Genomic DNA, 50,113 nt, shown 5'->3' with positions numbered 1-50,113 from the left:
ATGAAACTACTAGATACAAAGCCCCATTTTTACTGGTTTCTTACTAATCTCGCAAAGACGCAAAGGCGCGAAGTTTTTGTTTTTCTTGCCTTATTTCTTTTGAAAACCCATACCCTAGCCCCGATAGTAGTGGAAATCCTTTTGATTTTTCCTTTAAAAAGCAAAAGATTGAAGCGGATAGCGGGATAAAGCTTCGACTTCGCTCAGCTGGACAGAAAAACTACTCTTATATATAGTATAGAATCTCAAATACCAAGCTTCGACTTCGCTCTGCTGGACAGAAACTACTCTTATATTCAGCTGGACAGAATCACTCCTTATATATAGGTAGTAAAAAACAAACCCGACAGGTTTTGAAAACCTGTCGGGTTGTAAATTGCTAATTACCTAGAACTAGTCTGCGAAATTATCTAATGATTAATTTTTCTATAGATGTATTCCCATCCTGTTCTACTCTTATTAAATACACACCGCTTGGCAAGCCTAAAACATTCAATTCTGTTTTTTCTGTTTGAACAGAAAGTATTTTCTTTCCTGTCATATCAGATATCACAATGTTTTTAGGACTACTTGAAGCTGATTGTATGTGAACCTTACCTTCGGTAACCGGATTTGGATATAATACAAAACCTTCAATAGCATTAGTTGGTAGCCCCAATGTACATGTTGTACTTGATACATTTACTGTACGTGTTACTGTAGCTTGATTTTGCAATGCATCTTTTACCGTATATGTTATTACATATTGTCCCGGAGTATTTACATCAACAGTACCTGAAACGATAACCGAAGAAGTAATATCAGCATTTGTATTATCTACAGCTGTATAACCTGGATCTGTGTACACACAACCTTTATCAATTGAAATGACTGCATTACCTAAAAGTGTAATTGTAGGTTTAGCCGATTCAATTGTCAACGTCCAATACTCAATATTTCCGCTTTGTGCCAATACATTATAAGATACCGGTCCAGTATAATTTAATGTTGTCACTCCACTAGTCTGAATATAAGTCCCGATACGTAATGTAGCGAAATCAGAAACCTGAACATTAGGTACTAAAGCGCTTAAATTAGCATTATTGTTTACCTGAACTTTTACCGTTTTAGCTACAGGATCAATAACACTTGTTCCTACCTGATTAGCTACTGAATAAGACAAGATACCTGCTTTAGTATTTTTTGCATTAATATCTACCGTATAGTTAGTTTGAGATTGCTTATTCTCTGAAACAACTGTTACTAAGAAACTATTACGGTAATCTGAAGCAGTTACTTTAGAATTAAGCTGTTTTACACCGTCAACATAAAGCTCAGCGCCTGGTGAAACCGTAAAATCTGCAACTAGGCTTGAAACATTGTAACCGAACGGTACTGTTTTAGTAGCGTTATTTCCAACAATATCTGTGTAAATTTCCTGTGGTAAACCTGGATTCGAAACTGTTTTAAAATCATAAGAAAGTAATTTACTTTCATTACTTAAACCAGTAACTACTTTCACAGTATAAGTTTCGGTAATTCCGGTATTAAAACCAACACCTTCTACTGTTAAAGTAATTGGATTGGTATAATCGTTTGGTGTCATTCCGTTCACTTGTGTTACACCACCAATTTTTGCAATACTTTTCATTCCTAAAGTATAGTTGGCAATTGCATTTGTAATATCTGACCCATTGTTTAATATTACAGTAAACGTTTTGGTAGGTGCATCATAACTTGTTGATAATTGATTTACAAAATCTATCTTTTGCAATAGAACTGGTACATTCCAGAATTTACCATCGCCTAAACCATTAGTATCAGCATTGGTTACAACAGCGGTGTTGTCATTTATCGTACTATCAAAAACGAACGGTTTGTCACCTTCTGAAAAACTGTAATACGCTAATAATCCTGGTTCGTTTCCGATGTATTTCGTCGTTGAATTTGCAGCAATTGTTGCCTGATTACGAACTCCTGACCAAATACGAACTTCATCAATATTACCATTTAAACCACGAGCTAGTCCTGTATTATTACCTATATAAGCAGGTGCGTTAGTATTTGAGCTTGCTGCCCCAGCAGTACCTGTACTGGTATAAGGAACTGAAACTCCATCAATATAAACTGTATACACGAAAGCCGGACTTACCGTATAAGCGATGTGATGCCATGTGTTTTGTTTAATGGTATTTACTCCTGTATTAATTACGTACGATCCTGTAGCAGTAGTAATAGAGATAACTAAACTATTCTCTTTATACGTAGACAAATTATTATTGTTGTGAATAAAAACTAATGCCGTACTCTTATCCAATAGCCGTCCAAAAACTGACGGTTTAGTCTGATTTACCCAAAGCTCATAAGTATAATTACTAGTAAGATTCAATGCCGGTGTAGCGTCTATTTTGATAAAGTCATTTACTCCATCAAAAGTTCCAGTCACATTTACAGGATGATTTACAGCATGCGAAAGACTTATTGATTTAGAATCATTTAAAGGATCGGTATCCCCTGACAGTTTAGTGTAAACCTGAATTGTATAATCACCAGGCGCTCCTAAATCTGCTTTAGTAGTAAATGCAATAGGAGCTGTTCCTCCTGCCGGAATTGAAGTTGTCTGATTTTGAACTACTTCAGCTCCTCCATTAATCTTGTAAGCAACCGGGAAATTATTAATAGCTACTGTTGAATAATTACGAATTACAGCTGAAACTGTCACAGGAGCATTACCTGGTTTAATTGGTGCTGAAATTGCATCAATACTAACATCGGCAGCTGTAAAAGGTAGTACGTTAATAGTGTACTCCTCTACTTCAAAATCACTTCTTGAACTTGTTAATCCATCAAAAGTTGGCCCAAGATTCACATTGTAATATTCTAATGGAGAACGGAACATGTGCAAAACACGCATTAATTTTTCACCAGAAGTTGTATTTGCCGGAATAGTAAATCCTCCTGCTAATGTAGCATTATTTCTGAAATAATGTGTACTTGTTGTTGATGGTATCGCAGGTGCCGCAGAAGTTGGAGTAGTGTTTACCCAAAAATTCCCTGCATAAAATTCATCTGTCAAATTACCATCTCCATTTAAATCAACAACAATCATAGTAAATACTCCCGTTGCAGACGATGACAAGTTGTTGACAATTGGTGTTTCGGTTTTTGTAATTGTTGCTTCTGGCTGATAAGTAAAGCCAGCATAAACCGGAATTTTTATGTTTTTAAAATCTGAATACGCTGTAGTTCCAGAATTATTAACCACATCATTCCATTTGAAGCGTGAAATTGCATATCCATTTGTATTGGTGTGAACCGGTAATTCGTTTTTATTGTACACTACTTTTTCAACTGCATCGTTAGCTGCATTTGCATCCGGCAAATCAGCTCCCGCCTTGATAGTATAAGTAGCATCTACAACTGATAGATCTGCTTTAGTTGCAAAAGTGAAATTTACCGTAGTATTAGCTCCTATAGTTGGAACAGTTTCTGTAACTTTTGCTCCTCCGTTTACCTGATAAAATACCGGATGATTGGTCAAAGCAGTCGTTCCTAAATTACTAACTCTAATAGTCACATTGTGTGCATTAGTCTTTTTTCCTAAAACTTCAGGTGTAGTGATTGAAACTACAGATACATCTGTTACTGTTGGTTTCACTACACATTCTATATCAGCAACCCATCCTAATTCATTTGTATTACTGTCTGAAGTAAATCTAAAAGTCAACTCCCCTCCTGTAGCTGTTGACGTTAATGAAGGAGGTAAAGTATTTCCTGTAAAGGTACCTAATAAAGGAGCAGATGTAGTTGTTCCGTTGTACACATATAAGTAGTCATAATCCTGCTCAACATTAAAAGCAGAAAAAGTTACCTTAATACTATTTCCAGCTGTTGCAGGTTTAAAAGTAATAGTTTGCGAAAGATTATCTCCATAATTTGCATAACGCGAACCACTATCTGTAAATGTCGCTGCACAAGTAGATACCGGAGTAGCTCCGCCCATTAAAACATCAGTTCCTGTGTTACGAACACTTCCCACTAACGTATTATTATCCACAACTGTATCACCTGTATAATTTACATTTCCAACTACTTTATAAAGTTTTGGTGTTGAAAAATCTGCTTTTTGCACAAAATCATAAGATGCTTCGGTAAAAGGATTAATTGGTCCCGGAATAGTTTCAATCACTTCTGCTCCACTATCAATTTTATAAGAAACTGGTACATTGCTTACCGCAACAGGAGAGTGATTGAATACTTTTACTTTTACAGTTTCACTGGCTGTAATTCCTGCATTTGGAGTTAATGAAGTTAATTCAACATCCGTCGCAGTTGCCTCAAAAATGGAAACATTATCAATAAAAACAGAATTGTAAACGTTATCATTCGCTATTACTTGCACATCGTTATCCATAACCGATTCAAAAGCTACGCTAAAGATAGTTCCCGCATAAGCCGATAAATCGTATAATAACTCTGTATTACCAGACGTAGCTGTTCCACCGTAAACACCAATGTTTTCGTAACTATTCACTGGATTACCATTTACAACAAGTCTAAAGAAGTTTTTGTTTGGTAGTGGTGAAGCACCAACTGTAGTCCAGATTAAATTAAATTTAAGTCCAATTGTTTTACCTGTCAGACTTGTAGCATCGATATCACAAAATGAAACTTTCTTAACAAAATTAGAGTTGTTAGCAAAAGCATTTGCCGATGTACTTGCTGCCCAAGGAGAAGCTGATACATCACCTGATCCGGCCATTTTTGCTCCGTCTACAAAATCTGCATTAATATACTCATACTTTACTAAACCTGTTGTTCCTTTAGAAAATACATAATTTGCAGCTTTTCTGGAATTAAAATTCTCTGTAAAAGGAAGAGTCGCAGCACTAACTACAGCTTTAGAAACCGGCTCAACGTTTACGGCTCTTACTCTTTCAGAAACAATTCCCGTTGCGATATCAATGGATCTTACTGAAAACCAGTTATCTTCTCCAACTGATACTGCAAAAGTATAAGTAGGATCAGTTACTGTTGCGACAACATCAAACTTGTATCCATTCATTTTTAGCACTTCATACTTTGCTCCCGGAATTGGATCCCAATCCATTTTATAAGATGAAACACCACATGCTGATGGCGCTATCACTAAATTTTTAGGCTCTGTAATAATATTAAACACCTCTCTTGAAGTATCCACTTTTGAACCTGCAATTACTCTTATTTTTGCATTAGCTACAATTCCAGCAGGAACTTTCCAAGCAAAATTTCTGGCAGCAGAAGGAACATCTTTTGCTATGACCTGATAGTTAATCCCTCCATCAACAGAATATTCGATTGTAAAAGGTTTTGCTTCTCCTTCATAGTCCCAACGAATGTATTCTGTAGTATCTGTATTAAATTTCTCTCCTCCGATAGGATAAGTTAAAACTAATTCAGGAGCTACTAAATCATACACCACAGAAAACTCTTGTGTACCAATAGGCACTCTAGTACCGCTAACGATAATTTTATAAGTTCCTGCAGCAGGATTATCCAAAGTGATTTGTTCAATATTATTTAAATTGTCCACTCCACGAACCGCATTAGCATTTGGTGTTGTAGCATTTAAAACCCAAGGCAAAGTGGTTACACCGTCTTTTACAATTTTCACATCCAAATCGTTTACCAAAACAGAAGAGGCTCCTGGTGTTCCCTGCAAATCTGTGTAAGCAAGTAACACTTTTAAAGTCACTAATCCTGCCGGTACAACAATTTCTTTCTCATAGCTTTGACCGTTAGCTACTGTGTTAGAATAAAATGTTTTGTTATCTAAAGCTCTAACAGCTCTAAGACCATTTAGATTTCCGAAACCATATTTATAGTCAGGACCAGGATTTCCAGCGTCTTTAGAAGTTCCTGTCACTAAGGCCTTCATTAAAGATGCTAATGGTTTTGTCTCGTAAATATTCTTGTACCTTTCATACAATAAAGCAACTGTACCTGTAGTTCCAGGAGTAGCCATCGAGGTACCACTCATGATCTGGTACGAATTACTATAATCTAATGAATACACATTTGTACCTACAGCAGCAATTTGAGGAACCAAACGTCCATCGATAGTTGGTCCAAAACTACTATAAGAACTGATTAAATCATCAGGATTATTTGCCGCTACGTGTAGTGCATTTTTTGAATTTTTTGTTGATGTGTTAAATCCGCTAGGGTATGCTGTTTGTGCATTTCCATTCGAATAAATATTCAAAAGATAAGGAAATGTTACAGTAACATTATCGTCACCACGATCTCCGGTATCGTATCTTCTGGTATTATAACCTGAAGTTAAATTTACTCCATACGAATTTGATGTTAATTCAATACCATCTTCATTCGCGGCTTTCACTCTTTCTTGCTGAACGCTTAAACCGTTAGACTGAGTATTAAAATTCCAACCGTACATTTGTACTTCCGGAGCCATACCTCTTGCCTTAGGATCCAATAAACCAGCACCGCCAATAGTACCTGAAACGTGATCTCCATGTGAAGAATTTGATTCGTATTCTCTATTGATAACTCTACCAGTGTGATCTTTGTGAGGTTCAAGGTTACCATCCCAAACACCAATTTTCACTCCTTTACCGGTTAATCCATAACCAAGACCAGGAATAGTAGATCCCAAAACATTTGCTTTATGCGAAGTTACACCCGGCTTATTATCGCTTTCTACCGGTGGAGCAACCAACTCAATGTTTTGTACCCAATTGAATTTCGCTACCTCTTCTAATTTTTCTTTGGAGGCCTGGATATAAATTTCATTAAACGCTGTATCGTTATTACTGTTTTTTAAAAACAAGCCTGCTAAGTCCTGCTCAACACGCTTACGATCAACACCTTTAAAATAGCTCACAACAACTTTAATCCCGTTACCACCTGCTGCAGCATAATCCGGGATAGCGTTATCCACAATCATAGGATCCAATTTATATTTCGGATCGACTGCAATCACTGCTCTTATGTTATCAGAAACACTGCTTTTGTTATAAAACTCAGGAGCAATTTCTACATAATAAGCGTTATTCGATAAATAACTAAGTAAAGTTATTCCTTGTGTTTTCAACTTTTGTTGTTCTTCCACAGAAGGAATTTTTGTAAACTGCAGCAAAGTATACTCTGTTTTCAGGCTCTGCTTAGCTGTGCTTTTTTTGTCTTTAAACTGCTGTTTAAAATTTGAAGTAGTTGTGATTTTGTTTCCATTTAAAGAAATTACAAAATCACTTTCTGATGTCTTCTGCGACCAAATGGGAATGGCCACTAATAACACCAATAGTGTAAGTAGTTTTAATCTCATAAATAAATTGGTTTTTGGTTAACTTAGTGGTTGTTAAGATCGTAAACCTACAAATTAAACTATAATTAACAAATTATATTCCCAGTTAATTTGTTAAAAAAACAAAGTAAACATGGTTTAACTACAAAATATATAACAAAAAATACTGATTTTACGGGCTATCAGAGAGAAATCTCAGTTAGCAAAAATAAGTAAGTATATTCTCTTAAACCTAAGTTAACCTTGTAATCCAAAACTTAAAACAATAAAAAAAAACCTACAGAAATATCTGTAGGTCTTTATCAATTATGCTTTAAATAAAATAGTGCTATTTTTCGGCTTTAGTCTCTTTTGCTTTTGTTTCCCAATGATTCATCAAATCATCATAATTTACAGGATTTGCTGCTTTTTGATTCACGAGTTTTCCGGAATCAAATGCCCTGACCAGAATCGTTTCAATTAAATAATCCTCATTGGATTCAAATGGCTTGTATTCCATTTTCAGACTAATGTCGAATAGACTTGCTGTTGTATTGGATACAAAAGCTTTAAAACCACTTTTTAAGGTTTTGATTAATTCATAGGTCGTTATTCCGGTCTGCCTGTGAACAAGCTTGACTAAAATCTGTCCTTGTTTACGGGAAAGTTTTTTAAGTCTTGCTTCAAATTCGTTATTGAGATAATCTTCTACAATCTTAAAGTATTTTTTCTTTTCACGGTTGGTTTTCAAGCGCGCCATTCCGTTATTCAACGCTGTTAATCGATCAGCTGCAAGTCTTGCATACGGGTATACTTTGTAAACACGGTTTTGAAGAATCGCAAATTGTTTTTGTGCTTCGGGATCCAGCTTTTCCTTCGAAATAATAATTTCGGGCAGTTCAATCGTGTCATTCAAAATAGAATCCTGTTCCGTTAATATGTAACCCATTTGCTCATTCTCTTTCGGTTTCACCTGAGCCTGACTTGTTAACGAAATCAATATAAAAAATAAAATAGGGGCAGTAAATCTCATCGAGTCATAATTTAAATGTAAAATTATATATTTATATACAACTCTGATACCAAATTTATAAATTAGCAAAAAAATATTTTTATGAGCACAAAATCAATCTTAAATGATACCTCAATTGCTTTCCTGGAAAGCTATCTCAATAATGCCTCCCCTACGGGCTACGAAAGCGAAGGGCAAAAACTTTGGATGAATTATCTAAAACCTTACGTAGACACTTTTATTACGGATACTTACGGAACGGCTGTGGGAGTTATTAACCCCGATGCTCCATTCAAGGTAGTTATTGAAGGTCATGCCGATGAAATTTCATGGTATGTTAATTATATCACAGATGACGGTTTATTATACGTAATCAGAAATGGTGGTTCCGATCATCTGATTGCACCTTCAAAGAGAGTTCACATTCATACTAAAAAAGGAATTGTAAAAGGTGTTTTCGGATGGCCAGCCATTCATACCCGTTTACGTGACAAGGAAGAAACACCAAAAATCAGTAATATCTTTATCGATTTAGGTTGTGAAACCAAAGAGCAGGTTGAAGCATTGGGTGTTCACGTAGGATGTGTGATTACGTATCCGGATGAATTTATGATTTTGAACGAAAATAAATTTGTATGCCGTGCGATCGATAACAGAATGGGTGGCTTTATGATAGCCGAAGTAGCTCGTTTATTAAAAGAAAATAATAAAACACTACCTTTTGGTTTGTATATCGTAAATTCTGTTCAGGAAGAGATTGGTCTACGCGGAGCCGAAATGATTGCTCAGACCATTAAACCTAATGTGGCTATCGTAACCGATGTTTGCCATGATACTACCACTCCTATGATTGATAAAAAAGTAGAAGGAGATTTAAAAATGGGGAAAGGGCCTGTAATTGCATATGCCCCGGCCGTTCAAAATAAACTGCGTGATCTTATTGTTGATACTGCCGAAGAGAAAAAAATTCCGTTTCAGCGTCATGCAACATCGCGCGCTACCGGAACAGATACTGATGCTTTTGCTTACAGTAATGGTGGTGTGGCTTCAGCATTAATTTCCCTGCCTCTGCGTTATATGCATACTACCGTAGAAATGGTACAAAGAGAGGACGTTGAAAATGTGATTCAATTGATTTATGAATCCTTACTGAAAATTGAGAACAACGAAACTTTTTCTTATTTTAACTAAGTGGTGATTAGTTCTTAGTAATTAGCTCTAAGTACCTAGTTCCTTGGTTAATAAAAAAATAAAGTAAGATGTGAGTTGTAAAATGTAAAAAGAAATGGACTAATCCCCCTTAACACATTGCCCACAACTCACATCTTACATCTCATAACGCAAACAGAACACTATGAAAATACTCCTGCTCGAAGACGATTTTACCTTATCGAAAGAAATCTCTGCATTCTTTACTTCAAATGGATTCGAGTGTTTTTCTTATTATGATGGTTCATTACTATTGAAGAAGTATTTCCCCTATGAATATGATTTAATTATTCTGGATATTAATGTTCCCGGAAGTAACGGAATTGAAGTGTGTAAAGGTATTCGGGAAGTCGATAAAAAGACTCCGATTATTATGCTCACTGCTTTTAGTGAAATTGAGGATAAATTGGCTTCTTTTGATAATGGTGCCGACGATTATCTGGTTAAACCCTTTCATTTTAAGGAACTGTATGCCAGAAGTACTTCTCTACTACGTCGAAAAGAAATTCCACAACAGGTAGAAACTAAAATAACGATTGCAGATCTGGAAATTCTGGAAAGCGATATGAAAGTATTTCGATCAAACGAAGAAATCAAACTTACTCCTAAAGAATTCAAGCTCATTTTAATCCTGGCCCATGCCAAAGGTAAAGTCTTATCGAAACAATTTATTGCTGAAAAACTTTGGGATTATCACATCGAAACCAATCAGAATACCATTGAAGTTTATATTAATTTTTTAAGAAAGAAAATCGACAAGGACCATACTGTTAAACTTATTCGTACCAAAGTGGGTTACGGATATTATTTAAGCGATCAGGAATGACTTTAAAAAACCGAATATCACTTTTAGTAAGTTTATTATTTACAATCCTTTTCGGATTGGCTTCTACATTGATATTTGTTTTATACTCTAATTTCAGAAAAGAGGAATTTCGTGATCGATTGGAAATTAAAGCTCTTTCAAACATTAAACTTCTCGTTAACGTTAAAGAAGTTGACGATCAACTTTTAAAAGTTATTGATCAGAATTCCATTAACCAACTGTATGATGAGAAAACACTGGTCTTTGATTCTAACTTCAAACTCATCTACAGTAGTATTGACGATGCCAAGATTAATTGGTCAATTGAAGATCTGAAATACCTTAGAAAACATAAAACATTCTTTAAACAGCAGGGTGATTACGAAGTATATGGTGTTTTTTATGATACAAAAGACAGGGATTTTTATGCTCTGATATCTGCCACCGACGATTATGGTAAACGAAAATTACTTTTCCTAAGGTATACGCTTATTATTTCCTATATCTTTTTTACTTGTATCTGTTGGGTTCTAACCTCTTTTATGGTTAAAAAAGCCATGAGCCCGTTAAATATTTTTCACCAAAAAATAAAAAATATCAACGAGAATAATCTCGATACTCGTGTTGCTTCAAAAAACAACAAAAATGAAATTGATCTGATCGCCAATGAATTTAATTTCATGATGGATCGAATTGAAGTTTCCTATCAAAAACAAAAAGAATTTACGGCCAATGCCTCACATGAGTTGAGAACTCCCCTATCCAGAATTACCTCACAGATTGAAAATACAATTGCTGATCCAGCAACATCTGACAAAGGAAAAAGCTTTCTAAAAACGATATTGTCAGACATCAATCAATTGACTGAATTAATTAATTCGCTATTGATCCTTTCTAAAATAGACAATAAGAAAAACGAAAACAAAGAAGTTCATCGTATGGATGAAATTTTGTTTTCAGCTATTGAAAATCTGAACAAAAGTTATCCGGAATTTCTAATTTTATTTGAAATAGAAGAAAGCAACAATCTGGATACCGCTTTAGAAATAAATGGTAATAAGAACTTATTGGAAATTGCCATAAGCAATATCCTGAAAAATGCCTGTGTTTATTCAGATAACAAACAAGCCAAAGTAATTATAAGTACGCAGGATGATCACTTAGTCATCTCCATTTCAAACACAGGACAAACCTTAAACGAAGAAGAACAAAAAAATCTTTTTCAGCCTTTTATGCGTGGTAAAAACTCGAAAGGCACTACTGGCTTTGGTCTTGGACTAAGGATTGTTCATCGCATTCTCACACTTCACAATGCATCTATAACCTACAGTGTTCCAGATATTAACACGAATTTATTTCAGTTATTTTTTCATTTGTAATTTATTTTAAGTTATTTTTAAGGTAGATTTTAAGGTCTCTTAAAGTCCCGTGATAGCATATTTGTATAAATTAAATTTGATACAATGAGAAAACTCTGTGCATTCCTACTTGTACTTATCGGTCCGGTAGTTTTGGCTCAAAAAACGGTCAGCCTTCAGGACTGTGAAAGCCAATTCCTTAAAAACAACCTCTTTTTGTTGGCATCACAATATAATATTGATGCGTCAAAAGCATTAACTATTCAGGCCCGAATTTGGGATAACCCGTCATTAACAGCAGAGCTGAATGCTTACAACCCCGAAAGAAATCAGTATTTTGATATTGGCAAACAAGGGCAAAAAGCATTTGGTATCGAGCAATTAATTTATTTAGGCGGAAAAAAACGCAATGAAATAAAACTGGCACAAACCAATGAACAATTGGCTGAGTTACAGTTCAATGATTTACTGCGAACTTTAAAACTTCAGTTGAGAAAGAGCTTTTACACTGTGTACTACAACAAAAAAAGTCTCGAAACTACTGACAACCAGCTAGCGCATATCGAAGATTTGATAAGCTCCTACTCTATACAGGTCGAAAAAGGTAATATTCCTTTACGAGATCTTGTTCGTCTGCAATCGCTTTACTTAAACTTCAAAAATGAGCGTATGGAGGTTGTCAATGAAAATATCGAAGAACAGGGCAACTTAAAACTATTACTAAACTCTACCGAAAATGTTGTTCCGGAAGTTACTAAGGAAGAATTTAATAAGTATACCAAAACCATCCCTTTTGATCTTAAAACATTTCAGGATGAAGCCATTGCAAACCGCCCGGACTATTTAGCCAAGCAAAAAGATATCGAGGCCAATGAAATCAATGTAAAATGGCAAAAAGCACTATCCGTCCCTGATATTACTGTTGGTGCTACCTATGATCAGCGCAGCGGGGCTTTTAACAGAGAGGCCAATCTGACACTTGGAATTCCACTGCCACTTTGGAACAAAAACAAAGGAAATATTAAGTATGCAAAAACGATTCTCGAGCAGTCAAAAATTGAAAAGCAAAATTTTGACCTTCAATTGCAAACCGAAATTACAACTGCATGGAACAAATGGGAAGAATCCCGTAAAAACTATGTGATCATAAAACCTACTGTTAATTCAGATTTTGAAGCAGTTTATAAAGGAATCTTAACCAATTTCCAGAAACGAAATATCAGTTTATTAGAATTTACCGATTTTATGGAAAGTTACAATCAGGCTTCTGTTCAGGTAAATGAACTCAAGAAAAAAGTTATCCTTTCGGGTGAAGAACTAAATAGTACCATCAACAAAGACTTATTCTAAAATTAAACAAAATGAAATATAAACTACTAATAGGAATTGTTCTCGTAAGTTTATCAGTCCTAAGCTGCAAAAAAGAAGTTGAAAACCCAAGCACTAATACTTCTTTTGCTTTAAGCGAATCGATGCTAAAAACAACTACTACAGCAGAAGCGAAAACACAACCGGTAAAAAATGTATTGAGCTTTTACGGAAAAATTACGGCTGATAATAACAAAATGATTGATGTTTATCCTCTCGTAGGCGGAAACGTAATCAAAGTAAATGTAGAACTAGGAGATTATGTCCGTAAAGGTCAGGTTTTGGCCACCATAAAAAGTACTGATATTGCTGATTTTGAAAAACAATCCATTGATGCTAAAAATGATTTGTTGGTTGCTAAAAATCATCTGAAAGTAGCTCAGGAATTATTTGACGGAAAGCTAAACTCTGAAAGTGATGTACTTCAGGCGAAATCAGAAGTAAATAAAGCGCAATCGCAATTGAGTAAAGTTCAGGAAACCTATAAAATTTACAATATCAAAGCGGGGTCTATTTACGAAGTAACTGCCCCAATTAGTGGCTTTATCATTCAAAAAAGCATTAATCAGGACATGTTATTGCGAAATGACCGCTCCGAAAACATCTTTGATATTGCCGAAATCAGTGAAGTTTGGGCGTTAGCCAACATCAACGAAATTGATATCAATAAAGTAAAACTGGGTATCGATGCTGATGTTACCACGCTAAGTTATCCTGATAAAGTTTTCAAAGGTAAAGTAGATAAAATCTTTAATGTAATTGATCCCGAAACTAAAGCCATGCAGGCACGTATAAAACTGGAGAATCCCGGGTACATGTTAAAACCTGATATGAACGCAAATATTAAACTATCGTATAGCGAAAGTGACTCTATGATAGCCGTACCCAGTAAAGCAATTGTTTTTGATAAGAGTAAAAACTTTGTCATGATTTTCAAAGACCGCAACAACATTGAGACCAGACAGGTAGACGTATACAGAGTCGTGGGCGATGTAACCTACATCTCAAAAGGCTTGAAAGACAACGAAAAAGTAATTACTAACAATCAGTTATTTATTTATCGCGCTCTAAACGAATAAATACATGGAGAAATCTGTAAAAATATTGAGTTTTGCCACACTATTTATTTCAACACTATCTTTTTCACAGGAAACAGATTCGATTCGAAAATATAGTCTGGGTTTTCAAATGACATCTATATACCAATACCATCCGGCTTTTCATGCTAATTATTCAGGTACCAATAGTATGTCTCCTAAAGAAGAAGGCGCTTTATCCTTAACATCAACCTTGTACCTTGATGTTCCGCTATGGAAAGGAGCTACCTTGACCTTTAACCCTGAAATGTCAGGAGGTCAAGGTTTGTCTCAGGCAAGAGGATTGGGAGGCTTTCCTAACGGAGAAACCTTTAGAATTGGAGATACCAAACCTGTTGTTTATGTGGCAAGAATGCTTTTAGAACAAAAGTTCCAATTTAAAAACAACCACTCATTACAACTGGTTTTCGGAAAATTTGGGTTATCCGATTATTTTGACAATAACTCCTATTCACACGATCCCAGAACACAGTTCTTAAATTGGGCATTAATGACACATGGAGCTTGGGATTATGCCGCAAATACTCGAGGATATACAGATGGATTGTACGCTAATTATCAGTTTGATTCCTGGCAGGTAAGAGCTTCTATAAGTGCTTTACCTACTTATGCCAACGGACCGAATGTTGAATTCAGTTTTAAAAATTCCAACGCAATAAACGTTGAAATTGAAAAACAGCTCGTCTTTGAAAATAATGATACGGCAACCTTAAAACTATTGGGTTTTCGAAATGTTGCCGGAATGGGAAATTATGACGAAGCCAATTCAAATTTTATAACAATGCCTGACATAAAAAGTACCCGACAAGATGGGCGCACCAAATATGGCATTGGTTTAAACATGGATTATACGCACAGAGATACTTGGGGATTGTTTGCCCGAATGAGCTATAATGACGGTAAAAATGAAACCTGGGCCTTTACCGAAATTGACCGATCGGCACAGTTAGGAATACATTTGAACGGAAAGATGTGGAACCGAAATAAGGATTTTGCCGGTATTGCCATAGTTGCCAACGGATTATCCAATTCGCATAAACAATATCAAAAACTTGGCGGAGATGGTTTCATGATTGGTGACGGTACTTTAAACTACGGTATAGAACAAATTGCAGAAGTTTTCTATTCGTTCTTAGTGCCCAATACTCATATTACGCTTTCGCCGGATTATCAGTTTGCCATCAATCCTGCCTATAATAAAGACAGAGGTCCGGTACAATTTTTTGCCTTACGGTTTCATACAGAATTCTAAGCGGAAATCTATCATATAAAATGCTTCAGAAAAAAGCATCATAAATAAAAATTCATCCTTAAAAATACTTTTTAAAATGAACAAATTCATAAGAAACATTATAGCTTTCTCCCTTAAAAATAAGGCCTTTACCTTTTTCTGGGTGGGATTATTGGCCGTAGCAGGATTCATTTCTTTCAAGAATATGCCAATCGATGCTTTTCCGGACGTAACCAATACCCAAATTATTATCATTACTCAATGGAATGGGAAAAGTGCCGAAGAAGTCGAACGTTTTGTAACCTCACCTATCGAGATCTCAATGAACTCGGTACAAAAGAAAACCAGCGTTCGCAGTATTACAATGTTTGGTCTGTCAGTGATCAAAATTATTTTTGACGATGGAGTCGATGATACTTTTGCACGTCTTCAGGTCAATAACTTACTAAAAAATGTATCTCTTCCCGACGATGTAGAACCGGATGTTCAGCCGCCTTATGGGCCAACGGGTGAGATTTTCAGATATATCGTAAAAAGTGACAGTAGAGACAGTAGAGAATTGTTAACCTATCAAAACTGGGTAATAGACAAACAATTACGTTCTGTTCCCGGTGTTGCCGATCTAAACGTTTTTGGAGGGCAAACTAAAACCTATGAAGTTGGAGTTGATCCGATAAAATTAGCCAAATACAACATTACACCACTTCAGGTTTATAATGCTGTAAATGGTGGCAACCTGAATGTTGGTGGTGACATCATCGAAAAAAATGGTCAGGCCTTTGTTGTTCGTGGAGTTGGTCTTTTAAAATCGATCCAGGATCTTGAAAATATTATTGTTGACGATGCCAAAGGAAACCCAATTTTAGTCAAGAATTTAGCCACTGTGTATGAAAGTGCGATGCCAAGAGTCGGACAAACCGGTTTAGCGAAGAACGATGATGTTGTTGAAGGTATTATCGTCATGCGAAAAGGCGAAAATCCACAAGAAACTTTAGCTTTAATTAAGGCCAAAATACAAGATCTGAACGATAATGTGCTTCCAAAAGACATTAAACTAGTAACCTTTTACGATCGTGATAATTTAATGAACTTCACGACGGAAACCGTTATGCACAACTTATTTGAAGGAATCATTCTGGTTACCTGTGTGGTATTTCTTTTCATGGCCGACTGGAGGACTACTTTCACCGTTTCGATTGTTATTCCACTCTCCTTATTATTTGCCTTCTTATGTCTTAAAATGATGGGAATGAGCGCTAACCTGTTGAGTTTAGGTGCGGTCGATTTCGGAATTATTATTGATGGTGCCGTAGTTATGGTCGAAGGCTTATTCGTAGTTTTAGATCATCGGGCACATCAACTGGGAATGACGGCCTACAATAAAATAGCAAAAGGAAGTCTGATTAAAAAAACCGGAGCAGAAATGGGTAAAGCCATATTCTTTTCTAAGTTAATTATTATCACAGCCCTCCTTCCTATATTCTCTTTCCAGAAAGTAGAAGGAAAAATGTTCTCACCTTTGGCATATACCCTTGGTTTTGCTTTAATGGGAGCCTTGCTGTTTACGCTAACATTGGTACCTGTTTTATCACATATTTTATTGAATAAGAATGTGAAGGAAAAAAACAATCCGTTTGTTAACTTCTGGGATCGAATAGTAAGTAAAGGTTTTGCATGGACTTTCAAACACAAGGTAAAAGCACTTGTAGGATCTATAGCGCTTTTAGTAACAGTTTTCTTTTCAGCTACCTTTTTAGGAACCGAATTTTTGCCTCAGTTAAATGAAGGTGCTTTATGGGTAACAGCCGAATTACCGATGAGTACATCATTGCCTGAAAGTGTTAAAACAGCAGCGATGATTCGAAAAGATTTGGAAAGTTTTCCCGAAGTTAAAAATGTTTTATCGCAAACCGGAAGAAGTAACGACGGAACAGATCCGAATGGTTTCGGGTTTATACAGCTTCAGGTGGATTTAAAGCCAAAATCAGAATGGACGCGAAAAATAACAATGGACGAACTAATTAACGAAATGGACGATAAATTAAAAGTTCATCAGGGAATTACGTATAACTACTCACAGCCCGTAATTGATAACGTAGCCGAATCTGTTGCCGGTTTTAAAGCCTCCAATGCCGTAAAAATTTATGGAGATGATCTTGACAAACTGGATGAACTATCAAACGAAGTCTTGGCACAGATCAAAAACATACCGGGTATTAAAGATGCCGGAATCCTTCGAAATGTTGGGCAACCTGAAATTAGTGTTGTTCTGGACCGAGATAAAATGGCTGCTTACGGTGTAACACTGAGTGATGCACAGGCCGTTTTAGAATTAGCATTTGGAGGAAAAACAGCTACTCAAAAATATGAAGACGATAAAAAATTTGATGTGAGAGTACGTTTTTCAAAAGAGTATCGTAAAGATGAGAATGATATCGCCGAGCTTAAGGTTCCAACGATTAGCGGAATTAAAATTCCATTAAAAGAAATATCCGATTTAAAGACTATTACAGGTCCTGCTTTTATTTATCGAGATAATACCAAGCGTTTTATTGGGGTAAAATTCTCAGTTCGTGATCGAGATCTGGGAAGTACCATTGCCGAAGCACAGGCAAAAGTAGCTAAATTGAAACTTCCAACAGGCTATACTGTTGGCTGGACAGGGGAATTTGAAAATCAGGTTCGTGCCAGTGCCCGATTGGCACAAGTGGTACCGATCAGTTTAATTGGGATATTTGTGCTCTTATTCATTCTGTTTGGAAATATTAAAGATTCGCTTTTGGTTCTGGCTAATGTTCCGTTCGCCATTATTGGCGGAATCATTGCTCTGCATCTTACCCGAATGAATTTTGGGATCTCTGCTGGTGTTGGTTTTATCGCATTACTGGGAATCTGTATTCAAAACGGTGTAATTCTGATCTCTGAATTTCATCATAATTTAAAAGCGAAATTCTCACTCGAAGAATCTATTTTTATGGGAGTAAAAGCCCGAACAAGAGCTGTAGTGATGACCGCGTTGATGGCTTCGATAGGTTTAATGCCGGCCGCCATTTCTACCGGAATTGGTTCTGAATCACAAAAACCGTTAGCCATTGTAATCATTGGAGGTTTAATTACGGCAACGATTCTAACCCTTTTGGTATTCCCTATAATCTTCTGGGTATTCAACCGTAAAAAACACGTTCCAATTGAATAAAAACATTGAAGATAGATTAATTGGTTAAATTAATTTGATTAAGTTTTAGCGAAGAAAGCATCATTATTTTTAATGGTGCTTTTTTTATATCATTATTTCAGGACGAAACAATGTTTGGGTCAAGAACCAAAATCCAAAAAAAAGGGCTGAAAGCCCGAAAAGCACAAACATAGTGCGAATCACTATGAATTTAGATAAAGATGTAAAATTGCCCTGAAAGGGCAAAAGCAATTTTCGCTCCCGAAAGATCCTACAAAAAAACGTTTACATGCTTAGCGGATCTCACACAAAATATGCTGGAAACTTTTCTTTGTGAACAGGCTTTTGCCCCTTCAGGGCGTAACCCCTAATTGCCATATACTCATAGTGCTGTGCACCATGCTATTGCCAGAGCTCTTTCAGAGCAAATTTTAATTTCATGGAAATGAAAAACGACCTTCTGCTCAAGGAAGGTCGTTTCATATACTAACTCAAAACTAGATTTAAACTTCTAAACTCTTATTTTAAACCTTTTAAAATGGCGATTGCATCTGTCGCATTCGATAATTCTGCATATTTCAAAGCGGTAAAACCTTTCTCATTTCTGGCAGAAGCATCTGCTCCTTTTGCTAATAATACTTTCAAAATATCCACTTTGTTATAACGTGCAGCGATCATTAAAGGTGATAAACCTTCTGACATCTCGTTTACGTCAGCTCCATATTCTAATAATTTTTTAACGAAATCTAAATCTCCTTTACTAACTGCCACATTTAATGGTGTTGAGAAACTATTTACGATCTCTAATTGTGGTTTCACAACTGTTGTGTGATTTGATGCCATTGAAACATTTGCAAATGCTACTAAAGCTACTCCTAAATAAACGATTGAATTTTTCATAATGATTGATTTTTTAATTGATTGATTGATGATGATTTTTAAATTCTTTGTAAAGGTAATTTATTTTCATGTATTATGTATAACAAAGTACCATGTTTTAACTAATTCTTAACATTCAATTAATATAAGCTGTAAAAAGTAATTTGAATGTTAATTGTCAGCTTTCTTAATAGACGCCTGAAGATTCGATTTGTTACAGTTTACAGTAAAAAAATATAAAAAATCTTATTATTTTTTTTCATGGCATTAAATACGAACCGTAACTTTTTTAACTTTACGAAACAAAAAACTCTGCAAACAAAGGTGTTACACTTTTAATTACAGAAAAGAAAAAACTAACAACCTAAAACCACAAACTATGAAGATCTTAAAAAGAATTCTAATTGTTTTAATCCTGATCGTTGCTATCGTACTGATTGCAGCTAATTTTATGCCTAAAACTTATGCCATAGAAAGAGAAATCACCATTAACAAACCTGTTGACAGTGTCTTTAAATATGTCAGATCTTTAAAAAATCAAAATGAATTTAGTGTTTGGGCCAATCTCGATCCCAAAATGAAATCTACTTATACAGGAACCGATGGAGATGTTGGATCAGTATCTGCCTGGGAAAGCACAGTAAAAGAAGTTGGTGAAGGAGAACAGGAAATCACGAAAATTACGGAAGGAAAACGCATTGACTTTGCCTTACGTTTCAAAAAACCAATGGACGATACAGCGGTAGGTTTTATGTCAACAGAAACTGCACCAGGAAATCAGACTAAAGTAAAATGGGGAATCAGCGGTGTTATTCCTTATCCAATGAATATTATGCTTCCGATGATGAAAATGGACCAAATGATTGGCAATGACCTACAGAAAGGTCTGGAAAATTTAAAAGCCAAAATGGAAGAATAAAATTTATCGAATCCTTTTTATATAACAAACCCGACAGGTTTTTTAAATCTGTCGGGTTTAGTAATATGGTAGGTATAAAAATTATTATTTTCCTGAAAGGTACTCTAATACATTTTTATTGATACGTTGATCAATATTATCAATATCTGCTTTTACGAACTTTTCTCCCAGAATATTTTCATACAATTCGATGTATCTTTCAGAAACAGATTGAATATATTCGTCACTCATATCCGGAATTTGCTGTCCTTCCTGCCCCTGAAAACCGTTTTCGATCAACCAGCGGCGTACAAACTCTTTAGACAATTGTTTTTGCTCCTCTCCTTTTTCCTGTCTTTCCTGATATCCATCCGCATAAAAGTAACGGGAAGAATCCGGTGTATGAATTTCGTCAATTAAAACGATCACACCTTCTTTTGTTTTTCCGAATTCATATTTAGTATCTACCAAAATTAAACCACGGCTTGCCGCAATTTCAGTCCCTCTTTGAAACAAAGCACGAGTGTATTTTTCTAAAACAAGATAATCTTCTTCAGAAACAATTCCTTTTGCCAAAATGTCTTCGCGTGAAATATCTTCATCATGAGAACCATTATCGGCTTTTGTAGTAGGCGTAATAATAGGCTCCGGAAATTTATCGTTCTCTTTTAACCCTTCTGCCATTGTAACTCCGCAAATTTGTCTTTTTCCGGCTGCATATTCACGTGCAGCGTGTCCTGAAACATAACCGCGAATCACCATTTCTACTTTAAAAGGCTCACATAAATGTCCCACAGCTACATTTGGATCCGGAGTTGCAATCAGCCAGTTTGGTACAATATCCTGAGTTAACTCCATGAACTTTGTGGCAATCTGATTCAAAATTTGCCCTTTATACGGAATCCCCTTTGGCAAAACCACATCAAAAGCCGAAAGTCTGTCGGTTGCTACCATTACTAAAAGATCGTCATTGATGTTGTAAACCTCTCTTACTTTTCCGCGATAAACCGATTTCTGATTTGGAAAACTGAAGTTTGTAGTTGTGATTGTATTGCTCATTGTCTAGTGTTGTGTTGTTTTTTATGAATGCAAATTTAAAACTAATTAAAAGAAAAAAAGAACCTATTCAGATTCTTTTTTTTAGTCACGGTCTCAGTCGCAGTTACCGGTTTGTAAACTGCTACTGTTATTCCTTTCCCCATTTGTTAATTCCATATGTAAAATAGGATATGGTTTCCCGCAACCGTCTACATCAGACATCGATTTTACTTCAAAACCAAAATGCTGATAGAATTCCAAAGCTTGTATATTATCTTTATTAACATCAACTTTTGTTACATTTAAATTTTGAATGGCATACAGTAAAAGTTCTTTTCCAATACCTTTTCCTATTTCATTTGCCGAAACAAACAGCATTTCCAGATTTTCATCATTCGTGCCCATAAATCCAACAATCTCCTTTGTACTATTCTTTATACAATGTAGTGTTACATGGTCAAAAAAACCAGGGATTATTGTTTTATAAAATTCAAAATCTTCATTCTTTAAAAAATCATGTGTAGCTTTCACTGAAGATTCCCAAACATACATCAAAGCTTTGTAATCACTAATTTCTACTTTATCAATCACTTTATCTTTATTAGAAGTTACTATTCTCTTTTAATCCTATAATTCGTTTCAATTCTGCTTTAAAATACAAAGTCCCCTTTCATGATACATAAATGGGGACTTTACAGCTGCTAGCGTATCTTTTATTTTTTCAATAAAGTAGCATTAAACAAGTTTAAAATCCTGCTGTATTCGTCAATCCAGGAATAGGTCTCTTTGAACCCGTGAGCCTCCACAGGAAATGATGCCAGACTCCAATTCTTTTTCTGAAGTTCTATAAAACGTTGAGACAAACGAACAATGTCTTTGTATTCAACATTATCATCTACCATTCCGTGTAACATCACTAAATCTCCTTTTAGATTATCGGCATAATAAATAGGTGAACTTTTTTTGAAGGCTTCCGGATCTGTTTCAGGAAAATTTAAAATGTTTCCGGTATATCCGTGATTGTAATGTGCCCAATCCGTAACAGAACGTAAGGCAGCTCCCGAGGCAAATTCACCCGGAGCAGTCAACATTCCCATTAAAGTAATAAAACCACCGTAAGATCCTCCATAAATACCCACTCTGTTGGCGTCAATACCGTATTTTTCAACCAAATATTTTTTTCCATCTAAATGATCAGACAAATCTTTTCCTCCCATAAAACGGTAAATTCCGGTTCTGAAATCACGACCGTAACCATCACTTCCTCTATAATCGATATCCAAAACAGTATACCCTAAATCAGTCAATAAATTATGGAACATATATTCTCTGTGATAATTACTCCAGTAATTGTGCGCATTTTGCAAATAACCTGCTCCGTGAACAAAAATGATTGCCGCTTTGTTGGCATTTTCCGTTTTTGGAGTGTATAATCTGGCGTTTACAGGAGTTCCATCCTGGGCTTTGAAAGTGATTACTTCCGGTTCTCTCCACTTGTATTCTTTAAAACTTGGAGAAACTGAAGATGATATTTGTTGTAAACTCGCATTCTTTTTATTGTCAGCAATATAAAAATCCCACGGAATATTTTTATACGAATAACGTACTAAAAGTGATTTCTCGTCAGGAGAAACGACTACTTCATGTGCTCCGTCTTTGGTTAAAACTGGCTCTAAAGCACCACCCGTTGCAGGCAATTTATAGAAATTTCTATTCCCCGGATGTGTAGTATTGGTTGTTAAATAAAATGTTTTTTTATCGTTAGACAAGGCTACATCACGAACTTCCCAATTTCCTGTAGTCAATTGAGTCTTTTTCCCTGATTTTAGATTATACGTGTACAAATGCGAATAACCAGTCGCCTCAGATTGGAAATAAATAGTTTCATTGTCTGCTAAAAAACCTAAAACTCCGGAATCAAATGAATAGGATGGAATTCCAGGACCTGCGATCCACGCATCGTCATGCTGATGTTCGATTTCTTTAAATGTCCCGTTCTCAAGCTTCAGATTCACCAGCCATCTGTCTTTGTTGTCCTGACTTCTAATCTCTACAATTGCTGCAGAACCATTCTCGTTATACACAGGAGCCTGAGCTGTAATGAAACGATCTTCCTTAGCTTTATTTTTTAAGTTATCGTACGTTTCATAATACTTCGGATTGTCCTGAATATGACTTAAAGTCGAAAAATTAACGTAATAAACCGTGTCTTTGGCAACAGAGTAAATTCCTAATTTAGTCTTTACCAGATTGGCTATCGAAACTTTTTGTTTTGTATCAGGAGTTTGGTTATAACCGTCATCTGTTATAAAAACCTCCATCTTTTCTTTTTTATTGTCTGATTCTTCAGCCAAACTAAAAGTGGCAAAATTTCCGTTTGGATCTGCTTTTAGATTATAAAAGTTATCTTTTCCATAAAAATATTCTTTTGCAAAATCAGATTTAACGGCTTTGCTTTTAGCAAGATTCCATTGTTTTTTAGCCGCAGCATCTCTCACAAACTGAAACAGTTCTTTTTGCTGTGTCTTTAAAAAGGACTCTTTATCAGGCGTTTTCTCCTTTTTTACTCCTTTTTTAAAGTTTGTTAACTGCAAAACGGTTCCTTCTTTTGCATTGTATTTAAAAATGTTATCATTCTGTTCAAAGAAAACAATCCCTGAAGTCGCCCCAAGTTCAACATTTGAAACCGGAGTGCTTTGCTGAATAATTTTCTTAACTGTTTTTGTACTGATGGAATACGAATACAAACCTCCTTTGTCGCTGTAATACACTACGTCAGAAGTTGGTTTTCTTTTAAAATCCAGCTTAGAAAAGGCGGCTTCCTTTGGCTCTACCAAAGTTGGCTTTGCTGCTCCTTTTTGCCAGGAATAGGTATTAGCACCCAAATCATTGGTTGGATTCCATTCGAAATATACTTTTTTACCGTCTAAAGACCAGCGTCCGTAAGTCGGTTGATTTCCAGTAAAACCTTCCCCTTTCATTATTTCTTCTAATTTCAGAGTTTGGCTATTACCCGAAATGGATAGCATAAAAAAGGCAAGAATAAAGATGTTTTTTGTCATGGTATAGTTTTTTGATAAAACAAAAATACACTTTGAAACTTACTAAAAAAATGTTTTTATAACTTCAAGCAGCCAATCCATAAAAGAGATAAAAAAAAGTCTTCAAAAACATATTTTGAAGACTTTCAGATTCTTTGATTGTAAAACTGTTTAAAACTAAAAAGCAATACAGCAAATTCTTATTTTTAATCCATTACGAATTCTTTATTCAAAATCTTAGAAGCGATGTAATTGGCAACACCGTCTTCTGCATTGGTTTTAATTACCTCCAGATCAGGCAAAGTTTCCTTTAGTAAGGCCGGAGCATTACCCATGATCAAACCTTTTCCGGTTTCAGATAACATTTGTACATCATTAAAACCATCACCAAAAGAGACTGCCTCTTCTAAAGAAAAGCCTTCTTTTTCTAAAACACGCTGAATTGCTACAGCTTTATCAACCGATTTGTCCATGAATTCCAAACAGGTTGGCAAGCTAAATGCATGGTGTAAATCACTGGATGAATTTGCCAAAATCGCCTCTTTTAGAGCTACCAGTTTTTCATGATTCTCATGCGAGAAGAAAATTTTAATGGCTGCAAAATCCTCCAGAGTTTTATAATCTACCAATTCAGGGCGGTATTTTAATTCGGCCTGAAAAGCATTTAATCGCTCATTAATTCTATTTGTCTGCCAAACGTTTTCTTTGAACAAAACCACTGTAATTTCAGGATCAATCTCGACATCTAAAGCCGCTTTTACCACATCACTTTTTAAATCGAATGCAAAAAGCTCTTCTCTTTCAGGGGAATGAATCCTTGCTCCGTTTGAACTCACCAGATAAACGGGAATTTCAAGTGTTTCAATAATAGCCATCGCATCTAAATGATGACGGCCTGTTGCTACGATAATAAGATAATTTTGATGGTGAAGTTCCTGAAAAATGGATTTGGTATAATCTGATATTCTGTGTTGAGGGTTGAGTAACGTTCCGTCTAAATCGGTTACTACAACTTTTATATTTTTAAGCTTCGTCATATTAAAATTCAGGTATTTATGAATGACAAAATTACGGCTTTGCTTGCAGAAGAGCAAAAATTAGGGGCTTCGAAAGCTTCAAAAACAGCAAGTTTATTATATATTTAACTATTACGTTAAGTATTCCATTTTAAATATTCAAACTTTAATAATTCCGGTTTTGTATAAATGGAGAGCTTGTCCTATAATTTGTTCAATTCTTTCTACAGGTAAATCTTCTTCAGGCTCAAAAAGCATAATTTTCATTCTGGAGCGGGCTTCCTGAAGTAGAAAAGGTTCATCAAAGTGTTTTCCTTCTACAATTCCGATATATGGTTTTTTGTATTTTTTATGCATCCATAAATAACAAAACATTTTCCCTTTATAACAGAAGAAAGGCATTCCGTATTTTAAAACATGAGTAACCTCTTTGTCCTGTCTTAAGATAATCTCTTTTAAGGCCAAAAAGACTCCTTTCCCGGGTTCTTCTTGTTTTTCGTAAAAATTATCAACTTCTTTCATTCCCCATTTAATTTAAAACCTGCATACCTTATTAAAAAAATATTCGTTTTACACCTCTCTCATTAAAGATTAGGTATAAAACGAATATTAATAAATGTTAAAACACATTTTACGATTTACATTTAACATTTCACTATAATTAAACTTAGTCGTGATTTTCGATCTGCTTGTAAGCGTCAATTACTTTTTTGACTAATCGGTGACGTACGATATCTTTATCATCGAGATAAATAATTCCGATACCTTCAATGTCTTTCAATACCAAAAGCGCTTCCTTCAGACCGGAAATAGTTCTACGTGGCAAATCGACCTGCCCGGGATCACCTGTAATCATGAACTTGGCATTTTTTCCCATACGGGTCAGAAACATTTTCATTTGTGAATGTGTCGTGTTCTGTGCCTCATCCAGAATTACAAAAGCATTATCAAGTGTACGCCCACGCATAAAGGCTAATGGAGCAATCTGAATAATTCCTTTCAAAATGTAATCTTCGAGTTTTTCGTTGGGAAGCATGTCGCGCAACGCATCATAAAGAGGCTGCATGTAAGGATCAAGTTTTTCTTTCATATCGCCGGGTAAAAATCCCAGGTTTTCACCTGCTTCTACTGCCGGTCGCGTCAATATGATCCTTTTTACTTCTTTGTCTTTAAGTGCTTTTACCGCCATTGCAACACCCGTGTACGTTTTTCCGGTTCCGGCAGGTCCAACAGCAAATACCATATCATTTTTTTTGATGGTATCTACCAGTAACTGCTGGTTAGGCGTCATGGCTTTAATGATTTTACCGCCAACACCATGAACTAATATTTTGTCATGATCGTATGCTTTTTTTTCATCTTGTCCATCGCTCATAATTACCCGTTCGATTACATTATCATCAATGTTATTGTATCGGGTAAAATGAAGCATAAGCCTCTGGAATCTTTTTTCGAATTCATCTAAAACTTCTTTCTCGCCAAATGCCTTCAAAGTGGTCCCTCTCGCTACTATTTTAAGCTTTGGGTAATACTTTTTAATGATTTCAAGATGCGTATCCTGAGCACCCCAAAAGTCTTTTGGAGCGATGTCTATGAGCTCAATAATTCTTTCGTTCAAATGAGATAGTTTTAAATTAAAAATAAATCAGTTTTTATAAATCAGTAGTTGTCGGGTCTTTTTTTCGTCGCAGTTTCGGCGGGAGTTTTCGGCTGGTGTGACCGAGACTGAAAACTCTGGCCAATAATTGCAATTTGTCTTTTCATTTCTTCATTTTTGCAATTACTATTACTAGCTTTGCATTTCTCAAATTTAATGAAAATTAGATTTAAATACTACCAATAGTTATAAACAAAATTATGTCAATAATTACCCTCACTACCGATTACGGCTTAAAGGACCACTTTGTTGGTTCACTAAAGGGTAAAATACTATCGGAATATCCGGAGGTTACACTTGTTGACATTTCACATGACATTGACCCATTTAACACAGCCGAAGCAAGTTACGTTATTGGCGCGTCGTATTTGAGTTTCCCAAAAGGAACCGTTCACTTAATTGGAGTAGATATCGAACGCAATAAAGAAAATCAGCATATTGCCATGCAATGGAACGATCATTACTTTATTTGTGCTGATAATGGTATTTTGAGTATGCTTACGCAGAAAATTGTTCCGCAAAAAATTGTTGCCATCAATATACACGACCGCTTTCCCAGCGAATTTAGCGATTTGGATATTTTCATTAAGGTGGCCTGTCACATTTCTAAAGGCGGCTTACTTAATGTTATTGGCAAAGAAATCAAAGAAATCAAGCAAATTACAGAGTTACAGCCCGTAGTTGCCGGCGACAACAACTCTATAAAAGGATACGTGATTTACATTGACCATTTCGGTAACGTGGTAACCAATATTTCGAAAAGGCAGTTTACAGAAGTTGCAAAGGGTCGGGCTTATGAAATTGTAATGAAACCCAAAAGCATCAAAACCATTTTACCCAATTACTCTGCCATTGCTAGTTCGGATAAATATCCCATAAAAACTTACGAAGGAGAGAAACTGGCTATTTTTAACGAAGCCGGATTCCTTGAAATCGCCATTTTCAGAAGCAATCCGTCTAAAGTGGGTTCAGCGAACAGCCTTTTAGGATTAAATTACAGAGATGTAATTACGATTAAGTTTTTATAATATTTTTTGGATTTCAGATCTGGAATTTCAAACTTAAAATACGTAAAATTTCGAATTTATTTTTTTTCATCAAAAGAACAATCAATTTTGGTATTTTTGCGCACCTTTAGTTTTTGAGATATCCATAATCTAAAATCTAAAATCAGAAATCTAAAATTGAAATATGTTTGTTCGAATAGTAAAAATGAGTTTTCATGAAGAGAAAATCCCTGATTTTCTGGAGAATTTCGAAAGTGTGAAAAATAAAATACGGGAAGCGAATGGAAATCGTTTTTTAGAGTTGTATCAGGATAAAAATAATAAATGCATATTTTTCACTTACAGCTACTGGGAAACTGAAGAAGATTTAGAAAATTACAGACAATCTGAACTCTTTAATACGGTTTGGAATTTCACCAAAAAACTTTTCAACGCCAAACCCGAAGCCTGGAGTGTGGATAAGCTGTTGAGTCTGAACTAAATAAAAAATAGTTTCAAGTTTCAGGTTTCATGTTATGTGTATGAACTTGAAACCTGAAACCTGAAACAAAAAAACAAACAATTAAGTTACATGAAATCAATCATTTTAAGAGAAATAAAATCCTTTTTTGGCTCTCCTATAGGTTATTTGGTCATTGCCATTTTCTTAATCAGCAACGGACTATTTTTATGGGTATTTGAGGGCGACTACAATATTTTAAATTCGGGTTATGCTGATTTAACGCCATTTTTCACCCTGGCTCCGTGGATTCTGATTTTTCTGATTCCGGCCGTTACCATGAGAAGTTTTTCTGATGAAAAAAAACAGGGAACACTGGAATTATTATTAACCAAACCATTATCGATCTGGGAAATTGTAAACGGGAAATTTCTGGGCTCTTTCTTATTGATTGTTTTGGCCATCGTTCCAACACTTATATATGTGAAAGTCATTTCAAGTTTAGGTGCTCCTGAAGGAAATATTGATATGGGAAGTACTATCGGTTCTTATTTTGGACTATTATTTTTAATTGCTGCTTATTCGGCAATCGGAATCTTTACTTCTACCCTGTCCGAAAATCAGATTGTTGCTTTTATCATAGCTGTTTTTCTGTGTTTTACTCTTTATTTTGGTTTTGAAGGACTCGCATCACTGATTCCGGGATCTTCCACTATTGTTTCAGTATTTGGAATGCAGGATCATTTTAAAAGTATGAGCCGCGGTGTAATCGATACTCGTGATGTGATTTATTTTTTAAGCATCACCGCATTGTTTCTGTCGTTTACTGTTTATCAATTAAAATCTTTTAAAGCGTAATGAAATCATCTACTCAACAAAATATTAAGACATTAGGCATCACCGTTTTTGTTTTAATCGCTTTAAATGTATTGGGAAGCTTATTCTTTCACCGATTCGATTTAACCAAAGACAAACGATACACTTTATCTGAAACTTCTTTACAAATCGTAAAACAGGTAAAGAATCCGCTATCGATTAAAATTTATATGCAGGGCGAACTTCCGGCAGACTTCAGACGTCTTCAACAAGAGACTCGTCAGTTACTGGAAGAATTTCAGGCCTACAACAGCAATATTGTTTTTGAATTCGTTAATCCGTTAGAAAATGAAGACGAAAGCATGGACGTTATTAAATCGCTGTATCAAAAAGGTCTTACACCTATAAACATCACGGTCGACGATAAAGGAAAACAATCGCAGGCTATGGTTTTCCCCTGGGCTGTTGCAGTTTACAATAATAAAGAAGTTAATATTCCATTGTTGAAAAACATCATGGGAGCTTCAACAACACAAAAAGTAATCGGATCAATTCAGCATTTAGAATATTCGATTGCAGATGCGATCAATAAAATTAGCAAAGACAGACAAAAAAAGGTAGCTATTATAAAAGGAAATGGAGAGTTGAACGAAATTCACATTGCCAAAATGCTCCAGCAAATTCGCGAAAGCTATTATATTGGTCCGTTTACATTAGATTCTGTAGGACAAAATCCAACAGGAACTTTAGCTGCCTTAAAAAAGTATGACTTAGCCATTATCTCAAAGCCAACCGAAACGTTCACGGATGAGGAAAAACAGGTTTTAGACCAATTCATCATGAATGGAGGCAAAACTTTATGGTTAATTGATCAGGTTGCCGCCGATATGGACAGCTTGTACAACCAGGCGGGAGCGACTCTGGCTTACCCCAGAGATCTGAATCTTAACGATATGTTTTTTAAATACGGAATCCGAATCAATCCTGATCTGATCAAGGACGAACAAGGAAGTCCGCTTAAACTAGCTACAGGCGAACAAGGAAGCGCTACACAATATCAGGATTTCATTTGGAAATATGCTCCTCTGGTACAGCCGAGCAGTCAACATCCGATCGTTAAAAATTTGGGGGGAATCAAATTTGATTTCGCCAGTCCGATTGATACGTTAAAAAACGGAATCAAAAAAACGGTTTTACTACAATCGTCTCCTTATTCAAAAGCAATCGGAACTCCGGCTCCTATTACTTTAAATAGCGTTACCGAAAAAACAACTCCGCAGGATTATGCAAACAAAGGAAATATTCCGCTTTCGGTTTTATTAGAAGGATCCTTCCACTCCGCTTTTGAAAATCGTGTTTTACCTTTCAAAGAAAACTCGTTTTTAGCAAAAGGAAAACCAAACAAAATGATCGTAATAGCCGATGGTGATCTGGCCAGAAATCAACTCGACAAAAATATGATGCCGGTTGAATTGGGCTATGATCAGCGTACCGGAAACCTTTACGATAATAAAGATTTTATGATGAACTGTATTAATTATTTATTAGACGATACAGGACTTATTAACATTAGAAGTAAAGATGTCAGTCTGCCATTATTAGACAAAGAGAAAGTTTATGAAAATTACACGCTCACGCAATTCATAACTATCGGACTTCCAATTCTAATTTTATTGATTTTCGGACTGGCATTTACCTACATCCGAAAAAGAAAATACAGTAACTAGATGTTAATAAAAAAAATGCACAAATTAAGATTGTTTACGATATATTTGTAAAACCTATCTTAGTTGAGAAAAGACTAAAGAAAAGAGCAAAAAAATAAAACAATAGAGATGAAATTTATAGTATCGAGTTCGTACTTATTAAAACAATTACAAGTTTTAGGTAGTGTAATTAACAGTAACAATACGTTGCCAATTTTAGACAACTTTTTATTTGAACTAAACAACAGCGAACTGACCGTTTCGGCTTCAGATCTTGAAACTACCATGTCTGCTACGTTGTCGATCGATTCTACAAGTAAAGGAAGTGTTGCTGTACCGGCTAAACTTTTGCTTGAAATTTTAAAAACGTTCCCGGAACAACCTTTAACTTTTACCGTTGAAGAAAACAATACCGTCGAAATTAGTTCAAACTCAGGGAAATATGCTTTAGCATACGCTGCAGGAGAAGAATTTCCAAAATCGGTAAGTCTTGAAGAACCATCTGTAACGCTTGTTCCTGCTGATGTTTTAGCAACTGCTGTAAGTAAAACTATTTTCGCAGCCGGAAATGATGATTTACGTCCGGTAATGTCTGGAGTTTTCTTCCAATTCTCACCAGAAGGATTAACTTTCGTAGCAACAGATGCTCATAAATTGGTAAAATATGCCCGTACAGATGTAAAAGCATCTCAGGTAGCCGATTTTATCATGCCTAAAAAACCTTTGAATATTTTAAAAAGTATCCTGGGAACTTCAGATGCTGAAGTAAAAATTGAATACAACGATTCAAATGCGACTTTCTCATTTGACAATTATATTTTAACCTGTCGTTTGATTGACGGAAAATACCCTAACTACGAAGCGGTAATTCCAAAAGAAAATCCAAACAAATTAATGATTGACCGTTCTTTGTTTTTAAGCTCGGTGAAACGTGTGGCCATTTTCTCTAACAAAACGACACACCAAATTCGATTAAAAATTGCCGGAGCTGAATTAAACGTTTCTGCAGAAGATATCGATTACTCTAACAAAGCAGAGGAAAGACTTACTTGTGATTATCAGGGAGATGATCTTCAAATTGGTTTCAACTCACGCTTTTTAACTGAAATGCTAACTAACCTGCAATCAGATATGATTATGTTGGAGATGTCATTACCTAACAGAGCAGGTATCCTAACTCCGGTAGACGGTTTAGAAGAAGGAGAAACTGTTACGATGTTAGTAATGCCGGTAATGTTAAATAGTTAACATCAAAACTTCTTTTTGTTACAGAGATCTTTTTTAGTTTCAAATTAAAGACATATCATTGTAAAAAAAATACAACATCGCTATTAACCAACCATTTTTTATACCTAGAAACCGCAATTCCCAAAAAGAGTTGCGGTTTTTTATTTTACACAAAACCTAACAAAAATCAATTAAAATCAAAAATAAATCCCATGAAAAAAAAATTACTTACCCTGTTTTTATTAAACTGTATCGCAACTATGCATGCCCAATGGAACGGCACAACAACTACTGCAAATGTAGGTATTGGCACTTCCGATCCAAAAACAAAACTTGAAATCGATGGTTCATCACAAATTGGGTATGAAATCGGTACATTTAAATTGAAAAGTGGAACAGCAAATCAATTTCTTTACATGGGGTACGACGACAATTATTCCGCCGGATACTTGCAAGGTGTTAAACCAGGAACTTCGCAACAAAATATATTGCTCGCTCCTAACGGTGGAAATATTGGAATTGGATTAAATAACCCAGATCGCACTTTGACTGTTGCCGGACAAATTGGTGTGAAAAATGGCGGTGTAATTTTTAATAATAACAATAAAATATGGGACATTACTTCAAGCGATAATGATCTTTCATTTAGTGAAACCGGAATTAGAACCCCTTTATATCTCAAATCTGGCGGAAACATAGGAATTGGAACTATTAATCCTACCAGTAAACTTGAAATTGAGGGTACATCACAAGCAGGTTATGAAATTGGCACTTTTAAATTAAAAAGTGCAACAGCAAATCAATTTCTATATATGGGATATGATGACAGATACTCTGCAGGCTATTTACAAAGTGTAAAACCAGGAACCTCACAACAAAATATACTGCTTGCTCCAAATGGTGGAAACATTGGAATAGGAACTTACTCACCGACACACAAGCTAGACGTCTGCGGAACAATCAGAGCACAAGAAATAAAAGTTGAATCAGTAAATGGCTGTGATTTTGTATTTAAAGACGACTATAAACTAATGAATTTAAACAATCTAGAAAAATTCATCAAAACAAATAAACACCTCCCAGAGGTAGCTTCTGAAAAAGAAATGGCAGAAAATGGAGTAAACATGAAAGAATTTCAAATGAAACTCCTTCAAAAAATAGAAGAACTTACACTTTACACCATCGAATAAAATAAAAAAATCAAATCTCTTGAAAAAATTGTAAAAAAAATGAATTCCAAGTCAAAATAAAATTTTTCTCTTTCTTGTCTTATTACATATAAACCCGACAGGTTTTAAAAACCTGTCGGGTTTGTTTTCTAAAGAAAAACCAAATCGAAAACAATTTTTTTCCTTATTTTTGATTTATGAAAATAGAAATTTGGTCGGACATTATGTGTCCGTTTTGTTATATCGGAAAAAGACAATTGGAAACAGCTTTAGCTGAATTTCCTAATGACGAGTTTGAAATTGAATGGAAAAGTTTCCAGCTTGATCCTACTATTGAAGCACAAACTGATAAAGACGTTTATACGTTTCTTGCTGAACGAAAAGGAATCTCTGTTGAACAATCCATCGAAATGCACAAAGGAGTCGTAGAACACGCTAAAAGCGTTGGTTTGGACTATCATTTTGATAAAGCAATAGTTTCGAATTCACTGTCGGCACATCGCATTATTCAGTTGGCCAAGACCAAAAATCTTGCCGATGAAATGGAAGAAATTTTCTTTCGAGCTTATTTTACAGAAGGAAGAGACTTAAATGATCCCGAAACTTTGATTGAACTTGGTGTAAAAGCAGGTCTAAACGCGGATGAAGTCAAAGAAACAGTTGAAAATGAAAAATTATACATCAGCGATGTACACACTGATCTTATTCAGGCGCAGAATATGGGCATACAAGGAGTTCCTTTTTTTGTTTTTGATCGAAAATATGCAATCTCGGGAGCTCAGCCAGTTGAAGCTTTTGTAAATACAATCAAAGAGGTACAGAAATAATTGTAGATTGTAGATTGTAACTTGATCCGCTCTTCGACTTCGCTCAGAGGGACAACTTACAATCTACATTTCACATCTTACATTTCACAATCTACAATCATATTACTCCCATTTTCTTCATCAGGAAGGTTGCACTCTTATTTTTACAAATTCCATCACGCAGCTTGTAATCAAAATGAAGTTCATTGTCTTTGATTTCGACTTCAAAACACTGATTGATTAAAACCTTAGGGTATTCATTTGTTGTCAGACACACCTCAATATCGTGTGTGGCAATCGCACCAATTGCATTCTTAGCGATTACCTTTTTTACGACTTCGATTGTTCCGTTTCGTTTATCATCAGAGTTTGTTCCTCTCAAAATTTCATCCAATAAAACAAAAGCAGGACGTTCTTCCAAAGCATCCATAATTTGCTTTAAACGTTTAATTTCAGCAAAAAAATACGATTCACTATCGGCTAACGAATCGGACAATCTCATTGAAACTAAAACTGGAAGTGGATGCATATTAGCTTTTGAAGCACAAACTACTGAACCAATTCCTCCCAGTACCATATTGATTCCTAAACTTCTTAAAAAAGTACTTTTACCCGACATATTAGAACCTGTTAAAATCAGGAAAGATTCAGGATAAAAGTGAGTATCATTCCCTACTCTTGTTGCTGAATTTAACAAAGGATGACTCAAATTTGAAAATCCAATTTTATAGTCGGAATTAATTTCAGGAAACACAAAATCAGGATTATTATACGATAAGTTAGCTAAACTGTTCAGTGCTTCAAACTCCCCAACAATATTAATCCATTGCTCCAATTTTTCAGAATAGTTTTCTTTCCATTTTAAAAGCGCTTTTAAAACATGCAAATTGAATAAAAACATGCCGTTAAAAACCGTTGCCGTAACAAAATTGTTAATCGTATCCATTCTGGAAAATAGCTCCGAAAGATCTTTTAAATGTTTACTCGCCGTTGCATTCTTAAAAATAAGCTCTTGTTGTAAATCAATCAATCTTTTTGACTGAAAAGTTTCTGTCTCGATTTTTTGAACCAGTAAACTATATTGCTTAATAATTTTATCCACATTATCAGCCTTCGCAATCTCTGACTGAATCCGTTTAAAAGAACTTCCCAAAACAATCATATTGGCAATAAAAACATAGGTCAGATACGATAATAAAATTACTTTTGAAGTAATAAAATAGGCTGCCAAAAAGCCAAAAAATAATACTGGAAGAATAACGGATAACGCAATTAAAACTTTAGGTAATTTATTATTTTGAAATGATTTCCAATAAATTAAAGCATCATAAGTATTCTTTGTGTCATAACTAATCATTGCCAAGGCCAAAAAATCCTGACGCCAATCCATTTTAGTTTTCAATTCCCCGATTGCTTCCTGATTTTCAAGAATAGTTTCATTGGAAGACAAATTCAGCAATTGATTGGCCAGTGTTTTTTTTCCGATATAAGTGGCCGTTCTGTTTAGATTTTGAAATAACGAATGCTCTCCAAAAATATCCAGATCGTAAGCATATGGATGACTGAAATCATTGAATTCGATTCCGTTCTCAAAAGGGATTTTTTCTCTTTTCAAATAGACAATTTCATTCTTATTTAGTTTTAGAATTGCCTTAGTATGTTCTCTTTTAAAAGATAAATGCGAATGAATACGCATTAAAAAGAGAAAACCAACAAAAGACAGAAAAGCAAAAGCTACGTAAAGTATTTCATTCGTTTTTATGTAGTAAAACAATAAAAACAAACACAGAAATACGCTTAAAAGACGTAGAATACTGATGCTGTTGTATTTTTTGTTGATTTTATTAAAGAGTGCTGTATAGTATTCAACTTTATTGTGATAGGCTTCCATTCTTATAAATTAATGAAACACAAATATAGCTTTTACACTCACATTCCAGCACTAATTAGTCTTTGATTTTAGCTTTCATGCATAACCAAAACCGGTATCGAAACTTCCTTAGTTATTTTTTTACTGAAACTGGATTCGAAAATACTTTCAAAGAAAGATTTTTTGTGTGTAATAACCGTCAGAACGTCCACATCTTTATACAGGACAAAATCGAGAATAGTCTCTTTTACTTCATCACTTGGCAAGACCAAAAACTCTACATTTTCATGAGCAAATTCTTTATCCCATTCTTTAATTGTGGCATCAGAAACATCTGTGTTTGATGCTCTAACGTATAGACTTTTTACTTTAGCATTTGTTTTCTTTGCTATTTCCAGCACTTTTCGAAGCTCAGCCTTGTCTTTTTCACGGTAGCGGGTTGTAAAACCGATTGTTTTTATCTTTTTGAATTTTGCATCTGCGGGAATACACAAAACGGGTACTTTGACTTCTGAAATTACAGAACTTGTATTTGATCCGAGGAAAAATTTTGTCCAGTCTGAAACACCTGAAGTTCCCATTATTACAAAATCGATATGATCTTCTTCTACAGCATTTTTCAGATTAAAAATCAAATCACCGTCCATCAAACGATGTTTGATTACAATGTGATCTAATTTTCGTTCCGCGGCAATAGTTCTAAGTTTTGGAATCTCATCTTTAAACATTTCAAACTTTGCCAGTTCGATTGAACTGTAAATCGAGGCGTAATTTTCGGGGAAAAACTGACTATCGTAAACCGGAATCTCAAAAGTGTGTAACAAAACTAATTCGGCGTTTACAATTTTGGCAAATTCTAAGGCATGGACAAAAGCATTTGTCGCCGCTTCAGAAAAATCTGTGGGAAATAGTATCTTTTTCATTTTGCTTGAGATTAAAGGTTTGTTTCTCAAATTTAAACATTCTAAATGCAAATCAAACTGATAATTATCAGTATTTTAACATTTAAAAAATTACTAAAATTGACATTTAAAAGACTGGAAGTCTCCTAATCAACTCTTCTTTGAGTTCGCAACTTTATGGCTTTTTTTATACCTTTGCAGCATGATAAATCAAGATTCTATAGTTGCATTGGCTACCCCATCCGGGGCTGGAGCTATTGCGATCATTCGTATTTCAGGTTCCGATGCTATTACCATTGGGAATTCGGTTTTTAAATCCATAAAAAACAAAGACTTAACTCTCCAAAAAACCCATACTTTACATTTAGGCCATATTGTGGACGATTCGAAAACACTTGATGAAGTATTGGTTTCCGTTTTTAAAGGACCTAACTCTTATACAGGAGAAAATACGATTGAAATTTCATGTCATGGCTCGACGTATATCCAACAGCAAATTATTCAGTTATTGTTACGAAAAGGTTGCCGAATGGCTGATGCGGGGGAATTTACCCTTAGAGCTTTTTTAAATGGAAAACTTGATTTATCACAGGCAGAAGCAGTTGCCGATTTGATTTCATCAGATAATGAAGCATCACACCAAATCGCTATGCAGCAAATGCGCGGTGGTTTTAGCAATGAAATAGCCAAACTTCGTGAAGAGCTACTAAACTTTGCTTCTTTAATTGAGCTAGAACTGGATTTCGCAGAAGAAGATGTAGAATTTGCCGACCGTACACAATTTCATGAGTTATTAAATCGAATTGAATTTGTCTTAAAACGTCTGATTGATTCGTTTGCAGTTGGTAATGTGATCAAAAACGGAATTCCGGTTGCTATTGTGGGAGAACCAAATGTGGGTAAATCTACTCTGCTCAATGCCTTATTGAACGAAGAACGCGCCATTGTTTCTGACATTGCAGGAACCACACGCGACACCATCGAAGATGAGTTAGTGATTGGCGGAATTGGTTTCAGATTTATTGATACGGCAGGAATCCGTGAGACTAAAGATGTGGTAGAAAGCATCGGAATTAAAAAAACCTTCGAAAAAATTGATCAGGCACAGCTTGTTGTCTTTTTGTTTGATGGTTTCAGGTTTCAGGTTTCAGGTTCTGACTATATTGTAGAGATTGAAAAGGTTAAAAACAAATACCCTCTTAAACCTATATTAGTAGTGGTCAACAAGGTTGATTTATTGAGTGAAAATGAAATCGGGAACATCAATCAAAAACTTGAAACTTTAAACTTAAAACTTCTAAAAATTTCGGCTAAAGAAAATATTGGAGTGGAAGAATTAAAAGAGCAATTGCTTTCTTATGTCAACACAGGAGCACTTCGTAATAATGAAACTATCGTAACGAATACAAGGCATTACGATTCTCTACTTAAAGCCCTGGATGAAATTCAGAAAGTAAAATTTGGTCTGGAAACTAATCTTTCAAGTGATCTGATTGCACTTGACATACGCGAAGCTTTATATCAATTTGGTCTTATTACCGGTCAGGTTTCCAACGATGAATTGTTAGGGAATATTTTTGCTAATTTCTGCATTGGCAAGTAGGCTCCACAAAACAAAACAAAGAATCCCAGTTAAAATACTATAAAATAGCATTTTAACTGGGATTTATTTTTCTGTTTATATAATTTTATTTGCAGATAGTTCGCCCTTTTTTGTACCATGATTGTACCACGAAAAAAATTTTCTTGTTTGGGATTTTTTTCAGCGAAATTATGACACAATGAGACACAATGGGACACTTAAAGTCACATTAATTATGAGTTCAAAAATTAAAACTACCATTTCTAATTCACTAAACCTGTCTAAAATCATAGTAGATAGATCAAAATTACTATTCCAATTCTAATCTGTTCTAGCAAAATCATCATCAACACTAGCAAATCTAATGATTTGCATTTTCTTATATAGCATTTTCAAATTTGAAGTTTATAGATTTTCTAACAAAGTGTCAGTTATAAAATTGACATTATTATAATTCTAAATACTGACAAACATTTCTATTAAATTAAAAAGCATGAAAAAAATCAAAAAAAAATGTCCTTAGCAATTGCTTTAAATAAAAGAAATTGATTAAATCTTGATTATAAGGATAAAAAACAGCTGTAAAAAGTATTACAGCTGTTTCATTAATATAAATTCTAAATTACTGTTTTAGATGCATACAAATTTGCTCAACATTCTCTTTATTTAAAAGTGCACCATGGGTGGTAGATATTGAATGTACTATTATTTCTTTATTCGTATATTCATTCCATCCATAGTCATCATTATCATTAAAGAATATTTCTCCATACTTTTCCACATATGCTGATTTAAACAAGACAATTTTTGCATCCAGTTTTTCTTCTACTTTATTTAAATATGAATAATTTTCATTGTAGAAACTAACTTCCAAACGTCCTCTTAACTCCTGATCACTTATTTTAAATTCCGACTCTCTTAACAATTTACTCAAAGATTCGAGTTGTTCTTCTTTCGATTTATCTTCAAGAGCTAAAATTGAAAAATCAAAATCTTCTCCAAATATTGCTGTTTGTTCTTTTAAAAATTCTCTAAATAATTCATCTTCATTGATTTCGCTATTATCTTCATTTAAAATTCTTCCATCGAAAATTAATAATTCTTCTACATGAAATCCATTATTTCGCAATTGCAGTGCCATTTCATAAGCGACAGTCGCTCCAAATGAATATCCTCCGAGTCGATAAGGGCCATGTGGATCCTTTTTTTGCATTTCTGTAATAAATCCGGAAGCCATTTCTTCTATAGATTCTGAAATTGGTGATTCTCCATATAATCCCGGACATTGAAATGCATAAACAGGCTGATTTTTTCCTAATAGTTTTGTCAGTTCAATAAAACAATTCACTGTTCCACTCCCCGGCGGCGTTAGAAATATAGCTTTTCGACTTCCTTTTTCCTGTAAAGGAACCATAACGCTATTTTTGAAATGATCCTCTGAATGGATGTTAGCAACAAACTCAGCAATAGTTGCATGCTCAAAAACGGTATTGATGCTGAAATCTGTAGAGAATACCTCATTAATAAGAGCTACTAATTTTATAACTAGTAAACTATGCCCCCCCAATTCAAAGAAATTGTCCTGTATTCCTACCTTATCAATTCCTAAAGTCTCCTGCCAGATTACGGCTAGTTGTTCTTCCGTTTCATTACGGGGTGCTACGTATTCTTTACTTAATAATTCTGAACCATCTGGATCTGGTAATGATTTCTTATCCAGCTTCCCATTACTGGTTAATGGCATTACATCTAACACGACCCAGATCATAGGAATCATATACTCAGGCAAATTTAGCCTTAACCCTTGCTGTAAAGACTCTTTGTCTAATGCATCTTCCAATACAACATAACCCACTAAATTCTTAGTGCCATTTGCATCAGCTTTAGCCAATACACAACACTGCGTCACTCCTGCTAAAGATGACAATACATTCTCAATTTCGCCTAATTCTATTCGATAACCACGAATCTTAACCTGATCATCTTTTCTTCCGATAAACTCAATAGTACCATCTGGCAACCAGCGTGCCAAATCTCCTGTTTTATATATTCTTTCGCCTGCTTTAAACGGATCATTTATAAATTTATCGCTGGTTAATTCTTCCTGGTTTAAATAACCTAATGCAACTCCACTTCCTCCAACGCATAACTCTCCAACAACTCCTATGGGTACTAAGTTTAATTCAGAATCCGTAACATATACGTGGCTGTTTTTTATCGGTTTTCCGATAGGAAGAGCCTTTACTCTTGCTCCCTCAATGGTATAAGTTGTTGAAAATGTAGTATTCTCTGTAGGGCCATACCCGTTTATAATCTGAAGAGACGGATATAGTTCTTTTAACTTATTGGTATAGGTAAATAAGACTACATCTCCTCCAACCAATAAAGAAATAAGAGGTGCAAAAACAGATGCATCTTCTTCAACTACCTGATGAAACCAGGAAGCGGTCATCCACATAGTAGTAACTTTATGTCTGATTATAAGGTCTTTTAAACTTTTGATCTCTAATAAAGAATTTGTATCTGCTAATACCAACTGACCTCCATTTAATAAAGTACCCCAAAATTCCAAAGTTGTCGCATCAAAAGCAACAGATCCAGTGGACAGCCAAACTGTATCTGAATTTAAAGCAGTATAATCACAACTTGTACAAAGGCTAACAATATTACCGTGTGTAACCATCACTCCTTTTGGATTTCCTGTAGTTCCTGATGTATACATTACATAAGCTGTTGAAGCTGGTGCTATTTCACATGAAATAGCTGAAGATTCGTAAGTATAGGATTCTGTAACATCTAAAAGAAAAATAAATTCTGAAACGGATAGTTTAGACAGTAACGATTCTTCACTGTAAAGAAGAAAGCTCACGTTTGAATCTTCAATTATATAGGATAAGCGATTAGATGGCAATGAGGCATCTAATGGAACATAAGTACATTCTGACTTGAGAATACCAAGCATACTAATGATCATATCAAAACCCCTATCAAACAATATAGCTACTCGCGAATCTTTAACCACACCATTCGATTTCAAATAATGAACTAATTGATTGGAACGTTCCTCTAATTCTTTATAAGTCATCGTATTATTTCCACAAACTAATGCAACATTATCCGGAGTACGCTTCGTTTGTTCTTCTAATAAATCTACTATAGTTTTCTCTTTTGGATAAGCTGTATCAGTATCGTTGAAAATACTTAATAATTGGTATGATTCTTCTTTGGTGAGCATCGACAGATTACTTATTGGCTGGGTAATATTCTCTGTAATACTAATCAACAACTCCTGATAATGCGATAGCATTCGATCTATTGTCGATTGATCAAACAGAGTAGTGTTGTAATTTACTCCTAATGAGATACCCTCGCTGTTTTCAGATGCATTAAATATTAAATCAAATTGAGCTGTAGTAAGTTCAGAAGGGTAAGTTGATAACTTAACTCCCTGAATACCTAACTCTTCTTGTACAGCTTCTTCAGATTTTGATTCCATCTTTTTAAAATCAAACATCACTTGAAACAAAGGACTCATACCCTTATCACGGGTCGTAACCACACGATCTACAACTTTCTCAAAAGGAGCTAACTGATGATCATATCCTTCAAGGGTAGTCTGTTTTACTCTTGCCAATACATCCTTAAAACTCGGGTCTCCACTTAAATCACTACGAAGTGCCAGAGTATTCACAAAAAAGCCGATCATACCCTCTAAATCCGATTGCGTTCTATTGGCTATTGGTGTTCCTACGCAAATGTCTTCCTGACCACTGTAACGAGACAACAAAGCTTTAAAAGCGGATAATAAAAGCATAAACAGCGTTACGCCTTCTTCTTTACATAATTGCTCTAATGAAGTCCTTATTTCCTGATTTAGCATTAAAAAAGTAACTGCCCCTGCATTGCTCTGCATAGAAGGACGGGTATAATCTGTAGGCAATGACAAAGTGCTTACTCCTTTTAGTTTGGATTCCCAGTATGATAATTGATCCTCTAAAACAGTCCCCTCTAAATATTTGCGCTGCCAAATAGCATAATCGGCATATTGTAACCTAAGCTGAGGTAAAATTGCTTCACGACCAGATTCAAAGGAACTGTATAATTCCATAAAGTCATTGACCAGAATCGCCTCTGACCAACCATCACTGGCGATATGATGAAACACACATGCCAGAACATACTTCTCATTGCCTAAGGTATACAAACATGCTCGCAGTTTATAGTCTTTAGATAAATCAAAAGGTTTATTGGCATAGTCTGCTATATGATTTTTTAATGATAGTTCATCCGATACAATCTCCGCATCCAATGACCAGTGATCTGCACTTATAATTTCCTGATAACCGATACCTTCTGCTGACAAAATCATACTACGTAAGATCTCATGGCGCGAAACAATCCCATGAAGGGTTTGTTTTAGTATCGATACATTTAGGGCTCCCTCTAAACCAAGAACAATAGGGATATGGTATTCGGTACTGCCGTGAAGCTGATCCAAAAACCATAGTCGTTCCTGACTAAAAGATAATGGAATACATTCTGGACGGTCTCCACCTGTAATACCGGGAAGTAAAACAACATCTGACTGAGATGACAAATGTATCCCTAGTTCTGAGATTGTGGCATATTCAAATATTTCACGAATAGAAACTTCTGTTATCAATTCCTTACGGATCATTGAAACTAAACGTGTGGCCAGTAAACTGTGACCGCCCAGTTCGAAGAAGTTGTCATGAATTCCTACTTGCTCTATGCCTAACAGGTTTTGCCAGATTTCAGCTAACTGTAATTCTGTTTCACTGCGTGGAGCTACATATACTGTATTGGATAAGTCTGAAATATCAGGATCCGGTAATGACTTTTTATCCAGCTTTCCATTACTGGTTAGCGGCATTTCTTCTAAAGCAACCCATAATTGGGGAACCATGTATTCTGGTAAGCTTAACTTTAATTGTTTTTGTAATTTCTCTTTGTCTAATGCCTCTTCCAATACCACATAACCTATCAAACGCTTATTGCCTGCTGTATCTTCTTTGGCCAGGACACAACATTGACTTACACCTGTTAAAGAGGACAGCACATTTTCAATCTCTCCAAGCTCGATGCGATAACCACGAATTTTAACCTGATCGTCTTTCCTGCCTATAAACTCTATATTACCATCTGGCAACCAACGTACCAAATCACCTGTCTTATAAATTCGATCGTCTTCTTTAAACGGATTCGCTATAAATTTTTCCTTTGTTAAATCTCGCTGATTTAAATAACCTCTGGTAACTCCTGCTCCACCAATACACAACTCTCCGATGACTCCTACAGGTAAAAGCTGATCGTGATTATCCAAAATATAAACTTGAGTATTATTAATAGGCTTACCAATAGGAATCTTAGTTATTGGAGTATTTAATACTTTATAATTAGTGGCAACTACAGTAGTTTCTGTTGGTCCGTAATTATTATAAATAGCAATATCGCTTGATTTACTTAAGTGTAGTACATCTCCGCCTGTTAAAACAATAATATTAGGTAAAGATATTTCTTTGTCTACAAAACTCTCACATACTAATGTAGGCATGTAAGTATGTGTAATAGCATGTTGGGTTAAAAAAGTAAAAAGCTTATCCAAATCGTAACGATATTTTTCTGAAATAGGATATAAACTGGCTCCAGAAAGCAAGTATGGATATATTTCCCAAACACTAGCATCAAAACCAACCCCTGAGAATAGAGTACCTCTACTTTGAGCAGTTACAGAATATGCAGATTGATGCCAAAAACATAAATGAACCAAGTTTCTATGCTCAACCATAACTCCCTTAGGTTTACCCGTACTACCCGAAGTATAAATAACATATGCCAAGCCAGCAGGAGTTGTAATTATTTCAGGTAAATCAGCAGGATACGAAGTAATAACTTCTTTGAAAGTATCTAATAACAAATCATCTACAACAATAGTGCAATTACTGTCATTCTTTATATACATTTTTCTTTCTTCAGGAAAATTAGGATCGATGGGAACATAAGCCGATCCCGTTTTCAATATCGCAAGAAGTGAAATAATTAACCAATCACTGCGATCTAAAACTACTCCAATTAAACTATCCTGACTAATGTTATTATTCGATAATAAATAGTGTGCCAACTGATTGGAGCGCTGATCTAATTCTTTGTAGGTTAGCTTTTCATCTTCATAAACAACTGCAACAGCATTAGGTGTTTGTTTAACCTGCTCGGTAAATAAATCAACTATTGTTTTATCTGATGGATAGGCAGCTTCAGTGTTATTGAAAACATTCAATAATTGATGCTCTTCTGCCTGGGTAAGCATGGACAGAGTACTGATTGGTTGTTTGGTACTGCTTATAATACTTTGCAATAATTCCTGATAATGCAGCAGCATACTCTCGATTGTAGCCTTATCAAATAAAGCTGTGCAATAATTTACCGCTAATGAAATACCATTGTTATTTTCTGATGCACTAAATGTCAAATCAAACTTAGAACTAACCGTATCAAACTCATATCCGGAAATAATAATATCATTTAATTCGTTCTCTTTTTGGACTTGATTATCTCCTTCATTTTGTAATACAAACATCACCTGAAACAACGGACTCATGCTCCTATCACGGCTTGTAACCACACGATCAACCACCTTCTCAAATGGGGTTAACTGATGATCGTATCCCTCTAAAGTGGTCTGTTTTACTCTTGACAACACATCCTTAAAACTCGGATCACCGCTCAAATCACTGCGAAGCGCCAAAGTGTTGACAAAAAAGCCAATCATTCCTTCTAATTCTGCTTGCGTTCGATTTGCAATTGGTGTTCCAACACAAATGTCTTCCTGACCGCTGTAACGCGACAACAAGATCTTAAAGGCGGATAATAAAAGCATAAATAAGGTTACTCCCTCCTCTTTACAGATAGCATTTAATGAAGTTTTAAGCTTCTGGTCTAAAGCTAAAGAGACAGCTGCTCCTGCATTGCTCGGAGCCGAAGAACGGGGATAATCTGTTGGTAAGGACAAAGTGCTTACGCCACTTAGTTTGGATTCCCAATACGACAACTGATCCTCTAAAACTGCTCCTTCTAAATAGTTACGCTGCCAAATCGCATAATCGGCATATTGTAAATGAAGTGTTGGTAGATTAGCGGTGCTGTTGGATTGTAATGCACTATATAATTGTGTAAACTCATTCACCAAAATTCCCTCCGACCAGCCATCACTGGCAATATGATGGAAAACACATGCCAAAACATATTTCTGATTCCCTAAAGTGTATAAACACGCTCGCAGTTTATAGTCTTTTGATAAATCAAAAGGTTGGTTGATATAGTCGGCGATCTGATTTTTTAAGACGAGTTCATCCGATATGATCTCTGTATCCAGTGACCAGCCTTCTGCACTGATGATTTGCTGATAACCGATACCTTCTTCGGATAAAAGCATGCTGCGTAAGACCTCATGACGCGAAACAATACCATGCAGGGTTTGTTCCAGCAGCGATATCTCTAAAGCGCCTTCTAAACTCAGAACTATAGGAATGTGGTATTCGGTACTGCCCTGAAGCTGATCCAAAAACCATAGTCGTTCTTGACTAAACGATAAAGGAATTCGCTCCGGACGCTCTCCCCCTGTAATAACCGGAAGTAAAACACCTTCTGACTGAGATGATAAATGAGTTCCTAATTCTGAGATTGTAGTATGTTCAAATACTTCACGGATAGAAACTTCTCTTTTTAAATCCTTACGAATCATCGAAACTAAACGCGTAGCGAGCAAACTGTGACCTCCGAGTTCGAAGAAGTTATCATGAATCCCTACTCGTTCTACCCCTAACAGGTTCTGCCAGATCTCGGCTAGCTGTATTTCTGTTTCGTTGCGTGGTGCTACATATTCTTTACTCGATAGTTCTGAACCATCCGGATCCGGTAATGCTTTTTTATCCAGTTTTCCGTTACCGGTTAATGGCATTGTATCTAATGCTACCCATAATTGAGGAACCATGTATTGTGGCAGACTTAATTTTAATTGGTTTTGTAATTGCTCTTTGTTCAATTTTCCTTCTAAAACTACATAACCAACCAGACGTTTATTGCCTGTTGTATCTTCTTTAGCCAGAACACAACATTGTGAGACTCCTTCTAAAGAAGATAAGATGTTTTCAATCTCACCTAATTCTATTCGATAGCCGCGAATTTTAACCTGATCGTCCTTTCTGCCGATAAACTCAATATTTCCATCGGGTAACCAACGTACTAAATCACCTGTCTTATAAATTCGTTCACCTTCCTTAAATGGATTACTTATGAATTTTTCAGACGTAAGCTCAGGCTGATTCAGATAACCACGACCTACTCCTACTCCGCTAACCCATAATTCTCCTATTATACCTATTGGGCACAAATTCTCAAAAATATCTACTACATATAGAGACATATTGGCTACTGGTTTCCCAACAGGAACAATAGTACTTTTTGGAGCTTCTTTCATGATATGAAGACTTACGTCATCCGATGCCTCTGCCGGACCATAAGCATTTACTACAGGAATAGAAGGGTACACAGAAAACCATAACTGTAATAGTGATGTAGTAGCTGCCTCTCCGGTAATTAAAAAATAATGTAAATCTTCCAATCCTTTTCTTGAACCTGTCTCTAATAAACTCAACAAGTAAGAAGGAACTAATTGAAGATGTGTAACTTGATATATTTCTAAAGCGTCTTGAAAATCAGAGATATCTAAGATCATGCGTTCACTATAAATAGCTATGCGACCTCCACAAAGTAAACCACTTAATAATTGCCATACCGAAATATCAAAGGTGAATGGTGCTGTAAAAGCTACAACACTATTATTATCCATTTCTAACTCATCTACCATTACCAAAAGGTGATTTAATAAACCACAATGATCAATCATTGCTCCTTTAGGAACTCCAGTACTACCTGAGGTATAAATCACATAACTCAAAGAATTAGATGAATAAGATAAATCTAATGAATCAACTGAATAGTTATTATATACAGCAGCAGAACCTCCTAATACTATGGTAGTGACATCTAATGCTAAAGAGTTCAAAATATTCTTTGTAAAACTATCAGTAAGCAACAAACTACATCCTATATCTTTAACAATATAAGAGATACGGGTTGTTGGATAATCTGGCTTAATTGGAACATAAGCACCACCTGATTTTAAGATTCCAAGAATACCTATCAGCATCTCAAATCCTCGTTCCAGACAGATCCCTACCAGATCATCGGGTTTTACACCCTGCTCACGCAAATAATGCCCCAACTGATTAGAACGTTGGTCTAATTCTTTATAAGTTAGCTCTTCATCTCCATAAACAACTGCAACAGCATTAGGTGTTTGTTTAACCTGCTCTTCGAATAAATCAACTGTAGTCTTATCTAGAGGATATGCAACAGCCGTGTTATTGAAAACATTCAATAATTGATGTTCTTCTGCCTGGCTAAGCATCGACAGATTACTGATTGGCTCAGTGATATTTTCAGTAATGCTTTGTAATAATTCCTGATAATGCAGCAACATACGGTTGATTGTAGCCTCATCAAATAAAGCTGTACCATAATTTAGGGCTAATGAAATACCAGTGCTGCTCTCGGATACACTGAAAGATAAATCAAACTGAGCTGTAGCAATATCAAAAGGATAACCTGAAAGCGCAACTCCTTGTATACCTTTTTCCTGTTCTCCAATATCTCCTGATTTTGATTCCACATTATGAAAATCAAACATCACCTGAAACAACGGACTCATACTCCTATCACGGCTTGTAACCACACGATCAACCACCTTCTCAAATGGGGTTAATTGATGGTCGTAACCTTCAAGAGTTGTTTGTTTTACTCTTGACAACACATCCTTAAAACTCGGATCGCCGCTCAAATCACTGCGAAGCGCCAGAGTATTGACAAAAAAACCAATCATTCCTTCTAATTCTGCTTGCGTTCGATTTGCAATTGGTGTTCCAACACAAATGTCTTCCTGACCACTGTAACGCGATAACAAGATCTTAAAGGCAGATAATAAAAGCATAAACAAGGTTACTCCTTCTTCTTTACAAATAGCGTTTAATGATGCGCTCAGCTTCTGGTCTAAGGCTAAAGAGACAGCTGCTCCCGCATTGCTCGGAACCGAAGGACGGGGATAATCTGTTGGTAAGGACAAAGTACTTACGCCACTTAGTTTGGATTCCCAATACGACAACTGATCCTCTAAAACCGCTCCTTCTAAATAGTTGCGCTGCCAAATCGCATAATCGGCATATTGTAAATGAAGTGTTGGTAGATTAGGTATGCTGTTGGATTGTAATGTACTATATAATTGTGTAAACTCATTCACCAAAATTCCCTCCGACCAGCCATCACTGGCAATATGATGGAAAACACAAGCCAACACATATTTCTGATTCCCTAAAGTGTATAAACACGCACGCAGTTTATAGTCTTTTGATAAATCAAAAGGTTGATTGACATAGTCGGCGATCTGATTTTTTAAGACGAGTTCATCCGATATGATCTCTGTATCCAGTGACCAGCCTTCTGCACTGATGATTTGCTGATAAGCGATACCTTCTTCTGATAAAAGCATACTGCGTAAGACCTCATGACGCGAAACAATACCATGCAGGGTTTGTTCCAACAGCGATATCTCTAAAGCGCCTTCTAAACTCAGAACTATAGGGATATGGTATTCGGTACTGCCCTGAAGCTGATCCAAAAACCATAGTCGTTCCTGACTAAAGGATAAAGGAATACGCTCCGGACGCTCTCCCCCCGTAATAACCGGAAGTAAAATACCTTCTGACTGAGATGATAAATGAGTTTCTAAGTCTGAAATCGTGGTATAGGCAAAAACATCCGCAATTTCAATCTCTTTAGAGAGTTCTTTACGGATCATCGAAACTAAACGCGTAGCCAGCAAACTGTGACCTCCAAGTTCGAAGAAATCATCATGAATTCCTACTCGTTCTACCCCTAACAGGTTTTGCCAAATTGCTACCAACTTTTCTTCTGTTTCGTTGCGTGGTGCTACATATTCTTTACTCGATAGTTCTGAACCATCCGGATCCGGTAATGCTTTTTTATCCAGTTTTCCGTTATCAGTTAATGGCATTGTATCTAATGCCACCCATAATTGAGGAACCATGTATTCAGGCAAACTTAATTTTAATTGGTTTTGTAATTGCTCTTTGTCTAATGCTCCTTCTAAAACTACATAACCAACCAGACGTTTGTTGCCTGTTGTATCTTCTTTAGCCAGAACACAACATTGGTTTACGCCCGCTAAAGAAGATAAGGCGTTTTCAATCTCCCCTAATTCTATTCGATAACCGCGAATTTTAACCTGATCGTCTTTTCTGCCGATATATTCTATGTTACCATCCGGAAGCCAGCGTGCTAAATCCCCTGTCTTATACATTCGTTCGCCTTCTAAAAAGGGGCTGTCGATAAATTTCTCATTTGTTAGTTCTTCTCGATTTAAATATCCTCGCGCTACCTGAATAC

General features: G+C 35.6%; 29 protein-coding genes. 17 read left to right on the top strand and 12 right to left on the bottom strand.

Annotation, left to right across the window (positions count from 1 at the left end):
- A partial coding sequence (locus BHE19_RS22875) for a hypothetical protein (RefSeq protein ID WP_070905703.1) occupies positions 1 to 189 on the top strand: 189 nt, incomplete at its 5' end.
- A 217-nt stretch (positions 190 to 406) separates the two neighbouring features.
- On the opposite strand, the gene BHE19_RS01770 is transcribed toward BHE19_RS22875, so the two are convergent.
- Together BHE19_RS01770 and BHE19_RS01765 are read right to left on the bottom strand one after the other, a co-directional pair.
- Entirely contained in the window at positions 407 to 7,306 is a 6,900-nt protein-coding gene (locus tag BHE19_RS01770) for a S8 family serine peptidase (RefSeq protein ID WP_070905702.1), read from the bottom strand.
- 307 nt (positions 7,307 to 7,613) lie between these two features.
- Positions 7,614 to 8,297 carry a DUF4294 domain-containing protein gene (locus tag BHE19_RS01765; protein ID WP_070905701.1) on the bottom strand — a complete coding sequence of 228 codons (684 nt, stop codon included), beginning with the start codon at positions 8,295 to 8,297 and terminating at the stop codon, positions 7,614 to 7,616.
- Between the two features lie 81 nt (positions 8,298 to 8,378).
- Between BHE19_RS01765 and BHE19_RS01760 the strand changes: the two genes are divergently transcribed.
- The 7 genes from BHE19_RS01760 (at position 8,379) to BHE19_RS01730 (ending at position 18,540) form a co-directional block, all read left to right on the top strand.
- The gene (locus BHE19_RS01760; RefSeq protein ID WP_017496379.1) at positions 8,379 to 9,467 is read left to right on the top strand and encodes a M42 family metallopeptidase; all 1,089 of its coding nucleotides are present in this window, start codon (positions 8,379 to 8,381) and stop codon (positions 9,465 to 9,467) included.
- A 163-nt stretch (positions 9,468 to 9,630) separates the two neighbouring features.
- Complete coding sequence (locus BHE19_RS01755; RefSeq protein ID WP_017496380.1) at positions 9,631 to 10,311, top strand: response regulator transcription factor; 681 nt, start codon at positions 9,631 to 9,633, stop codon at positions 10,309 to 10,311.
- Entirely contained in the window at positions 10,308 to 11,669 is a 1,362-nt protein-coding gene (locus BHE19_RS01750) for a sensor histidine kinase (RefSeq protein ID WP_070905700.1), read from the top strand. The genes BHE19_RS01755 and BHE19_RS01750 overlap by 4 nt, the downstream gene beginning before the upstream one ends.
- Before the next feature lie 84 nt (positions 11,670 to 11,753).
- Complete coding sequence (locus BHE19_RS01745; RefSeq protein WP_070905699.1) at positions 11,754 to 12,998, top strand: TolC family protein; 1,245 nt, start codon at positions 11,754 to 11,756, stop codon at positions 12,996 to 12,998.
- An 11-nt stretch (positions 12,999 to 13,009) separates the two neighbouring features.
- Positions 13,010 to 14,095, top strand: a complete 1,086-nt coding sequence (locus BHE19_RS01740) for an efflux RND transporter periplasmic adaptor subunit (RefSeq protein WP_070905698.1) — start codon at positions 13,010 to 13,012, stop codon at positions 14,093 to 14,095.
- 4 nt (positions 14,096 to 14,099) lie between these two features.
- On the top strand, positions 14,100 to 15,365 hold the full coding sequence (locus BHE19_RS01735; protein WP_070905697.1) for a carbohydrate porin: 1,266 nt from the start codon (positions 14,100 to 14,102) through the stop codon (positions 15,363 to 15,365).
- A 76-nt stretch (positions 15,366 to 15,441) separates the two neighbouring features.
- Positions 15,442 to 18,540, top strand: a complete 3,099-nt coding sequence (locus BHE19_RS01730; protein ID WP_017496385.1) for an efflux RND transporter permease subunit — start codon at positions 15,442 to 15,444, stop codon at positions 18,538 to 18,540.
- A gap of 498 nt (positions 18,541 to 19,038) precedes the next feature.
- Here BHE19_RS01730 and BHE19_RS01725 read toward each other — a convergent pair whose 3' ends face one another.
- On the bottom strand, positions 19,039 to 19,419 hold the full coding sequence (locus tag BHE19_RS01725) for an ankyrin repeat domain-containing protein (protein WP_017496386.1): 381 nt from the start codon (positions 19,417 to 19,419) through the stop codon (positions 19,039 to 19,041).
- 358 nt (positions 19,420 to 19,777) lie between these two features.
- Between BHE19_RS01725 and BHE19_RS01720 the strand changes: the two genes are divergently transcribed.
- Positions 19,778 to 20,317: an SRPBCC family protein gene (locus BHE19_RS01720; RefSeq protein WP_070905696.1), complete on the top strand. Its 540-nt coding sequence runs from the start codon at positions 19,778 to 19,780 to the stop codon at positions 20,315 to 20,317.
- Positions 20,318 to 20,401: 84 nt separating this feature from the next.
- Here BHE19_RS01720 and BHE19_RS01715 read toward each other — a convergent pair whose 3' ends face one another.
- The 6 genes from BHE19_RS01715 to BHE19_RS01690 form a co-directional block, all read right to left on the bottom strand.
- Positions 20,402 to 21,355: a phosphoribosylaminoimidazolesuccinocarboxamide synthase gene (locus BHE19_RS01715; RefSeq protein WP_070905695.1), complete on the bottom strand. Its 954-nt coding sequence runs from the start codon at positions 21,353 to 21,355 to the stop codon at positions 20,402 to 20,404.
- A 93-nt stretch (positions 21,356 to 21,448) separates the two neighbouring features.
- On the bottom strand, positions 21,449 to 21,925 hold the full coding sequence (locus BHE19_RS01710; protein WP_070905694.1) for a GNAT family N-acetyltransferase: 477 nt from the start codon (positions 21,923 to 21,925) through the stop codon (positions 21,449 to 21,451).
- A 122-nt stretch (positions 21,926 to 22,047) separates the two neighbouring features.
- Positions 22,048 to 24,396: a S9 family peptidase gene (locus BHE19_RS01705; protein ID WP_070905693.1), complete on the bottom strand. Its 2,349-nt coding sequence runs from the start codon at positions 24,394 to 24,396 to the stop codon at positions 22,048 to 22,050.
- Between the two features lie 185 nt (positions 24,397 to 24,581).
- On the bottom strand, positions 24,582 to 25,412 hold the full coding sequence (locus tag BHE19_RS01700; protein ID WP_070905692.1) for a Cof-type HAD-IIB family hydrolase: 831 nt from the start codon (positions 25,410 to 25,412) through the stop codon (positions 24,582 to 24,584).
- Positions 25,413 to 25,550: 138 nt separating this feature from the next.
- On the bottom strand, positions 25,551 to 25,913 hold the full coding sequence (locus BHE19_RS01695; RefSeq protein ID WP_070905691.1) for a DUF1801 domain-containing protein: 363 nt from the start codon (positions 25,911 to 25,913) through the stop codon (positions 25,551 to 25,553).
- Between the two features lie 145 nt (positions 25,914 to 26,058).
- Entirely contained in the window at positions 26,059 to 27,009 is a 951-nt protein-coding gene (locus tag BHE19_RS01690; RefSeq protein WP_017496394.1) for a PhoH family protein, read from the bottom strand.
- A gap of 239 nt (positions 27,010 to 27,248) precedes the next feature.
- Here BHE19_RS01690 and BHE19_RS01685 point away from each other — a divergent pair, with 239 nt between their 5' ends.
- The 7 genes from BHE19_RS01685 (at position 27,249) to BHE19_RS01655 (ending at position 34,239) form a co-directional block, all read left to right on the top strand.
- Complete coding sequence (locus BHE19_RS01685; protein ID WP_017496395.1) at positions 27,249 to 28,076, top strand: SAM hydrolase/SAM-dependent halogenase family protein; 828 nt, start codon at positions 27,249 to 27,251, stop codon at positions 28,074 to 28,076.
- Positions 28,077 to 28,239: 163 nt separating this feature from the next.
- Entirely contained in the window at positions 28,240 to 28,536 is a 297-nt protein-coding gene (locus tag BHE19_RS01680) for a putative quinol monooxygenase (protein ID WP_070905690.1), read from the top strand.
- A 90-nt stretch (positions 28,537 to 28,626) separates the two neighbouring features.
- Positions 28,627 to 29,352 carry a gliding motility-associated ABC transporter permease subunit GldF gene (gene gldF / locus BHE19_RS01675; RefSeq protein ID WP_070905689.1) on the top strand — a complete coding sequence of 242 codons (726 nt, stop codon included), beginning with the start codon at positions 28,627 to 28,629 and terminating at the stop codon, positions 29,350 to 29,352.
- On the top strand, positions 29,352 to 31,037 hold the full coding sequence (gldG, locus tag BHE19_RS01670) for a gliding motility-associated ABC transporter substrate-binding protein GldG (RefSeq protein ID WP_070905688.1): 1,686 nt from the start codon (positions 29,352 to 29,354) through the stop codon (positions 31,035 to 31,037). The genes gldF and gldG overlap by 1 nt, the downstream gene beginning before the upstream one ends.
- A 108-nt stretch (positions 31,038 to 31,145) precedes the next feature.
- On the top strand, positions 31,146 to 32,264 hold the full coding sequence (gene dnaN / locus BHE19_RS01665) for a DNA polymerase III subunit beta (RefSeq protein WP_026109975.1): 1,119 nt from the start codon (positions 31,146 to 31,148) through the stop codon (positions 32,262 to 32,264).
- Positions 32,265 to 32,455: 191 nt separating this feature from the next.
- The gene (locus BHE19_RS01660; RefSeq protein ID WP_089059954.1) at positions 32,456 to 33,433 is read left to right on the top strand and encodes a hypothetical protein; all 978 of its coding nucleotides are present in this window, start codon (positions 32,456 to 32,458) and stop codon (positions 33,431 to 33,433) included.
- A 176-nt stretch (positions 33,434 to 33,609) separates the two neighbouring features.
- On the top strand, positions 33,610 to 34,239 hold the full coding sequence (locus BHE19_RS01655) for a DsbA family oxidoreductase (RefSeq protein WP_070905686.1): 630 nt from the start codon (positions 33,610 to 33,612) through the stop codon (positions 34,237 to 34,239).
- Positions 34,240 to 34,336: 97 nt separating this feature from the next.
- Here BHE19_RS01655 and BHE19_RS01650 read toward each other — a convergent pair whose 3' ends face one another.
- Positions 34,337 to 36,109, bottom strand: a complete 1,773-nt coding sequence (locus BHE19_RS01650) for a MutS-related protein (protein ID WP_070905685.1) — start codon at positions 36,107 to 36,109, stop codon at positions 34,337 to 34,339.
- A gap of 68 nt (positions 36,110 to 36,177) precedes the next feature.
- Complete coding sequence (locus BHE19_RS01645; protein WP_070905704.1) at positions 36,178 to 37,011, bottom strand: universal stress protein; 834 nt, start codon at positions 37,009 to 37,011, stop codon at positions 36,178 to 36,180.
- 181 nt (positions 37,012 to 37,192) lie between these two features.
- Here BHE19_RS01645 and mnmE point away from each other — a divergent pair, with 181 nt between their 5' ends.
- Entirely contained in the window at positions 37,193 to 38,593 is a 1,401-nt protein-coding gene (gene mnmE / locus BHE19_RS01640) for a tRNA uridine-5-carboxymethylaminomethyl(34) synthesis GTPase MnmE (protein WP_070905684.1), read from the top strand.
- A 601-nt stretch (positions 38,594 to 39,194) separates the two neighbouring features.
- On the opposite strand, the gene BHE19_RS01635 is transcribed toward mnmE, so the two are convergent.
- Positions 39,195 to 50,111, bottom strand: coding sequence for a non-ribosomal peptide synthetase (locus tag BHE19_RS01635; protein WP_262487635.1), 10,917 nt, complete (start codon positions 50,109 to 50,111; stop codon positions 39,195 to 39,197).
- Positions 50,112 to 50,113: the final 2 nt, after the last annotated feature.

This window comes from Flavobacterium tructae (assembly GCF_001853485.1).
Lineage (GTDB): Bacteria > Bacteroidota > Bacteroidia > Flavobacteriales > Flavobacteriaceae > Flavobacterium > Flavobacterium tructae.
The sequence above is the reverse complement of the archived record's forward strand: the minus strand, read 5'-3'. Positions and strand labels throughout refer to the sequence as shown.

What these genes read in the sequence shown, in the direction of transcription:
- BHE19_RS01680 (WP_070905690.1), top strand. Translation starts at nt 28,240, where the DNA reads ATGTTTGTTCGAATAGTAAAAATGAGTTTTCATGAAGAGAAAATCCCT.
- BHE19_RS01755 (WP_017496380.1), top strand. Translation starts at nt 9,631, where the DNA reads ATGAAAATACTCCTGCTCGAAGACGATTTTACCTTATCGAAAGAAATC.
- BHE19_RS01730 (WP_017496385.1), top strand. Translation starts at nt 15,442, where the DNA reads ATGAACAAATTCATAAGAAACATTATAGCTTTCTCCCTTAAAAATAAG.
- BHE19_RS01660 (WP_089059954.1), top strand. Translation starts at nt 32,456, where the DNA reads ATGAAAAAAAAATTACTTACCCTGTTTTTATTAAACTGTATCGCAACT.
- gldF (WP_070905689.1), top strand. Translation starts at nt 28,627, where the DNA reads ATGAAATCAATCATTTTAAGAGAAATAAAATCCTTTTTTGGCTCTCCT.
- BHE19_RS01745 (WP_070905699.1), top strand. Translation starts at nt 11,754, where the DNA reads ATGAGAAAACTCTGTGCATTCCTACTTGTACTTATCGGTCCGGTAGTT.
- BHE19_RS01695 (WP_070905691.1), bottom strand. Translation starts at nt 25,913, where the DNA reads ATGAAAGAAGTTGATAATTTTTACGAAAAACAAGAAGAACCCGGGAAA.
- BHE19_RS01700 (WP_070905692.1), bottom strand. Translation starts at nt 25,412, where the DNA reads ATGACGAAGCTTAAAAATATAAAAGTTGTAGTAACCGATTTAGACGGA.
- dnaN (WP_026109975.1), top strand. Translation starts at nt 31,146, where the DNA reads ATGAAATTTATAGTATCGAGTTCGTACTTATTAAAACAATTACAAGTT.
- BHE19_RS01685 (WP_017496395.1), top strand. Translation starts at nt 27,249, where the DNA reads ATGTCAATAATTACCCTCACTACCGATTACGGCTTAAAGGACCACTTT.
- mnmE (WP_070905684.1), top strand. Translation starts at nt 37,193, where the DNA reads ATGATAAATCAAGATTCTATAGTTGCATTGGCTACCCCATCCGGGGCT.
- BHE19_RS01655 (WP_070905686.1), top strand. Translation starts at nt 33,610, where the DNA reads ATGAAAATAGAAATTTGGTCGGACATTATGTGTCCGTTTTGTTATATC.
- BHE19_RS01705 (WP_070905693.1), bottom strand. Translation starts at nt 24,396, where the DNA reads ATGACAAAAAACATCTTTATTCTTGCCTTTTTTATGCTATCCATTTCG.
- BHE19_RS01720 (WP_070905696.1), top strand. Translation starts at nt 19,778, where the DNA reads ATGAAGATCTTAAAAAGAATTCTAATTGTTTTAATCCTGATCGTTGCT.
- BHE19_RS01770 (WP_070905702.1), bottom strand. Translation starts at nt 7,306, where the DNA reads ATGAGATTAAAACTACTTACACTATTGGTGTTATTAGTGGCCATTCCC.
- BHE19_RS01650 (WP_070905685.1), bottom strand. Translation starts at nt 36,109, where the DNA reads ATGGAAGCCTATCACAATAAAGTTGAATACTATACAGCACTCTTTAAT.
- BHE19_RS01750 (WP_070905700.1), top strand. Translation starts at nt 10,308, where the DNA reads ATGACTTTAAAAAACCGAATATCACTTTTAGTAAGTTTATTATTTACA.
- gldG (WP_070905688.1), top strand. Translation starts at nt 29,352, where the DNA reads ATGAAATCATCTACTCAACAAAATATTAAGACATTAGGCATCACCGTT.
- BHE19_RS01715 (WP_070905695.1), bottom strand. Translation starts at nt 21,355, where the DNA reads ATGAGCAATACAATCACAACTACAAACTTCAGTTTTCCAAATCAGAAA.
- BHE19_RS01735 (WP_070905697.1), top strand. Translation starts at nt 14,100, where the DNA reads ATGGAGAAATCTGTAAAAATATTGAGTTTTGCCACACTATTTATTTCA.
- BHE19_RS01760 (WP_017496379.1), top strand. Translation starts at nt 8,379, where the DNA reads ATGAGCACAAAATCAATCTTAAATGATACCTCAATTGCTTTCCTGGAA.
- BHE19_RS01740 (WP_070905698.1), top strand. Translation starts at nt 13,010, where the DNA reads ATGAAATATAAACTACTAATAGGAATTGTTCTCGTAAGTTTATCAGTC.
- BHE19_RS01725 (WP_017496386.1), bottom strand. Translation starts at nt 19,419, where the DNA reads ATGAAAAATTCAATCGTTTATTTAGGAGTAGCTTTAGTAGCATTTGCA.
- BHE19_RS01765 (WP_070905701.1), bottom strand. Translation starts at nt 8,297, where the DNA reads ATGAGATTTACTGCCCCTATTTTATTTTTTATATTGATTTCGTTAACA.
- BHE19_RS01645 (WP_070905704.1), bottom strand. Translation starts at nt 37,011, where the DNA reads ATGAAAAAGATACTATTTCCCACAGATTTTTCTGAAGCGGCGACAAAT.